Origin of the sequence: Natronoarchaeum sp. GCM10025703 (genome assembly GCF_042661985.1) — an archaeon.
Classification (GTDB): Archaea; Halobacteriota; Halobacteria; order Halobacteriales; family Natronoarchaeaceae; genus Natranaeroarchaeum.
Genome location: NZ_JBHSZF010000001.1, coordinates 1,183,815 through 1,236,983 on the forward strand (window position 1 = coordinate 1,183,815; position 53,169 = coordinate 1,236,983).

59 protein-coding genes, 1 tRNA gene and 7 pseudogenes (2 of these 67 running past the window's edge) are annotated in these 53,169 nt (G+C 63.0%); 29 read left to right on the forward strand and 38 right to left on the reverse strand.

What is annotated here, in order from left to right:
• Nucleotides 1–12 carry the end of a hypothetical protein gene (locus tag ACFQH2_RS06700; protein ID WP_377052080.1) on the forward strand. Its footprint begins 132 nt before the window's first position, so 12 of the gene's 144 nt are visible here — the last part of the coding sequence; the start codon falls outside the window, past its left edge; its stop codon occupies nucleotides 10–12.
• Between the two features lie 153 nt (nucleotides 13–165).
• Nucleotides 166–1,194, forward strand: a complete 1,029-nt coding sequence (locus ACFQH2_RS06705; RefSeq protein WP_377052082.1) for an LLM class flavin-dependent oxidoreductase — start codon at nucleotides 166–168, stop codon at nucleotides 1,192–1,194.
• 9 nt (nucleotides 1,195–1,203) lie between these two features.
• On the opposite strand, the gene ACFQH2_RS06710 is transcribed toward ACFQH2_RS06705, so the two are convergent.
• The gene (locus ACFQH2_RS06710; protein ID WP_377052084.1) at nucleotides 1,204–2,214 is read right to left on the reverse strand and encodes an NAD-dependent epimerase/dehydratase family protein; all 1,011 of its coding nucleotides are present in this window, start codon (nucleotides 2,212–2,214) and stop codon (nucleotides 1,204–1,206) included.
• Between the two features lie 67 nt (nucleotides 2,215–2,281).
• A complete protein-coding gene (locus ACFQH2_RS06715; RefSeq protein WP_377052086.1) occupies nucleotides 2,282–2,626 on the reverse strand; it encodes a thioredoxin family protein in 345 nt (114 codons plus the stop codon).
• Nucleotides 2,627–2,842: 216 nt separating this feature from the next.
• Between ACFQH2_RS06715 and ACFQH2_RS06720 the strand changes: the two genes are divergently transcribed.
• The 3 genes and pseudogenes from ACFQH2_RS06720 (at nucleotide 2,843) to ACFQH2_RS06730 (ending at nucleotide 6,031) form a co-directional block, all read left to right on the forward strand.
• Nucleotides 2,843–3,139: a PRC-barrel domain-containing protein gene (locus ACFQH2_RS06720; RefSeq protein ID WP_377052088.1), complete on the forward strand. Its 297-nt coding sequence runs from the start codon at nucleotides 2,843–2,845 to the stop codon at nucleotides 3,137–3,139.
• A 313-nt stretch (nucleotides 3,140–3,452) separates the two neighbouring features.
• Complete coding sequence (gene tbsP / locus ACFQH2_RS06725) at nucleotides 3,453–4,271, forward strand: transcriptional regulator TbsP (RefSeq protein ID WP_377052090.1); 819 nt, start codon at nucleotides 3,453–3,455, stop codon at nucleotides 4,269–4,271.
• Between the two features lie 40 nt (nucleotides 4,272–4,311).
• Nucleotides 4,312–6,031, forward strand: a pseudogene (locus tag ACFQH2_RS06730) (YcaO-like family protein).
• A gap of 15 nt (nucleotides 6,032–6,046) precedes the next feature.
• On the opposite strand, the gene ACFQH2_RS06735 reads toward ACFQH2_RS06730, so the two are convergent.
• The 8 genes from ACFQH2_RS06735 to ACFQH2_RS06770 all read right to left on the reverse strand — a co-directional run bounded on the left by ACFQH2_RS06735 (nucleotide 6,047) and on the right by ACFQH2_RS06770 (nucleotide 12,094).
• Nucleotides 6,047–6,688 (reverse strand): helix-turn-helix domain-containing protein, encoded by a 642-nt coding sequence (locus tag ACFQH2_RS06735; protein WP_377076577.1) that lies wholly within the window; start codon nucleotides 6,686–6,688, stop codon nucleotides 6,047–6,049.
• A 360-nt stretch (nucleotides 6,689–7,048) separates the two neighbouring features.
• Nucleotides 7,049–8,179 carry a DUF63 family protein gene (locus ACFQH2_RS06740; RefSeq protein ID WP_377052096.1) on the reverse strand — a complete coding sequence of 377 codons (1,131 nt, stop codon included), beginning with the start codon at nucleotides 8,177–8,179 and terminating at the stop codon, nucleotides 7,049–7,051.
• A 39-nt stretch (nucleotides 8,180–8,218) separates the two neighbouring features.
• On the reverse strand, nucleotides 8,219–9,004 hold the full coding sequence (locus ACFQH2_RS06745) for an inositol monophosphatase family protein (protein ID WP_377052098.1): 786 nt from the start codon (nucleotides 9,002–9,004) through the stop codon (nucleotides 8,219–8,221).
• A 47-nt stretch (nucleotides 9,005–9,051) separates the two neighbouring features.
• Entirely contained in the window at nucleotides 9,052–9,477 is a 426-nt protein-coding gene (locus tag ACFQH2_RS06750; protein ID WP_377052100.1) for a hypothetical protein, read from the reverse strand.
• Between the two features lie 24 nt (nucleotides 9,478–9,501).
• Complete coding sequence (locus ACFQH2_RS06755) at nucleotides 9,502–9,708, reverse strand: hypothetical protein (RefSeq protein ID WP_377076578.1); 207 nt, start codon at nucleotides 9,706–9,708, stop codon at nucleotides 9,502–9,504.
• A 144-nt stretch (nucleotides 9,709–9,852) separates the two neighbouring features.
• Nucleotides 9,853–9,936, reverse strand: a tRNA-Leu gene (locus ACFQH2_RS06760).
• 55 nt (nucleotides 9,937–9,991) lie between these two features.
• Nucleotides 9,992–10,396 (reverse strand): GIY-YIG nuclease family protein, encoded by a 405-nt coding sequence (locus ACFQH2_RS06765; RefSeq protein WP_377052104.1) that lies wholly within the window; start codon nucleotides 10,394–10,396, stop codon nucleotides 9,992–9,994.
• Nucleotides 10,397–10,438: 42 nt separating this feature from the next.
• A complete protein-coding gene (locus ACFQH2_RS06770; RefSeq protein WP_377052106.1) occupies nucleotides 10,439–12,094 on the reverse strand; it encodes an NADH-quinone oxidoreductase subunit D in 1,656 nt (551 codons plus the stop codon).
• Between the two features lie 123 nt (nucleotides 12,095–12,217).
• Between ACFQH2_RS06770 and ACFQH2_RS06775 the strand changes: the two genes are divergently transcribed.
• A complete protein-coding gene (locus ACFQH2_RS06775; RefSeq protein ID WP_377052108.1) occupies nucleotides 12,218–12,877 on the forward strand; it encodes a helix-turn-helix domain-containing protein in 660 nt (219 codons plus the stop codon).
• Between the two features lie 114 nt (nucleotides 12,878–12,991).
• On the opposite strand, the gene ACFQH2_RS06780 is transcribed toward ACFQH2_RS06775, so the two are convergent.
• Both ACFQH2_RS06780 and ACFQH2_RS06785 read right to left on the reverse strand, forming a co-directional pair.
• Entirely contained in the window at nucleotides 12,992–13,240 is a 249-nt protein-coding gene (locus ACFQH2_RS06780) for a DUF7508 domain-containing protein (protein WP_377052110.1), read from the reverse strand.
• Between the two features lies 1 nt (nucleotide 13,241).
• On the reverse strand, nucleotides 13,242–13,679 hold the full coding sequence (locus tag ACFQH2_RS06785; protein ID WP_377052112.1) for a DUF5796 family protein: 438 nt from the start codon (nucleotides 13,677–13,679) through the stop codon (nucleotides 13,242–13,244).
• Between the two features lie 106 nt (nucleotides 13,680–13,785).
• On the opposite strand from ACFQH2_RS06785, the gene ACFQH2_RS06790 reads away from it, so the two are divergent.
• From ACFQH2_RS06790 to ACFQH2_RS06820, 7 genes are all read left to right on the forward strand, one after another.
• Nucleotides 13,786–14,637, forward strand: coding sequence for a shikimate kinase (locus tag ACFQH2_RS06790; protein WP_377052114.1), 852 nt, complete (start codon nucleotides 13,786–13,788; stop codon nucleotides 14,635–14,637).
• Nucleotides 14,595–14,900: a chorismate mutase gene (locus tag ACFQH2_RS06795; protein WP_377052116.1), complete on the forward strand. Its 306-nt coding sequence runs from the start codon at nucleotides 14,595–14,597 to the stop codon at nucleotides 14,898–14,900. The genes ACFQH2_RS06790 and ACFQH2_RS06795 overlap by 43 nt, the downstream gene beginning before the upstream one ends.
• Nucleotides 14,901–15,078: 178 nt before the next feature.
• Nucleotides 15,079–15,399 carry a hypothetical protein gene (locus ACFQH2_RS06800; protein ID WP_377052118.1) on the forward strand — a complete coding sequence of 107 codons (321 nt, stop codon included), beginning with the start codon at nucleotides 15,079–15,081 and terminating at the stop codon, nucleotides 15,397–15,399.
• Nucleotides 15,400–15,939 (forward strand): hypothetical protein, encoded by a 540-nt coding sequence (locus ACFQH2_RS06805; RefSeq protein WP_377052120.1) that lies wholly within the window; start codon nucleotides 15,400–15,402, stop codon nucleotides 15,937–15,939.
• Nucleotides 15,940–16,556: 617 nt separating this feature from the next.
• The gene (locus ACFQH2_RS06810; protein WP_377052122.1) at nucleotides 16,557–17,906 is read left to right on the forward strand and encodes an RNA-guided endonuclease InsQ/TnpB family protein; all 1,350 of its coding nucleotides are present in this window, start codon (nucleotides 16,557–16,559) and stop codon (nucleotides 17,904–17,906) included.
• Between the two features lie 218 nt (nucleotides 17,907–18,124).
• Nucleotides 18,125–18,355: a hypothetical protein gene (locus ACFQH2_RS06815; RefSeq protein ID WP_377052124.1), complete on the forward strand. Its 231-nt coding sequence runs from the start codon at nucleotides 18,125–18,127 to the stop codon at nucleotides 18,353–18,355.
• A gap of 9 nt (nucleotides 18,356–18,364) precedes the next feature.
• Complete coding sequence (locus ACFQH2_RS06820; protein ID WP_377052126.1) at nucleotides 18,365–18,781, forward strand: PIN domain-containing protein; 417 nt, start codon at nucleotides 18,365–18,367, stop codon at nucleotides 18,779–18,781.
• Between the two features lie 366 nt (nucleotides 18,782–19,147).
• Here the strand turns inward: ACFQH2_RS06820 and ACFQH2_RS06825 are convergent, their stop codons facing one another.
• The 3 genes from ACFQH2_RS06825 to ACFQH2_RS06835 form a co-directional block, all read right to left on the reverse strand.
• On the reverse strand, nucleotides 19,148–19,534 hold the full coding sequence (locus ACFQH2_RS06825) for a PIN domain-containing protein (protein WP_377052128.1): 387 nt from the start codon (nucleotides 19,532–19,534) through the stop codon (nucleotides 19,148–19,150).
• The gene (locus tag ACFQH2_RS06830; protein ID WP_377052130.1) at nucleotides 19,531–19,776 is read right to left on the reverse strand and encodes an AbrB/MazE/SpoVT family DNA-binding domain-containing protein; all 246 of its coding nucleotides are present in this window, start codon (nucleotides 19,774–19,776) and stop codon (nucleotides 19,531–19,533) included. Before ACFQH2_RS06830 ends, ACFQH2_RS06825 begins: the two co-directional genes overlap by 4 nt.
• A 214-nt stretch (nucleotides 19,777–19,990) precedes the next feature.
• Entirely contained in the window at nucleotides 19,991–21,511 is a 1,521-nt protein-coding gene (locus ACFQH2_RS06835) for a hypothetical protein (protein WP_377076579.1), read from the reverse strand.
• A gap of 432 nt (nucleotides 21,512–21,943) precedes the next feature.
• Here ACFQH2_RS06835 and ACFQH2_RS06840 point away from each other — a divergent pair.
• Nucleotides 21,944–22,164: pseudogene (locus ACFQH2_RS06840) on the forward strand (IS6 family transposase); the annotation flags it as partial.
• A 152-nt stretch (nucleotides 22,165–22,316) separates the two neighbouring features.
• The gene (locus ACFQH2_RS06845) at nucleotides 22,317–23,132 is read left to right on the forward strand and encodes a hypothetical protein (RefSeq protein WP_377052134.1); all 816 of its coding nucleotides are present in this window, start codon (nucleotides 22,317–22,319) and stop codon (nucleotides 23,130–23,132) included.
• Nucleotides 23,133–23,340: 208 nt separating this feature from the next.
• Here the strand turns inward: ACFQH2_RS06845 and ACFQH2_RS06850 are convergent, their stop codons facing one another.
• From ACFQH2_RS06850 to ACFQH2_RS06900, 11 genes and pseudogenes are all read right to left on the reverse strand, one after another.
• The gene (locus ACFQH2_RS06850; protein ID WP_377076975.1) at nucleotides 23,341–23,550 is read right to left on the reverse strand and encodes a hypothetical protein; all 210 of its coding nucleotides are present in this window, start codon (nucleotides 23,548–23,550) and stop codon (nucleotides 23,341–23,343) included.
• Entirely contained in the window at nucleotides 23,457–24,161 is a 705-nt protein-coding gene (locus ACFQH2_RS06855; RefSeq protein ID WP_377076580.1) for a PH domain-containing protein, read from the reverse strand. Before ACFQH2_RS06855 ends, ACFQH2_RS06850 begins: the two co-directional genes overlap by 94 nt.
• A complete protein-coding gene (locus ACFQH2_RS06860) occupies nucleotides 24,158–24,889 on the reverse strand; it encodes a PH domain-containing protein (protein ID WP_377076581.1) in 732 nt (243 codons plus the stop codon). Before ACFQH2_RS06860 ends, ACFQH2_RS06855 begins: the two co-directional genes overlap by 4 nt.
• The gene (locus ACFQH2_RS06865; protein WP_377057022.1) at nucleotides 24,886–25,395 is read right to left on the reverse strand and encodes a PH domain-containing protein; all 510 of its coding nucleotides are present in this window, start codon (nucleotides 25,393–25,395) and stop codon (nucleotides 24,886–24,888) included. The genes ACFQH2_RS06860 and ACFQH2_RS06865 overlap by 4 nt, the downstream gene beginning before the upstream one ends.
• Nucleotides 25,396–25,670: 275 nt before the next feature.
• Nucleotides 25,671–26,432 (reverse strand): SDR family NAD(P)-dependent oxidoreductase, encoded by a 762-nt coding sequence (locus ACFQH2_RS06870; protein ID WP_377052138.1) that lies wholly within the window; start codon nucleotides 26,430–26,432, stop codon nucleotides 25,671–25,673.
• A gap of 100 nt (nucleotides 26,433–26,532) precedes the next feature.
• Nucleotides 26,533–28,320 (reverse strand): annotated as a pseudogene (locus ACFQH2_RS06875) (acyl-CoA carboxylase subunit beta).
• Between the two features lie 56 nt (nucleotides 28,321–28,376).
• A complete protein-coding gene (locus tag ACFQH2_RS06880) occupies nucleotides 28,377–28,628 on the reverse strand; it encodes an amphi-Trp domain-containing protein (RefSeq protein WP_377052142.1) in 252 nt (83 codons plus the stop codon).
• Nucleotides 28,629–28,671: 43 nt separating this feature from the next.
• Nucleotides 28,672–28,824: a hypothetical protein gene (locus ACFQH2_RS06885; RefSeq protein ID WP_377076582.1), complete on the reverse strand. Its 153-nt coding sequence runs from the start codon at nucleotides 28,822–28,824 to the stop codon at nucleotides 28,672–28,674.
• Nucleotides 28,825–29,271: 447 nt separating this feature from the next.
• A complete protein-coding gene (locus tag ACFQH2_RS06890; protein ID WP_377057024.1) occupies nucleotides 29,272–30,156 on the reverse strand; it encodes a class 1 fructose-bisphosphatase in 885 nt (294 codons plus the stop codon).
• A gap of 8 nt (nucleotides 30,157–30,164) precedes the next feature.
• Nucleotides 30,165–30,419, reverse strand: a complete 255-nt coding sequence (locus tag ACFQH2_RS06895) for a hypothetical protein (protein ID WP_377052144.1) — start codon at nucleotides 30,417–30,419, stop codon at nucleotides 30,165–30,167.
• A 153-nt stretch (nucleotides 30,420–30,572) separates the two neighbouring features.
• Nucleotides 30,573–31,298 carry a DUF7409 domain-containing protein gene (locus ACFQH2_RS06900; protein WP_377052146.1) on the reverse strand — a complete coding sequence of 242 codons (726 nt, stop codon included), beginning with the start codon at nucleotides 31,296–31,298 and terminating at the stop codon, nucleotides 30,573–30,575.
• A 147-nt stretch (nucleotides 31,299–31,445) separates the two neighbouring features.
• Here ACFQH2_RS06900 and ACFQH2_RS06905 point away from each other — a divergent pair.
• The 4 genes and pseudogenes from ACFQH2_RS06905 (at nucleotide 31,446) to ACFQH2_RS06920 (ending at nucleotide 35,887) form a co-directional block, all read left to right on the forward strand.
• Nucleotides 31,446–32,314, forward strand: a pseudogene (locus ACFQH2_RS06905) (3-hydroxyacyl-CoA dehydrogenase family protein).
• Between the two features lie 147 nt (nucleotides 32,315–32,461).
• On the forward strand, nucleotides 32,462–33,901 hold the full coding sequence (locus ACFQH2_RS06910; RefSeq protein WP_377052150.1) for a cytochrome ubiquinol oxidase subunit I: 1,440 nt from the start codon (nucleotides 32,462–32,464) through the stop codon (nucleotides 33,899–33,901).
• A complete protein-coding gene (locus ACFQH2_RS06915; RefSeq protein ID WP_377076583.1) occupies nucleotides 33,894–34,982 on the forward strand; it encodes a cytochrome d ubiquinol oxidase subunit II in 1,089 nt (362 codons plus the stop codon). The genes ACFQH2_RS06910 and ACFQH2_RS06915 overlap by 8 nt, the downstream gene beginning before the upstream one ends.
• Complete coding sequence (locus tag ACFQH2_RS06920; RefSeq protein ID WP_377052154.1) at nucleotides 34,973–35,887, forward strand: DUF6159 family protein; 915 nt, start codon at nucleotides 34,973–34,975, stop codon at nucleotides 35,885–35,887. The genes ACFQH2_RS06915 and ACFQH2_RS06920 overlap by 10 nt, the downstream gene beginning before the upstream one ends.
• Nucleotides 35,888–35,897: 10 nt before the next feature.
• Here the strand turns inward: ACFQH2_RS06920 and ACFQH2_RS06925 are convergent, their stop codons facing one another.
• Nucleotides 35,898–36,347: an acyl-CoA thioesterase gene (locus ACFQH2_RS06925; RefSeq protein WP_377052156.1), complete on the reverse strand. Its 450-nt coding sequence runs from the start codon at nucleotides 36,345–36,347 to the stop codon at nucleotides 35,898–35,900.
• A gap of 88 nt (nucleotides 36,348–36,435) precedes the next feature.
• Between ACFQH2_RS06925 and ACFQH2_RS06930 the strand changes: the two genes are divergently transcribed.
• Genes ACFQH2_RS06930 through ACFQH2_RS06940 form a run of 3 tightly spaced genes read left to right on the forward strand, consistent with a single transcriptional unit; the run spans nucleotide 36,436 to nucleotide 39,003 of the window.
• Entirely contained in the window at nucleotides 36,436–38,232 is a 1,797-nt protein-coding gene (locus ACFQH2_RS06930; RefSeq protein WP_377076584.1) for a TraB/GumN family protein, read from the forward strand.
• A complete protein-coding gene (locus ACFQH2_RS06935) occupies nucleotides 38,198–38,830 on the forward strand; it encodes a metalloprotease (RefSeq protein WP_377052160.1) in 633 nt (210 codons plus the stop codon). The genes ACFQH2_RS06930 and ACFQH2_RS06935 overlap by 35 nt, the downstream gene beginning before the upstream one ends.
• The gene (locus ACFQH2_RS06940; RefSeq protein ID WP_377052162.1) at nucleotides 38,830–39,003 is read left to right on the forward strand and encodes a hypothetical protein; all 174 of its coding nucleotides are present in this window, start codon (nucleotides 38,830–38,832) and stop codon (nucleotides 39,001–39,003) included. The genes ACFQH2_RS06935 and ACFQH2_RS06940 overlap by 1 nt, the downstream gene beginning before the upstream one ends.
• Before the next feature lie 27 nt (nucleotides 39,004–39,030).
• Here ACFQH2_RS06940 and ACFQH2_RS06945 read toward each other — a convergent pair whose 3' ends face one another.
• Nucleotides 39,031–39,462: a universal stress protein gene (locus ACFQH2_RS06945; RefSeq protein WP_377052165.1), complete on the reverse strand. Its 432-nt coding sequence runs from the start codon at nucleotides 39,460–39,462 to the stop codon at nucleotides 39,031–39,033.
• A 95-nt stretch (nucleotides 39,463–39,557) separates the two neighbouring features.
• The gene (locus tag ACFQH2_RS06950; protein ID WP_377076585.1) at nucleotides 39,558–40,214 is read right to left on the reverse strand and encodes a helix-turn-helix domain-containing protein; all 657 of its coding nucleotides are present in this window, start codon (nucleotides 40,212–40,214) and stop codon (nucleotides 39,558–39,560) included.
• A gap of 188 nt (nucleotides 40,215–40,402) precedes the next feature.
• Between ACFQH2_RS06950 and ACFQH2_RS06955 the strand changes: the two genes are divergently transcribed.
• From ACFQH2_RS06955 to ACFQH2_RS06965, 3 genes are all read left to right on the forward strand, one after another.
• Entirely contained in the window at nucleotides 40,403–41,044 is a 642-nt protein-coding gene (locus ACFQH2_RS06955) for a helix-turn-helix domain-containing protein (protein WP_377052169.1), read from the forward strand.
• 75 nt (nucleotides 41,045–41,119) lie between these two features.
• Nucleotides 41,120–41,377, forward strand: a complete 258-nt coding sequence (locus tag ACFQH2_RS06960) for a hypothetical protein (RefSeq protein WP_377052171.1) — start codon at nucleotides 41,120–41,122, stop codon at nucleotides 41,375–41,377.
• Nucleotides 41,374–41,559, forward strand: a complete 186-nt coding sequence (locus ACFQH2_RS06965; protein ID WP_377076586.1) for a hypothetical protein — start codon at nucleotides 41,374–41,376, stop codon at nucleotides 41,557–41,559. Before ACFQH2_RS06960 ends, ACFQH2_RS06965 begins: the two co-directional genes overlap by 4 nt.
• Nucleotides 41,560–41,565: 6 nt before the next feature.
• Here the strand turns inward: ACFQH2_RS06965 and ACFQH2_RS06970 are convergent, their stop codons facing one another.
• The 3 genes from ACFQH2_RS06970 to ACFQH2_RS06980 form a co-directional block, all read right to left on the reverse strand.
• Entirely contained in the window at nucleotides 41,566–41,994 is a 429-nt protein-coding gene (locus ACFQH2_RS06970; protein ID WP_377052175.1) for a DUF7539 family protein, read from the reverse strand.
• 40 nt (nucleotides 41,995–42,034) lie between these two features.
• On the reverse strand, nucleotides 42,035–42,550 hold the full coding sequence (locus tag ACFQH2_RS06975; RefSeq protein WP_377052177.1) for a hypothetical protein: 516 nt from the start codon (nucleotides 42,548–42,550) through the stop codon (nucleotides 42,035–42,037).
• 106 nt (nucleotides 42,551–42,656) lie between these two features.
• The gene (locus tag ACFQH2_RS06980; RefSeq protein ID WP_377052179.1) at nucleotides 42,657–42,908 is read right to left on the reverse strand and encodes an MTH865 family protein; all 252 of its coding nucleotides are present in this window, start codon (nucleotides 42,906–42,908) and stop codon (nucleotides 42,657–42,659) included.
• Nucleotides 42,909–43,024: 116 nt separating this feature from the next.
• Between ACFQH2_RS06980 and ACFQH2_RS06985 the strand changes: the two genes are divergently transcribed.
• Entirely contained in the window at nucleotides 43,025–44,152 is a 1,128-nt protein-coding gene (locus ACFQH2_RS06985; RefSeq protein WP_377052181.1) for an AI-2E family transporter, read from the forward strand.
• A 7-nt stretch (nucleotides 44,153–44,159) separates the two neighbouring features.
• Here ACFQH2_RS06985 and ACFQH2_RS06990 read toward each other — a convergent pair whose 3' ends face one another.
• On the reverse strand, nucleotides 44,160–46,304 hold the full coding sequence (locus ACFQH2_RS06990; protein ID WP_377052183.1) for a thioredoxin domain-containing protein: 2,145 nt from the start codon (nucleotides 46,302–46,304) through the stop codon (nucleotides 44,160–44,162).
• 275 nt (nucleotides 46,305–46,579) lie between these two features.
• On the opposite strand from ACFQH2_RS06990, the gene ACFQH2_RS06995 reads away from it, so the two are divergent.
• Nucleotides 46,580–47,764 (forward strand): hypothetical protein, encoded by a 1,185-nt coding sequence (locus ACFQH2_RS06995; RefSeq protein ID WP_377052185.1) that lies wholly within the window; start codon nucleotides 46,580–46,582, stop codon nucleotides 47,762–47,764.
• Nucleotides 47,765–47,810: 46 nt separating this feature from the next.
• Here the strand turns inward: ACFQH2_RS06995 and ACFQH2_RS07000 are convergent.
• The 3 genes and pseudogenes from ACFQH2_RS07000 to ACFQH2_RS07010 form a co-directional block, all read right to left on the reverse strand.
• Nucleotides 47,811–48,056: pseudogene (locus ACFQH2_RS07000) on the reverse strand (hypothetical protein); the annotation flags it as partial.
• Between the two features lie 97 nt (nucleotides 48,057–48,153).
• A complete protein-coding gene (locus ACFQH2_RS07005) occupies nucleotides 48,154–48,462 on the reverse strand; it encodes a trehalase family glycosidase (protein ID WP_377076587.1) in 309 nt (102 codons plus the stop codon).
• Nucleotides 48,459–49,679, reverse strand: coding sequence for a trehalase family glycosidase (locus ACFQH2_RS07010; RefSeq protein ID WP_377076588.1), 1,221 nt, complete (start codon nucleotides 49,677–49,679; stop codon nucleotides 48,459–48,461). The genes ACFQH2_RS07005 and ACFQH2_RS07010 overlap by 4 nt, the downstream gene beginning before the upstream one ends.
• Before the next feature lie 151 nt (nucleotides 49,680–49,830).
• On the opposite strand from ACFQH2_RS07010, the gene purD reads away from it, so the two are divergent.
• The gene (gene purD, locus ACFQH2_RS07015) at nucleotides 49,831–51,123 is read left to right on the forward strand and encodes a phosphoribosylamine--glycine ligase (RefSeq protein ID WP_377052189.1); all 1,293 of its coding nucleotides are present in this window, start codon (nucleotides 49,831–49,833) and stop codon (nucleotides 51,121–51,123) included.
• 13 nt (nucleotides 51,124–51,136) lie between these two features.
• Here purD and ACFQH2_RS07020 read toward each other — a convergent pair.
• Nucleotides 51,137–51,879, reverse strand: a pseudogene (locus tag ACFQH2_RS07020) (ABC transporter permease).
• Nucleotides 51,876–52,847 (reverse strand): ABC transporter ATP-binding protein, encoded by a 972-nt coding sequence (locus tag ACFQH2_RS07025; protein ID WP_377052193.1) that lies wholly within the window; start codon nucleotides 52,845–52,847, stop codon nucleotides 51,876–51,878. Before ACFQH2_RS07025 ends, ACFQH2_RS07020 begins: the two are co-directional and overlap by 4 nt.
• 190 nt (nucleotides 52,848–53,037) lie before the next feature.
• Here ACFQH2_RS07025 and ACFQH2_RS07030 point away from each other — a divergent pair.
• Nucleotides 53,038–53,169, forward strand: a pseudogene (locus ACFQH2_RS07030) (class I SAM-dependent methyltransferase); its annotated part runs 459 nt beyond the window's last position; the annotation flags it as partial.

The window sequence follows — 53,169 nt, forward strand, 5'->3', positions numbered from 1 at the left end:
GACCAGCAGTAACGCGGCGGTTTCTCACCAGAACTTACGCGATTCACTCCCGCCCTGTTCGCTCCTCGGTTCCGACAGAGCGTCGGAACACCCGTCACTCACAGAAAGGGCGGAATTCTCTCGCTGAATCAAGATAGTTATCTGGCCGACTCCCCGAAGGCGGATATGGAGCTTTCCTTCGTCGATCTCTCGCCGGTTCCCGATGGCGGCACTGCGACCGACGCGTACGCGAACACCGTCACGTCGGCCCAGCAGGCCGAGGCGCTCGGCTACTCCCGGTTCTGGGTCGCCGAGCACCACGGCATGGCCGAGACGCTTGCCGGCACGACGCCGGAAGTGTTGCTCGGACGCCTCGCGGGCGCGACGGACACTATCCGGCTTGGCTCCGGTGCGGTGTTGCTCAACCACTACAGCCCGTACAAAGTCGCGGAGGTCTTCGGCACGCTGGACGGGCTTGCACCCGGTCGGATCGACGCCGGACTCGGCCGGGCGAACGGCTCGCCCGCATCGGATCGCGCGCTCGGGACAGCGCGGGGCGTCGAAAACCCCGACGAGGATCACGCCGAGAAGGTCGAGGCAGTGATCTCACACCTCTACGACGATTATCCCGAGGGCCACGAGTACAGCGACCTCTCGGTCCCGAGTTCGGGTGAGGCGCCGCCCACGCCATGGATGCTCGGATCGAGCCCCTCCAGCGCGGCGCTCGCAGGAAAACTCGGCCTGCGCTACTGCTTTGCGGCGTTCATCCGCCCGCAGTTCGCCGTCCCCGCGTTCGAGAAATATCGCGAGGCGTTTCAGTCGTCGCCGCTCCCCGGCGGGATCGATGAGCCACAGGGCATGATCGCGGTCAACGCGGTGGCCGGGGAGACGGACGAGGAGGCCGCACGACTGCGAGCGATTGCGGAGGCCTCCTACAAGCGGATGGCCCGCGGCGTCATCGGGACGACGCCCTCGATCGACGAAGCCATCGACGAACTCGGAGGCGTCCCCGAGCCAACGCCCGCGACGCTCGGTCCCGACGAGTGGCCGCGAGCTATCTCGGGGAGTCCGGAGACGATATCCGGACTGCTCGAACAGCTGGCCGACCGGGTCGGTGTCGAGGAAGTGATGATCCAGAACGTCCTCGCGGAGCACGAAACCGAGCTTCGATCCCACGAACTGCTGGCCGAGGGCGTCGGCCTCTCGCCGCGGTAACTGTCCGCGCTACTCTTCGTCGACGCGCTCCTGGAACGTCCCCATCGAGTCGCGCCAGACCCGGATGATCTCGTCGTCGTGCTCGCTGTCCCAGGGCTCGATCTTGTCGTTGTCGTCGAGCCACGCGATTGCCCGGGAGACGCCCTCTGCGAAGGGAATGGTGTACTCGAAGCCCAGATCGCGCCTGGCTTTCGTGTTGTCGAAGACGGTGGAGTAGTAGGTATGGTTCTCCAGCAGATGTCGACGCTCCGGGTCGGCCTCGCGCAACTGCTCGGTCGGGATGTGGACGAGGTCCGGTTCCGGCGCGTCGAGCGCCTCGGCGACGATCTCGTAGTACTGGTTCCACGTGATCACCTCCTCGCTCGTGACGTGATACGCCTCGCTGTAGGCGCGCTCGTTGCCGACGGCGTTGACGAACGCCCGAGCCACGTCCTCGCGGTGACAGGGCCCCCACAGGGAGGTCCCGTCGCCGTGGACGACGATCGGTTTGCCCTCCCGGATGCGGTCGAGGACGTAGGTCCCGTCGCCGAAGGTGTGCAGGACCGGGCCGTGATCGCCGTAGGTGCTCCACGGCCGGATGATCGTCGCCGCGAACGCCTCGCCGTCGGCGTCGGTGAAGACGTCCTCGGCGGCGGCCTTGTTCGCGCCGTACTCGCTAGTCGCTGGCTCGCGCGCCGCGTCCTCGGTCACCGGATTCGTCGCCAGCGGTCGGTGGTAGACGTCGACCGTCGAGCAGAAGACGTACTGCTCGACCTCGCCAGCGAACGCCTCGACGGCGCGCTCGGCCTGCTCGGCGTCAAAGCAGATCATGTCGATCACGCAGTCGACGTCGAGGTCGCGGACCTGCGCAGTGAACTCCGCGTGGTCGTCCCGGTCGCCGTGGACGAACGCCACCTCCTCGGGGACGTCCGCCTCGGTCTCACCGCGGGTGAAACAGGTCACGTCGTGGCCGGCGTCGACGAGTTGGCGCGTGATCGCGGTGCTGATCAGTCCGGTTCCGCCGATGATGAGAACGTCCATGTCCGAACGTCTCGGTCCCTCGGCAAAAGTGCCTCGCCTGGGATACCCAGCAGGATACAACGGTCCGTTAGCTTGCGTGTGATTCGATCAGTTCGACCAGTCGATCCGTCTCGACGAACCCCTCGGCGACGCGCTCGACCGGTTCACCGTCGACGAAGACGACGAGCAACGGCACGCTCCGGACGTCGTACTCCTCGACCAGCGGCGGATCGTTCCGGGGATTGATCGTCCCCACGGTTGCGGCGGTGCTCCGGTGGACGTTGCTCAGGATCGGCTCCATCGACGCGCAGATCGAACAGCCGTCGGTGTAAAACTCGACGAGTGCGAGGTCGTACTCCTCGATGAAGGCGTCGAGGTCGTCGCCGTCGTCGAGCGCGGTCGGCCGTTCGGGCATCGTCTGTGACTCGTCCATACGCTTGCAACGTCTCGTGGACCTATGGGGATTTCGACGGCCGCGCTGTCTCGAACCGGTTCCCGTTCTCTCAGTGTGGTGTTCGGATCTCTCTCAGTGAGTCGCCCCCACGTTCGGGGGTGTCGGCGTTTCGACTCCCGGCCAACCGTCCGGTTTTTTCCTCCCAACCACCGTGTCTGACGAAAAGTTAACGTGACACCCCGCTCATGAGGGGGTATGGAGAACTCCTCAGCGGAGATTACTGCGCTCGTCGGCCGTGAAGTGTACTCGAACAACGGGGTGTTCGTGGGTGAGATCGAAGACGTCCGTCTCGACCTCGATCACAAGCAGGTGACGGGACTCGCGCTGCACCAACTCAATATGGAACTGTTCTCGGGCCACGTGGACGGCTCTCAGGGCATTATGATCCCGTACCGCTGGGTCCGGTCGGTCGGCGATGTCGTCCTGATCAACAGTATCGTCGAACGACTACGCTCGGTGGACGAGGACGGATCCGGCGAACTCGTCGTCTAGGCTATCCTTCGACGGGACGAGAACCCCTCGCGGGTCAGGGGCCGGTGTACGCACTTCCCCCGGCAAGTCCGACGCCCAACTCTTTGTGTTCGGTCGCTTCGATAGTCCACATCGATCCGTCGACGCGAGCAACGGCGTTCATCGTATCGAACACCCTCGGAGGGAACCTATTTGATTGTTTCCCTGAATGGTTCCCTCAGGCAATTTTCTCTCTATATATCATGTATATTTAGAAAGTATAAATGAATGAAAGATTTGGCCCTCTTTCGGCCAATAAAATTAAGTGTCTAACCCACTTCACCTGTACATAGACATGACTTCAAATTTACTCGATAAACAGCTTGATGATCTACTCCGTGAGCTGATCGACGATGCTGACGAGGAGCTGCTCGTCGTCAACCCGGCTCCCGGAACAATCGAGACGTTCGTCGACGTCGCGATCAAGTTCGAGGGGGACCTGCCGTCGATCCAGATGCTCGCCGAGGAACGAACGCTCAAGGACGTGATGGACGACTTCATCGTCGCGAGCAACACTGCGGATCTCGTCGACCTGGACGTACTCTCGCTCCGAACGGTCGAGAGCCCGCCGCGGAACTCCCTGCTCGTCACCGACGAGTCCGTCGTCGCGCTGATCGACGCCGGCAGTCAGGTCGCCGGACTCGTCTCCGAGGACGAGGAGTTCGTCGATCAGGCCGTCGAGACGTATCGCGACCGCTGGGACGCGGCCGACGAGTTCAATCTCCGTACGCCACCGATCACACGGGTACGCAACACCCTCGAAGACGAGATCGGTCCGGACGCCGAAGCGGACTTCTCGAACATTCTGGACTCCCTCGAGACGGCCCGCGGCGACGGTGACGGTCTCGACGAAGTGACGATCAGCCTGCTCGTCGCGGCCAAAAACGAGGCACTGCTGTACGACATCAGCAAGTGGGGCGAGGATGTCGGTATCGCCTCGAAAGCGACGTTCTCCCGGACGAAGACCAAACTCGAAGATATGGGCCTGATCGATACCGAGAAGGTCCCCATCGACGTCGGTCGCCCGCGCCTGCGCCTGAAGTTCGGAGACGACCGACTCCGCGACGCGGACAACGATCAACTCGCGACGACGGCGCAGTCGATTCTGAACTAGATCCCTACTCTTTTTCGACTTCCCGCCCGACGCTTTCCTCATGGACGTTACACTCGTCGGCGAGGGACCCGCAATCGACGCCGTGAGACAGACGCTGGCGGACACATCAGTCTCGACGCGGACTGGGGATACAGACGCAATCGATGACGCCGAGTTCGCTGTCGTCAGCGACCTCGCCGGCGCGGAGACGTTCGAGCGTGCAAACGACGCCGCTCTCGCCGGGGAGACCCCTGGATCGCAATCGAAATCGGCGGGATCGGTGGACGAGCGCTCGACGCCGTCGACGCCGCCGTGTCCGGTTTCGCCCCCCGACGGGCTGTTATGACTGTCTTCGCACGCGCGCCGAGGCGGACCGAGAGCCGGAGCCATCGGCCGAGGAACCGTCGGCCGGGCGCAGCGCGGTTCGGCTCGCCGGCTCAGTCGCGGGCCACGAACTCGTCCAGGTACTCTCCGGGGAGACGTCCTCGGTGCTGGGCGGCGTGATCGAAATCCCCCATCGCCGCCGTCAGTTCCTGCCGGTTCCCGACTGTGCGTGTGGCTCCCCGCCCGACCGCGAGTTCGACCTCGCGTACGAGCCCTCGCCGGTCGAGGAGGCGCTCGAACGGGCCGAGATGGCACTCGACGAGCGCGTTGGAGTCGTCGACTCGGTCGGCGAAGTCGAGTCCTTCCCCGCGCCGTACTACCTCGCGAACGTCCGGGCAACGGAGGGCTTCAGCGACGCCGACGCCCCCGCCCAGGCCGCGGGCGTCGATCCGGACTGGAACGCCGCGTTCATGAAGGCGCTGGGCGAGGCCCTGGAGCGCTACGGCGCGGCTATCTACCGCGAGGAGACGTTCCCGACGGGCACAGCCGACACGGTAGACAACGCCGTCTCGCCCGCGGCGTTCGTCGTCCCCGGAGACTCCGAGCCACCGACTGACGAACCGATCCCGTGGCTTCCCGGACTGGATCTCGATACGCACGAGACGGTGCATCTGCCAGCCGAGAAGGGACCGTTTCCGCCGCCATCACGCGAGTTCGGCCCGGCGATCACGACCGGCCTCGGCCTGGGTTCGTCCACTGTCGGCGCGTTACTCTCGGGGCTGTACGAGGTGATCGAACGCGACGCGACGATGCTGGCCTGGTACTCGACTTTCGAACCGCTGGCGCTCGCCGTCGACGACGAGGCGTTCCAGTCGCTCGCCCGACGCGCCCGGAGCCAGGGGCTCACGGTGACGCCGCTGCTCGTGACACAGGACGTCGACGTCCCCGTTGTGGCCGTGGCCGTCCACCGCGACGGCGAGTGGCCCCGCTTTGCGGTCGGATCGGCTGCCGACCTCGACCCGGTCGCGGCGGCGCGGGACGCGCTGGCCGAGTCGCTCCAGAATTGGATGGAACTGCGCTCGATCGGCGAAGACGCCGCCGAGGACGAGAGCGGTGCGATCGGCGAGTACGCCTCGTTCCCCGAAGAAGCGGCCGCCTTCGTCGACGCCGGCGATCCGATCCCGGTCGACTCTGTCGGCCCGGACGACGTGCCCGAGGGCGAGGCCGAACTCGAAATGCTCACCGAGCGCGTCGCCGACGCCGGGCTTTCGTCGTACGGTATCAGGCTGACGCCGCGCGATCTGGAGACGATCGACTTCGAGGTCGTCCGGGCGGTCGTCCCGTCGGCCCAGCCGTTGTTCACTGGCGATCCGTTCTTCAGCGACCGGGCCCGGTCGGTGCCCGACAACCTCGGGTTCGAGCCACGGCTGGATCGGCGCTATCATCCGTATCCCTGAGGACGCCCGACGGCGCTACTCGCTTTTGAGCGTCGCCCCGACCAGCCGTCGATAGCCCCGTCTGAGCCGCGAGGAAAGCGATTGCTGTGTGATATCTAGCTCCGCGGCGATCTCGTCGAGCGACGCCTCCCGCGGCGAGTCGAAATAGCCGTGATCGTAGGCCAGCACCAGGGCTTCTCGCTGTGCGTCCGTCAGTTCGTAGCCACCGCTCTGGATCGGCAACAGCGCGTGGACCGCCCCGACCTCGATGGGAATCGCCTGGTCCTGACAGTAGGTATGAAACTCGCGGATTCGTGGCCGGTCCTCACAGCGCACCTTGAACTGCCAGCCCTCGCACGTTCCACGCGCCGAGAGGACGACGATATCGAACTTTGCCAGCGCGTTCAGGACGCCGACGTACTCCGGCACCCACTCCGCTCGCAACAGGTACTCCTCGTCGACGCTGTCGACCAGTTTGATCTCGTCCACGCCGCTGTGGTCGCCGAACGCGGCTTCGATATCCGGGATCGCTCCGCCCCGGACCCAGAAGTACGGGACGATCCTGGCGTCGTGCGGGACGATCCGTTCGAGTTCGACGACCACCCCTGAAATAGTCTCGAAGATGCTCCCTGGCGGGAACTCCTCGGCGGGGATATTGAACTCCATGACCGTAGCCATATCGGGGTTCTCTCGGGGAGATTCAATAACCTTGGTATACCAAGGTGCCCCCACGCCGCCGTTCGATACTCGGGCCGATCCTGTCGACTGCGGGGCCAGCATCAGGCAAACTGCCCCCTTGCTCATCAGGACTGCACCGTTGCTCAGGCAGACAGCATCGTCGGTCGGCGTCACCTGAAAGGGATGGCTACGGCTGACCGCGAACGAGTCCCGCCGTTAACGGCGATGACCAGACCGTCGGGTCTCGTACGCACGTCGGACCGATTGATGTTCTGAGAAGGGCCGGCAACATAACGCGCTGGTACCCAACAAGTGCCGTCTACGTCACGGTTCGATCCGAAACCCCGCTACGGGCACAGTTCAGATCCCCAGCGTCGCCCGGAGCATGTCGCGCGTCCCGGGACCGAGACCGACCGCGAGAACCGTGACCAGGAGCAACATCGAGTAGGTCGGACTCTCCTCGAAGATGCGCTCGTCGAAGATCCAGACGACGAACACGGCCGCCGCGAGTTTGAGGAGGACGAAGGGCCAGGCAGTCCCGATGGCGTCAGTGAGCCACGCTGGCTGGATCGCGCCAGTGTTGTTGTAGATGAAGCCGTTGACGACGTGTTTCGGGCCGTAGTTCGGCAGGCCGAACACGTAGCCCCAGTCGAGGCTCAGGACGTTCGCGATGCCGTCGACGTTGTGGCCCCAGATGATCAGCGCGCCCATGAGGCCGGTGCCGTAGTTGACGACCGGCGCGAACCGCTCGGTCGCCCACCAGACGATGGCGGTGAGCACCGTCGCGCTGCCGAGGATGACGACGGGCACCCCGGCGTTGAAGCTGATCAGTTCGGAGACCTGACTCACCCAGACGAGGTAGGCGAGCGTGATCGAGAGCAAGAACGCGCCGGTGACGGCCAGCGGCGGCTGGAACCGTTCGACGATACCCTCCCGTTCGAGCGCTATGCTCCCCAGCAAGGCCGCGAGCGTCAGGAAGAAGACGGTGAAGTAGATGAAGGGGCTGATGAGGACAGCGCTCCAGGGGAACGGAACCGTCGTCGCGGCTTCGGGGCCGAGTGTCACGCCGACGTCCTCGACGGTCCGGAGCGCCCCGCCGAACAGGACGAACGGGAACAGCGCGAAGAAGAAATCGGGATCGTAGCCGAGGTCCAGTCGGCGCAACAGCAGGACGACGCCGACGAGCATGAACACGAGGATGACGGCGTAGCTGACCGTCGAGACAGTGGTGTAGCCCGGCTCAGCGACGTAGCCCGCCGCCTGGGCACACTCGGTGCTGCTCGACAGGAGCGCCGTCTCTCCGCCCTCTCTGACGGCACACGTCGCTCCCTGGCCGTCGGCCGCGACGGGCCCCCAGAAGTAGCGCCAGAGAAAGCCATCGTAGACCTGCCGCGGAAACGCTAGCGACCCGACGACGAGCACGCCGATGAGTCCTACCAGCGCCGCAAGCCACGCGCGAAACGGGTCGACTCGCTCGTACAGCTCTTCCATACCCCATCCAGCGTCCGGACGCACTTTCAGGGTTCCGGTCTACCCCACCAGATCGAGTAGCGCGTCGTGGAGGTGACCGTTCGAGGCGACGAGTCCCTCCGCACCGACCTCCCAGCGGTCGCCGTGGACGTCCGTCACGACCCCGCCAGCGTTACGGATCAACTGGACGCCAACGACCGAATCCCACGGGTTCGGCGTGATCGGTGACGCCGCGGCGTCGACCGTCCCGCTGGCGACCATCGCGAGCGTCGCCTGTGCCGATCCGAACCGCCGGATATCGCCGAACGCTCGCCCGATGTCTCCGAGCGTCTCGATGTGCGCGTCACCGTCCATGAACCCCCACCAGAGCGTCGTGGCGACCTGTGCGGCCGCCGGGTCCGTCCGAGCGCTCACCGATATCGGCTCCCCGTTCAGCCGCGCCGTCGCATCGTCCGCGACGTAGGCATCCCCGAGCGCCGGCAGCACCGTCGTCCCGGCGACCGCCTCCTGATCGCTCACCGCCGCGACGCTGGTGCCCCAGATCGGGTTTCCGCGGACGTAGTTCGCCGTCCCGTCGATCGGATCGACGATCCACGCCGGCCCCGTCGCCGGCACCTCCTTCAGCGCGTCTTCCTCCTCGCCGACGATCGGATCGTCCGGATACCGCTCCCGGATCGTCTCGAAGACCGCTCGCTGGGCCTCCCGGTCCGCCTCCGTGACGAGATCCGCCGCGTTCGATTTCGTCTCGACGGCCAGTTCACCCTGGAACATGGCGAGCGCCCGGTCGGCCCCGGCACTTGCGGCGCGCTCTGCGACCTCCGCTCGTGCGGTCTCCTCGTTTCCCATACCCCTGCTACCCGCAGCGGTGCCGTCACTTTGTCGGTCCCGACCGGTTAGCCGAGTCGCTTGACGGTCACCCGATGACTGCCTCCGTCCCACTGCAGGGTCGTCTCCTCGACGATCCGCTCGCCGATGCGGGCGCGCCACTCCTCGACCACCTGCTGGTGATACTCCCGATGTCGGTCCGGCGCGTACTCCCGGTCCGGATCGGATCGCAGGTCGTCTTCGGTCTCTGCCGGTTCCGGATAGGCGGGCACGTCGTCGACGAGGTCGGTCGGGTCGACGTGGATCGGCGCTGGCTCGCCGTACTGATCGTCGCCAGCCCGGTGGATCCGCGCCCGCATCCGGCCCGCAAACGGCGGCGTCACGCGCAGTACGACATCGTCCTTGCTCCGCAGGCTTCGCTCGATTGCGGTCACGACGTCGCCAGCGGTGACTGCGATCGATCTGATCGCGCTGGGATCCGTCTGCTCGTCCATTATCACCGTCTTGGCCTGCGTACACTAAGACCTGACTTCCGGCTGTTGGAACAGCCAGATCGCAAGCGGGAACGTTCCGGCGACCAGCCCGTAGATGAGACCTATCAGCGGTTCGACGCCGAGTTGCGGGTGGAGCGCGTAGCCGAGTGACGCGCCGGTGAGATCACAGACCGTCGCGACGATAATTAGCTGTACCTCGAAGGGCTTCGAATCGAGCCATCCCGGGGACATCTGTGTCTGCACGATTCTTCCACTCCATATTCAGTGTGCCCATCTCGGTACTGACGGCTCTCGCCGGTGACGTCGGTGAGAAGTTTGCGAGGGCAAGACGCTCCGTCTTGCCGCACTGTTTGCGAGGGCCCGTGTGGGCTACAGTGCGAGGGAAGGGATTTGAACCCTTGGACCCCTACGGGAGCGGATCTTGAGTCCGCCGCCGTTTCCAGGCTTGGCTACCCTCGCACGCAATTCCGTGTAGCCAGTCGGCTGGGTTTAAGGCATCGGTTTCACTCGACGGTCAACGGTCGTAGGCCGCCCGGATCGCCGCCCGGAGCGCCTCGCCGTCGGCGTCGTACGCGAGATGGGCGGGGCAGTCACAGTCGGAGGAGCCAAAGCCGGGCACCGGCGAGTCGGGGAGCGCGGCGGCGACTGCACACTCGACGTCCTCGTCGGGGTGGCGTTCGACGTCGGCGACGCTCGCGGCGGGATGGCCGAGCAGGTAGTCGATGTGCCAGTGTCTGACCTCGTGTTCGCCCGCGGCGATCCGGCGATGGCGGTCGATCCGGGAGAAGCCGCCCGCGCCAAACGCGCTGCCGGTGTAGGCGTACCAGCCTGCAGCGAGGTCGTGGGTGCCGAGCGCGCCGATCTCGATTGCGGCCGGACTGGCGAGGTGAATCAACAGGGTGTAAGTGCCGCCGGTCATTGTCCGGCCGTTTTAGGTGCCGGACCTTCGGGCTGTCGACTTCTAGCGATCGACCTCGCCCATGATCGTGTCGAGGCTGCCGAGCGAGGCGATCAGATCGGCGACGTAGCCGCCGGTTCCGAACTCCGGTAGCGACTGGAGGTTCGAGAAGGATGGGCCGCGGATCTTGAACCGTGCGGGCGTGTCCGTGCCGTCGGCGCGGATGTAGATGCCGAGTTCGCCCTTGGCGGCTTCGACGGCGCGGTAGATCTCGGTGTCCGGATCGGGTTTGAGCGTGCGCGGGACGTTGCTCTGGACCTGGCGGTCCTCCTCGGGCCAGTCCTCGAGCAGGTCGATACACTGGTCGACGATCCGCGCGGACTGCTCGACTTCTCGCATCCGGACGAGCAGGCGCGAGAAGTTGTCACAGCCGTCCTCGGTGACGACGTCCCAGTCGAGTTCGTCGTAGTAGCCGTACGGGTCGTCCCGTCGGAGGTCGTAGTCGATGCCGGAGCCACGGGCGACCGGCCCGGTACAGCCGTACTGCTTTGCGACTTCCGGATCGAGATGGCCGGTATCGACCGTTCGGACCTGCAGCACCTCGTTTTCGGTCAGTAGGTTGTGGTAGTCCGCGACGGATTCGGGGAGGCCGTCGAGGAAATCTCTGGTCTTCTCGAAGAACTCCTCGCGGGGTTCGGGGAGGTCCCACGCGACCCCGCCCAGTCGGAAGTAGTTGAACATCAGTCGCTGGCCGGTCAGGTCTTCGAGCAGGTTCTGCACTCGCTCGCGGTCCTGAATCGCGTACATGAACGTCGCCGTGAAGTCGCCGACGACGTCGAGAGCGAACGCGCCGAGTGCGAGGAAATGCGAGAGCATCCGGCTGAGTTCGGCCGACATGGTGCGGATCACCTGCGCGTACTCCGGGACGTCGAGGTCGGCGAGGTCCTCGGCGGTGCGTGCGTACGCCCATTCGTTGAGCAGGCCTGCGCCGCCCCAGTCCCAGCGGTCGGGATACGGCATGATCTGGTGGCGATAGGTCCCCTGCGAGCACATCTGCTCCTCGCAGCGATGGATGTAGCCGATATCGGGTTCGACGTCGACGACCATCTCGCCGTCGAGGACCGTCTTCAGGTGCATCACGCCGTGGGTCGCAGGATGGTGCGGGCCGATGTTGATCAGCATCGTGTCCGTCCCCTCCTCGGTGACGCGTTTGTCCGCTTCGAGGGGGTTGGCGTGCTCGCGGAACGGGACGATCTGTGGGCGGTCCTGATTGTAGGCCTCTCGATGCGGGTGGCCCTGCCACGTCTCGGGGAGCAGGATTCGTTCGAGGTTCGGATGCTCGTCATACTCGATGCCGACGAGGTCGTAGGCCTCGCGTTCGTGCCAGTCGGCGGTCTCGTAGACCGGCGCGGCGCTCTGGCTTCGCGGGTCGTCGGTCGTCGTCGGCACGACCACGCTTACCTCCTGGGCCGGGTCGTCGTACTGCCGGAGGTGGTAGATCGTCTCGAAGCGGTCCTCGTACTCCTGGGCCGTGACGCAGGCGAGATGGTCGAATCCGGCCTCCTCGCGGAGTGTCTGGAGGACTTGCTGTACCTCGTCCGGACGGATCACGACGCCCGGCGCGTTGCTGTGATCCTCTCTGTCGAGAACGTACTCGTCGATGAGTGACTCGAACTGTCGGCTGCGCTCGATCGGTTGCGTATCCTGTTGCGATGTCATAGGCGGGGATTTGAGGGCGTTCCGCGTCTGTTCGCTGTACAGTTGGTGTTCGAAGGCCCACATGTTGTGTTTACTGCCTCACTGATGGGGTTGTTTTATACAGTGTCTCTCTGTATAGCCGGTGTGAGGTTCGTCCGTATCAGTCTCGAACTTCCGGAGTCGTTTCGGCACCCCATGCACCAGTACGTGGTGAGGGAATCGGCGTATCAGGGGTCGAAACTGCTGCACTGGCAGGCCCCGTCGGGTGGGAGTCTGGAGATGATCTTCCGTGTCACTGGGCCCCAGGAGCCGTATGTCGACGCTATCAAAGAGGTCGACATCGTCGAGGAGTATCACGTCTCTTCGGTCGGCGAGTCGTTCTACCTCTACGTCCGCGAATCGCTCTCCCCGGGAGGGGCCTCGATCGTCAGGGCGTTCGATCGGGCCGGGATCGTCATCGCACCGCCGATCGAGTACCGCGAGGACGGGAGCATGCGCCTGTCGCTGATCGGGGAGTCGGCCGAGGTGCAGGCCGCTGTCGAAGACGTCCCCTCGGAGCTAACGGTGGACGTACTCGAAGTAAGTCGGTACGACGCGCAACCGTTCGAGACCAGCACTCGACTGACGGCCCGCCAGCGCGAGGCCGTTCGAGCGGCGGTCGAGTGTGGCTACTACCAGTCGCCGCGGGAGGGAGAGCTGTCGGCGGTTGCCGACGTGCTGGGCTGTTCGCCCGGGACCGCAGCCGAGCATCTCAGAAAAGCGGAGGCCGTCGTCATGGAACAGGTCGTGGATCCGATGGCGTGAGTTACCCGCCGGGTGCTCCTGGTGCTCGGCGGAGTGAGTTATCCGTCGAGGCGCTCCCGGTGCTCGGCGGAGTGAGTTATCCGTCGAGGCGCTCGCGGTGCTCCGCGGAGTGAGTTATCCGTCGAGGCGCTCGCGGTGCTCCGCGGCAAGCGACTCGGCCTGCTCTTTCGTCTGGGTTTCTTTCCACCGCACAGCATCCGCGTCCCGGTAGCCTACGGCGCTTTTGAGTTCGTCCTTGAGCATCCCCGTCTCGACGGCTAGCACGTCGCTATCGGCGGTGCCGTACTCGATGAGGCCGTAGCGGTTCGGCGCGGCCCGAGCGGCCTCGCGGTCGAGGTCGCGCCACTGCGTTCGGAGCGGCATCTTACTCCTCGTCGCTCTCATCGACGATCTCGTAGGCCCGTTCGCCCATCTCGTCCTCCGCAAAGACGAACACGCGTCCGCGGGCCACGGCCGGGTCGGCTTCGACGATGACCGAGTGGCCCTCTGCGGTGGCGTGTACGCCGGGGAACAGTTGTTTCTCCTCGCCTGGCTCGACGTAGACTCGGCCCACACCCGTCGTTTCGAGGATCGAGTCGTGGGTATCCAGATCGTTGACGTACATCATTACGCCCTCTGTCTCGGTCGGGTCGGTGACCAGCACCTGGACGAGTTTTCCGGGGGCGGTCCGCACCGTCTCGTCGGCCTTCTTCGGCGGTCCGTGATAGAACACTTCGCGGCCGTCGAGATACTCGACGGTGATTCCCTCCTCCTCGAGAGAGATTCCGAGCGTCGATGGTGCGACGTGGTTGCGTGCGCTCATACGTGCAGGTTGGACCGACGAGGGGAAAAGCGCCGCGTTCGCCTGTCGCGGAGCGACGCCCGGCGGAAGAGCAAGAGGTAAGTACACTTTGTGACTCTATCACAGCATGAACGGGACGGCGGAAGCGCCTGCTGCGGGAACCATACTGAACGCGCTCGCAAGCGGCAAGGGATCGGCGTTCGCCATCGACGAGTACACCACAGCCACGGTCTCGCTGACCGATAGCGAGGGCGTCGACGGCGAGATAGACGGCGCACCGGAGGCCGACACGCGCCTGATCGAGCGCTGTGTCGAGTTGACGACCGAGCACTACGGTGCTGGCGAGGGCGGAACGGTCACGACGGAAAGCGAGGTGCCGATGGCGTCGGGGCTCAAGAGTTCCAGCGCGGCGGCGAACGCAACCGTTCTCGCCACGCTTGACGCCCTGGACGTGGCCAGTGAGGTCGATCGCGAGACAGCGTGTCTGCTCGGCGTCGAGGCCGCTCGCGACGTCGGCGTCACGATCACCGGAGCGTTCGATGACGCCTCGGCGTCGATGCTCGGCGGCGTCACGGTCACCGACAACACGGAAGACGAACTGCTCGCCCACGAGACCGTCGACTGGGACGTGCTCGTCTACACCCCGCCCGAGCAGGCGTTCAGTGCGGACGCCGACGTCGAGCAGTGTCATCGGATCGCGCCGGTCGCCGAACTGGTCGCCGAACTCGCGGTCGACGGCCGCTACGGGCTGGCGATGACGGTCAACGGCTTCGCCTTCAGCGCCGCACTGGAGTTCCCGACCGCACCCGCTATCGAGGCACTGCCCGACGCCTACGGCGTCTCGCTGTCGGGGACCGGCCCAAGCGTCGTCGCGGTCGGCGACCGAAAGGCACTCGAAGGGGTACGAGAGAGTTGGAATAACCGACGTGGGACCACATGGCTGACAACGACACAATCCAAGGGCGCGCGGACGAGATGAGCCTCGACGAACTCCGCGAGGAGATCGAAGACATCGATCAGGAGATCGTCGAGTTGATCGCACGGCGAACCTACGTCGCCGACACTATTGCCGGCGTCAAAGAGCAACAGGGCCTCCCGACGACCGACGAGTCACAGGAAGAGGCGGTGATGGACCGGGCGAGCGATAACGCCGACCAGTTCGACGTCGACCGGAATCTCGTGAAAGCGATCTTCCGACTGCTGATCGAGTTGAACAAGGCGGAACAGCGGGAGAGCCGATAGCTCGAAATTCGACAATATAAGCCGTATGGAGTCCGTTCACTCTTCGGAATGTTCTTGTGGTAGCTGCTCTTTCGATTCAGGCTCGGTGAAAAACACCGTGTCAGGGTTCGGTGGCTCCGAAGGATGTGGTAGTGACGAGAGCGCAAGCGTTTTGCTCCTGTACTCACAATGTACACATATGGGCTCCGAGTCCAAGAAGAAGCGCGTCCAGTTCCGTGCACCGAGGGGACTGGTAAACCGGGCCGACGCGCTCGCTGCGGTGTTCGAGACGGATCGGACGGACATCCTCATCTCCGCGCTTCGGGACTACTTGCGGGACGCCGCGCACTCCGACGAAATGAAACAGGAAATCGCGGAGGCCTTCTACGACGACGACATCACGTTCGAGGAACTGAAAGACCTCGTCGGGCACGAGGAGGCCGCCAACTTCCGACTGCTGAAAGAGCAACTGACCGACGAATTCGTGGACGAGGTCGCAGAGGAGCTGGCCGACTCGTAGATGGTTCTGATAGTCGCCGACACGTCGGCTCTCGTAAGCCTGGGGACGGTGGCGGGCACCTCACCGAATCCGCTCGACCTTCTCCTCGATTCGCACACCGTGGTCGTCCCAGAGCAGGTCGTCGACGAACTCACCGAGACGGCGTCCTACGACGACGCATCCGGTGAGGCGGCACAGGCGGTTCTCGACCGTCGCTCTGCGTTGGAGACTCGTTCCATCGAACTGGACGAGACGTTCCCGCTGGACGACGGTGAGAACGCGGCAGTCACGCTGGCGAACGATATCGACGCTGTGCAACTGCTCTGTGACGAGTTCAATCGACTTGCGCTCGTCCACGCCTCGCTGGCCGAGACCCGCATCGTCACGACGCCCATCCTCCTCACCGCACTGGTTCGCAACGACGCGATCTCGCCGGACGCTGCCGACGAGTTTTTGGCCGAGATGAGTGACGCTCGCAGTTGGTCGTCAAACTCTTACGTCGAGCGGGCGCAGTCCACGCTTCGACAGCAACGCGATAACGAGCAACCCGATCCGAAGTGATCGACTCGTTTGATACGCGCTAGCCGATCGGAACGACTCTCCGTAGAGCAAGGGCACTTCATTTCAATAGTCCACCGATAAACGCCCTTTGTATCCTGAATTCTGTCGTATTGGACGTGTGGTTGGACACTATCTTGATACAGCGAGAGAATCCCGCCGTTCACGGCGGGCGTGAATCGCGTACGCTCTGGTAAGAAACCGCTGCGTTACTGCTGGTCTTGAGTCTCCAACGCTTCAAGACCCGCTTCCAACACTTCTGCATACGCTTCTGAAAGTTCCAAGTCGTTTGCTTCGGCGTAATCTTTCAGACGACCGTGTAATCCGTAGGAAAGGTCAATTGCTGGCCTCATGTGACTTTCCCGTACTTCTCATAGCAGTTTTCGGCATGGTGCGGATTCTCCTCTTTGCACTCGGGACAGACGAACAGGTAGCTGTCCGGTTCTTTCCCATGCTTTTCTTCAAACCGTTCCCCTGCGGCCTGTCGATCCTCGAAACAACCAATCAAATCAACGGTAGTCCAATCGTCGGTCTCTCCACAAATGTAACACGTAAGCGGTGTGTCAACGGTCATGTCTTACAAGACTTATTTGACGTGGAGACGTGAAAAGAATTGTGGCATGAAGCGTACCAACACGTTCGTCGTGCGACCGCTCACCGACGACGATGAGCAGGTGCTACGCGGCCTGTTAGACGCTTCCGCCGCTCTCTGGAACGAGATTAACTACGAGCGTCTCATGCGCTACAACGACGAAGACGGCTTCGACGGTGACGTATGGGACGCCGATACAGGGCGTCTCGAAGGCAAATACAAAGCCGTTCTCGGCGCGTCCACCGCTCAAACTGTCCGGCGAGCAAACAGCGAAGCGTGGCGATCGTTCTTCGAGAACAAGAAAGCGTATCACGACGAGTCCAATACGTCAGTCACGGAACACCCGGAACCGCCGGGCTTCCGTGGTAACGAGGACGATGGTCGTGTTCTCAAAGGCGTCGTCCGAAAAGACGCATACAGCGTCGAATGTGGCGACCGCTCCCGGCTCGAGATGGTCGTCGGAAAAGAACTCCGAGACAAGCACAACAGCCCGAAAAGCCGTCTCCGTCTGGAAATCGTTGGCGACCCGAATTGGCCCGACTACGAAGACCAAGGCCGACTAGAGCTGTGGTACGACGAGACTGATTGCACCTTCCGAGCTTCGCAACCTGTGACTGTTTCTGACGATGCACGGGACACTCCACTGGCCGACGAGAAGGCCGCTCTGGACATTGGTGCGAACAATCTCGTCGCCTGTACCACCACGACCGGCGCGCAATACCTGTACAAAGGCCGCGAGTTGTTCCAACGATTCCGTGAGACGGCACGCGAGATCGCTCGGTTGCAGTCAAAACTCGAAGAAGGCAGGTACAGTAGCGAGCGTATCCGGCGGCTGTACCGGAAACGGACTCGTCGCCGCGACCACGCACAAGAGGTACTGTGTCGTGACCTGCTGGAACGGCTGTACGCCGAAGGTGTGGATACGGTGTATATCGGTGGCTTGACCGACGTGCTGGAAACACACTGGTCGGTCGAGACGAACGCCAAGACCCACAACTTCTGGGCGTTCAAGCAGTTCACCGAGCGACTGGCCTGTACCGCCGAGGAATACGGCATCTCGGTCGAGGTCCGATCAGAGGCGTGGACCAGTCAAGAGTGCCCGCAGTGTGGCGGCACAGACCGAACGACACGGCATCAGGACACACTCACCTGTCCGTTCGGATTTGAAGGACACGCCGACCTTACAGCCTCAGAAACGTTCCTGAGACGGTACACAGAGAAAGCAGTCAGGCCGATGGCACGGCCCGTGCGGTTCGAGTGGGACAGCCACGAATGGCTGGAGTCACCACGCTCTCACCGTCCCAAAGAACAGCGCACAGACCCGAGTACCGTCCACCGTGACGGGAATGTTGCCTCCGGGGACTCTCAGACAGTCTGAGACTCCCACGGAGGAAACCCCGTCGTTCACGACGGGGAGGATGTCATTCCAGAGAATCCATTATGGATTTCACCGACTTGAACAAGGCCGAGCAGCGGGAGTCTCGCTGAGGTAATCCGATTTCAATGGTTCAACCCTTTCCAGAGGCATCCCTGGGAACGATACACGAAACGCATTCACCGAAAGACACAGTATTCTGTGCGCACATAGCTTTCTGTATGCCAACGATCACGGTCAACGTCGGCGACGACCTCAAAGACCGGATGGAGAGACACCCCGAAATCAACTGGAGCGAGGTTACCAGACAGGCCATCCAGAAAAAACTCGAGACACTCGAAGTGATGGATGAACTCACGTCCGGGAGTGAACTCACCGAGAGCGACGTCGCCGATATCGCTAACAAAATCAACGAGAGCGCACACGAGCGCGTCGAAGAAGAGTCGGAGTAGCCTCGACGAATGAAACTGGTCGTCGATGCCAACATCGTCATCTCCGCGCTCATCGCCGACTCGAAAACCCGTGAACTCATCGTCACGCTCGAACCTGACCTCCTGACACCCAAATTCGTCTACGACGAGATCGAGAACTACACGGAGTTGATTGTCGAGAAGTCAGGGATGACTCCAGATCGAGTCGCGCAGTTCGTCGAACTCCTGTTTCAGTATATTGAGGTCGTCCCCGCCGACGAGTTCTATCCGCACATCGAAGAGGCCGAAGCAGCGATCGGGGGAACCGATCCCGACGACGTGCTATATGTCGCGTGTGCCTTCGCCAAGGACGCAGACGTTTGGAGCGATGATACCGACTTCGACGAACAAAATCTCGTCGAGACCCATTCGACGAGCAACGTGATCGATTCATTCGACACGCTCTAACCGATCGGAACAACCGCCAGTAGAGCAAGGCGCCTCTATTTATATGTTCTATCTACAGACGTCTTCTATCTCTCGAATTCAGGGGAAAAGTCTGTGACACGACGCTATTTTCACGAGATTCCAGTATGGATTGCATCGAACTGAACAAGGCCGAACAGCGGGAGAGTCGATAGCCGGAAGAACGGCTGTTACAGAACGTTTATGAGAATATTAGTACGATCCGCGTCGGGTCTCGACGCCATCCAACAGATGTTCGGACTCGATGTACAGCCGGAAGATTCGACGCAGGCCTGTGGTACATGCGGCCACGACAATCACTACGAGTACCACGCTTCGTTCAGCTGGGACGATATCCTCCGTCCGTAGTCATTCCTCGTCGGTCGGTTCGAGCGGGACTCGTTCTACCTTGATATCTTCGTAGTCCCTCTCAGAGGAGAGTACGTCCATCCCCCGCGTTTCCGCAGTTGCTGCGTGGAACGCGTCGAACGGCGTCATTCCCTCGTTGTAGTAGTTGACTGCTTTCAGCACTACCTGTTTCTCTTCCTCGTTTCGTACAGGGATGAGTTCGAGCAGGTTCGCCACCAGCGGAACGTAGTCGAACTCGTAGCGTTCTCGAGCGAGGAGGAGTTCGAGATATGAGAACGGTGACGTTTCGACGTCGTACTCGACGAGGGCGTCCTCAGCGGAGCCCTGCAACCAATCAGTGTCTTTGGCGAGTGCGAGCAGGAAATCAGTCTCGACGTACACCGTCATCTGTCGCCGCCGGCCTCCTGAGCTTCGTTTTCTGCCTCCGCCTCGATGTCCTCTTGGATCTCCTCGACGGATGCATCGTGAAGCTCGCCTGCCGCTTCGCGGACAGCGGCGAGTGGATCGTCCGCGACTGGGATCAGCTCGATTCTGTCCTCGTACATGACGATGTGGTACTTTTGGCCGTACTTCTCGCGCACCTCCTTTGGGATGTACAGCCGTCCCTGCCCATCCGTTTCTGATGACATAGCGAGACCTACGTCACCACAGATAAAGAATCTTACCATCATATCGTATTTGATGGTTTCAACCGAATCGTTTCGATAGTGTATATAATGGATTTTATCGAGTTAAACAAGGCAGAGCAGTGGGAGAGTCGCTGAATGGAGGCGACTCAGTTGATGCTCTTCGAGAGTTCAGCCCCCGCTTTGAACTTCACTTCGTTGGACGCCCGCCCTGCATTCACCAGGTGAAGAATCGGCGCATCCAACGGACAATGTAACACGGTAACCTCACCGTGAGCTCCGTCAGTTTCTCCGTTAGTACCAGAGTCAGCCTTCGAGTAATCATTCCTTCCCCACGCATACAGTTTCCCCCACCATCTTCCGAAAGCACGCGAGCCTCAACCAAGGAACTGACCGACCCTAAATCAAGACGCGCCCCCCGCCGAGCCCGTTCAGTTGACAACGACCGCGACAGCGCGTCGTTGTAATCCAAACAGCACTCACCATCGACCACGGCTTCTACACCGACCACTTGCGTTCCCCCCGCAATCGTCAATGCCGTCACTGAATCCGGATACAGCGCCGCATCATCGAGAACCCACCCACCCGTGTAGACGAGCTGTTCGTCACTCCGACACCGCTTCACGTACAGCAACGCAGGAAGCGGGTACGGACACTCCGGCGGCTGTACCCACACCTGACAGACGACAGTCGGTGTCTCCGACCGTGCCCCAGATTCCGACCCCCACCCGCTCAAGTCCGACGGCTCGTACGCCTCACCATCAACAGGGCACACGAGGACCGACGGGCCTACCGCAGCTTCCGGCGGGTCATTCACGACCGTAACCCCCACATCTGTCCGCAGTGTGCGGAGACCCCCACCTGTCACAACCGGCCCGGAAATATCCGCTTCCAGATGGTTCGACTTACAGAGAATTTCGTTCGCGACGCTAGAGTTCACTGCTTCAGAACACACCGTGTCGTCATCTTCGTCACTATCTTCAGCTACCGCCGAGGGTGGATGAGTACTTCCCCACGCGTACACGTTCCCATCACTGTCAGCCGCGGCCCGCCCCGTGAGATAATCGATGAACCGTTGCGGAGTCACTTCCGCTGCGAGACTCCCGTTTCCGCCGGGAACGTCAGCATCGGGCAAACACACCGTAAACCGTCCGGCCACGACCGGCGCATCATCCAAATACCGAACGATCTCATCAGCTTCGTCGTCAGTACGGACGCCATCGGGGGCTGCAATGCTTCGATTGCTCCGAGGGGAGTTGTAGTCTTCGAGCCGTTCGATATCCCCCTCGACGATGTCCCGGACCTCGTCGACGGCGGTTGCCGCTTGGTCCCATTCCTCGTCGCCGACGTGTCTCTGTGCCTGCTGAACGAGCTTCGTTCGGTGGTCTGCGTTCTTCAGAACCGTCACACACACGTCATTAGAACAACGCTCTAACGTCGCCTGTATCCTGTCAATAGTGCCCATCATCTCCTCAAAACGCTCTGTGATTGGCTTGTTGGTTTCTGGATTCCGACCAGTTCGTGCACTGCGCTTGCTGATAGCTTCTGCGGCCTCGTTCGTCTGACCGAGGAGCTGTGTCTCCAGTTCTACTGCAGCATTGCGAACATCGGCCTCGTCCTCAACGCCGTCAGCATCCGAATCCAAGTCATCCGGTCGAGCAGCGGACCGGTTACTCCGAGGGGTGTTGTAGTCCTCATCGCGGAGCGCGACCGAAGTCACCCACGCTTCGAGCTCCACGTCCCCAGAAAGCAATCCAGACCCAGCTGAAAACGTCGGAGTCAGCCGACTCACGTGTGGTTCACCGACTGAGTCGTCTTCGCCTGCAAACACTGCTGCCGGTGATGCGCCAGTATTCGTGACAGCCGACGCCACTCGACTCACACAACCGCTCAATCCGCCGACTGCGACGACTCCACTCATCGCGAGGAGTCGACGCCGACTAATGGTGGCGTGTGACATACGGCCTGCGTCACCGTCTGGTCTCCGTGAACTCATGATCACTTCCTCAACGAGAGCACATGATATAAGTTTTCTTATGATATTGCGTGCAGTACGGTCCAGACGACCGAACAACCAGTACGGATCGTTCTAATAAAGGCGAATGGAGCAATATCCGGAGAGTAGCTGGGGCGAGGTCACCTATCAGTATATCTATGGGAATATCGAGGCGCTCGCCACGAATTGAGCGGTCAGCTCGACTATACCGATCGGAACCACATCGAAAAATGGTTCCAGACTGTGATATGCGGATCGACCGTTTTCACTCGTTTTGGCGGGGCAGTCAAGGTAGCGCGAAACGGTGGCTGCGGCGGTTTAGGCACTACTACAACCGATATCGGCCAAATCAAGCGCTAGATGGCCGCATGCCTGCCGAGGAAGTGCTGAACTAGACAGTGCCCTCTATGAGTATTTATGGTAGTATTGACACTATTTGGCTAAGCCACTGAGTAGCCGGCCCGAAACCCGGTTTTCGACCCGTCGTAGGCTGACAGAACCCATGACCCATTGGATTGATAATACTTGATCTCCGAGTAATTGCTGCATGGAGAAAGAGCATGGCCGGCTCAACGGCGACGCACGTGTTCTACACCGAAACGCGGTCAGAACACCGCTTGCGACTATCGAGGCCGAGCGGCTATTCCATCAGAACATGATGCGCGTAGCGGACGCCAGAGAACAGAAGGCGGCGATGCTCGCCGATCCGAACGTATCATTATTGACAGCATACGAAACGGAACTCGACCGCGTCGCCAAGAGCTTTGAGCGACGACTCGAGCGCATTGCCGGCCCGGATTACAGAGCGGTCGCAGCGGCGTATGGTCGTGGTGAACGCGACGACCGGGTCGGTGAACTCACTTCGTACTATCTGGAGGCACTCTGGCGGATCCAGCAGCGAACCACCGTCACGGACATGTTGTTCTCTCCAATCATTGTGCGGTATCCCGATAGCTTCACGATGAACGTCCGGTTTGCCAGTGGGTATACGACGAATGAGTCTATACTGTATGAATCGCCGGGACACTTGACAGAGGATCTCGACGAGGAACACGCCGAGACGTACTATATCGAAAGCTCGTACTCCCAACAGCAGGCGGCCGAGTACATCAGAGACACGGCACAGATCATCCGCGAGGAGTTCCCCGACCCGGACGAGACTCCGTTTGAAGAACGGAAGTGCGGGGGTATCGTCATGGGGGGTGGACGGCGGGGAACGACCTTCTCGACGCTGGTCCAGCCTGTCGAACCCGATCCGGAACGGTTCTCCGAACAGGTCGAAGTATCGACGCTGGTCGGTGAAGGTAAAGAGGCAAGACGGACAGAAGACGAGTTGTTTCCCGAGGCTGAAGTCGTTATTTGATATCCTATTCCTCCCTCTCGACCGTCAGCAGTATGCTCGTTCAGATGGCCGATAGCGTCCCGATCAACGGGCGGGGATTCGTCCGCTACAGAGAGGTCGGCTGGGTGGATAGTCGGTGTGACACTTGGTCGTCGCGAAGAGACCGATAGAGAGTCGTTCGAGCGTCAGTGGTTCGTCTCTATTCGCTCGGGAAACAGGTCGGTCACGATCACTCACTTGGCGAGACCGACGGCGAGTCGCCGGCCTCTGGTCCCGACGTGGTGGGATCGAACAGCCTGTCTTCGGGCGCGATCCGTCCGGAGAGCGATTCCTGAAGCCGGTCCGCTACCTCTTCGCGCAGTTCGTTCGCCCGCTCGCGGTCGATATCGATCGCTCTTGCGTCCTGGCCGATAAGGCTCCGCGAACCGGCGGTGTCAATGGTGAGGGTTGCGAGTCTGCGGCGGCGCTGGAAGATGGTCTGCCTGTCAGCACGGTCTGGACGCGGTGATAGGGCACGACGGAAGTCGTCCGGTTCCAGAAGCCCGACCGCGTGACGACGTGATCGTCGACGAGCGCGTACCCGAGATGTTTCCACTTCAGATGGGCACCGATCGGTACCGCCACCACGCCCAGGAGCATCCAGTACCACTCCAGGTTCGGCACCAGATACAGTTCGGCGAGATAGGCAAGGCCAGTCAGGACGGCCAGTACGCCCAGATAGCGGACGAAGTACCGCTCCCGGGCGCGTTTGGGCGGGCGCTCGAACTCCACATCGCCGTACGGTTCGATGGACTGGGCCAGACGGAGCACCCGGTCGCGTTTCGCGATCGGCACTGCGGACTGCGAACCACCCGACTCGCCGGGCGAGTAGCCTGCCGTCTCGATGAGCAGGGAGGCGTAGCCGACGGCGCGTTCGAGGACGTTCTCGCTGATTGTCAGCGTCTGGACTTTCTCTGGCGGGATCGTGCCGCTGTAGCGCTGGAGCAGGCCCCGCTCGAACCGGAGTTCGTCGCCGGTCCGCACCAACTGGAACCCGTAGTAGTTCGTCACCGAGATGATGCCGCTGCGATCGACGTCAGGAGATACAGGACGATCGCGGCCAGCGGTGCGACGACGTACAGCGGTCCGGCATAGACCGCCGGGTTCGACAGCGCAGGCGAGATGAACGGCACTGCGAGGGTCAACAGCGGGAGCAACCGGAGATCGATCGAGACCAGACCGAGGACGGCGAGTTCGCCCTCGGTGATCTCGAACAGGCGTTCGGTCTCCCGTTCCGGGACCTCCTGCTCCTCCTCTTCGTCCGCCTCGCTCGCGCTCTCGCTGCGTGAGCGGCGTCGCTTCCGCTCGCTCAATTCGTCCTGGAGTCGCTGGGCTTCCTCGAAACTGACGTACTGTAACTGTGCCTCGGCGGAACTACCGCCCGCGGTCTCCAGTGAGACCTCCGCGATGCCGGCGAGTCGCTGGACCACGTTTCGGCTGATACCGACGTTCTGGATCCGTCGGTAGGGGATCTCCCGATCCCGCCGCGAGACGACGCCAGAGGCCAGATCGAAGGTGTCCTCGGTGAGTTCGTACTCGAAGCGCTGGTAGTAGAGTAGTTCCCAGACGACCGCACCGATGAGTCCCAGGAGGATCGCCGCGCCGAACACCAGCGCGCCGGTCGTCCCGCCGATAAAGGCGGTGCCCGAGAAGCCGATAATGAAGACGATCCAGAGGAAGTTCAGCGCCGTCTGGACGCTCCGGTACGGCACCGAGAGAGGGTGAAGCTTCGTCGTCATACAGCGTCGTCGCCCTCGGCGAGGATCGCCATCCGCTTCAGTCGGTTCTGCAGGTCGTCAGCGCCGTCGGCGGTCAGGCCGGGAATGGTTACGTCGGCCCCGCGCGACCCGGCGGTGTAGACGACCGCCGATGCCAGTCCGATGGCGCGCTCGACCGGGCCACGGCTTGCGTCGACGTGCTGGATCCGGACGTACGGGACGACGGTCCGTACGCGCGTCACGACGCCACGTTCGAGATACAGCGCGTCCTCGCGCACCTCGTACTCCCAGACGCGGTAGCGCAGGACCGCATGAAGCACGCCGATCAGGGCGAAGACGCCGAAGACGGCGGGCCCAACCCAGAGGCCGATGCCGGTAACGCCGATATCGATCGCGCCGACGATAGCGCCGAAGAGGGCCGCAGAGAGCAGCGACTGGACGACCCAGACGATCCGGACCTTGGGATGTAGCGACTGGGGCGGGACCGTTAGCTCGGACGCCGAGACGTCTTCGAGTTCCTCGCGCAGGTCGTCGGGCGTCGCGGAGCTGTCGTCGAGATCTGTCGTCGAGTCGGTTGCGCCGTCGTCGGAGTCTTCCTCGCGCGACGACGGCTCGGCCTCTGTAAAGCCGTCCGCGGCTATCGGTTCCTCGCGGGTAGACTCCGTGGAGCGACTGGTCGTCCCGTCGCGCTGGCCCTCTGTGGGCTGCTCGGGCGGCTCCGATCCGTCGTTTCCACTCATTACTTTCTTCTCAGTGTGTAAGGCGTATATAACCCCGGATCCGGACGAGAGATGGACCTAATTCACGAGATGGAGTAGCCGCCATCAGCCGTCAGGGCGTGGCCGGTGACGAACGAGGACTCCTCGCTCGCCAGGAAGACGACGCAGTCGGCGATCTCCTCGGCGTCGCCCAGCCGACGGAGCGGGTAGTCCTGAATCATCTCCTCGCGCGCCGCCTCGGGGTCGCTTCGACCGGCGAAATAGGCGTTGGTGAGCTGTGTATCAATAAAGCCCGGGCAGATCGCGTTCGCGCGGACACCGTCGGGACCTGCCTCGGCGGCGGTGGCCCGAGTGAAGTTGATGACGGCTGCTTTCGTCAGGGCGTACACCGACTGATACGGGAAGCCGAGTTTTCCGGCCAGCGAGGACATGTTGACGATCGTTCCGTGGCCCTGCTCTTTCATAATCGGGAGGGCGGCGTGAGTGCCGTTCCAGGGGCCTTTGAGGTTCACGTTGATGACGTAGTCGAGCACGGACTCGTCGACGTCCTCGATCTTGCTCGGCGGCTGGCCGATCCCCGCGTTGTTGACGAGGACGTGGAGGCCGTGAGTCGCCGCGGTATCTTCGAGCGCCGCCGCGAACCCCTCGGCATCGGTCACGTCGAACTCGTAGTGGTCGGCGCTGCCGCCAGCCTCGCGGATCTCCTCGGCGGTTTCGGCGGCGGCGTCGCCATCCACGTCCGTCGAGATCACAGTCGCACCCTCCTCGGCAGCGCGCAGTGCGCTGGCGCGTCCGATTCCCGATCCCGATCCCGTGATAAAGACTGTCTTGCCTTCGAGTCGCATACTCGTGGGAGGTGCCCCTCCTTCATAAATTTTGAACATAGATGAGAGTGTATTCGCGGAGCCGGTGACGACTCGGCAGTGAGGCGCAAAACCAGGGCCGCTACAATATCGTACCGTGTTTCTTTTCGGGGAGTTCCTTTTCGACGTCCTCGTAGAACGCGAATCGCCCGGCTAACTGCGCGCGTAGATCGCTCGGCGGAACGATGTCGTCGATAACGACCTCGCTTGCCATTCGGTGGACGTCGATATCCTCGCGGTACTCCTCGCGGAGTTCCTGTTCCCGCTCCGCTCGCTCCTCGGGGTCGTCGATCTCGTCGAGTTTGTTGGCGTAGACGGCGTTGATCGCGGCTTCCGGGCCCATAATTCCGATTTCGCCGGAGGGGAGCGCGATGACGCTCTCGGGATCGTAGGCCGGGCCGCCCATCGCATAGATGCCCGCGCCGTAGGCCTTCCGCGTGACGACTGTCTGCTGTGGCACGGTCGCCGACGAAGTCGCGTAGATGAACTTCTTGCCCTGTTCGAGGATGCCCTCCTTTTCGACCTGTGATCCGGCCATGAATCCGGGTGTATCACACAGATAGAGGATCGGGATCTCGTAGGCGTCCGCTTTCCAGATGAACTCCGCGGCCTTCTCGGCGGCGTCGGGAAAGATCGCTCCCGCTCGTTCGGCGGGTTGGTTGGCGACGATGCCGACCGGTCGACCGTCGATCCGGGCGTAGCCCGTAACGATCTCTTTCCCGTAGCCATCGCGCAGTTCGAAAGGAGTCGGCGTCGACGACCCGTTCGATCAGGTCGAGAACGTCGTAGCTCTCGTTGGGTTTCTCGGGGACGATGGCGTCGATCCCTTCCGGCGATTTTGCCGGGGCTGTCCCCTCGCGTTCCGGGGCTTTTCGCCCGCCTTGTCCGGCAGGTAGCCGATCAGGTCCGCGACCAGTTCGCGGGCGTGTTCCTCGTCGCGGGCGATCAGGTCGGCACTCCCCGATTCCTCCATGTGTACCGCTGGGCCGCCGAGCGTTTCGAGGTCGATCTGCTCGCCGGTGACCATCTCGACCATCCGCGGACTGGCGATGGCCATCGCGCTCACGTCCTCGACCATCACGGTGAAGTCGGCGAAGACGGGTGTGTAGGCCGCACCGGCGATACACGGGCCGTAGAGGACACAGATCTGTGGGACGCGGCCCGAGAGCATCGAGTGGTTGTAGTAGTACTTCCCGATCCCCTCGCGGTTGGCGAAGAAGCCTGTCTGTTGGTCGATCCGCCCGCCCGACGAATCCATCAGGTACAGCACCGGCTTTCCGGACTTGAGCGCTCGCTGTTGCATCCGGAGGAACTTCTCGACGCCGCGTCGGGCCATCGAACCCGCTTTGACCGTGAAATCGTTCGCCATGAAGTGGACGTCCCGGCCCTCGAACGCGGCCGCACCCGTCAACAGTCCATCGGCGGGGAGGCGATTGTCCGGGTCGTACTCTTCGACCTCGGGACTGTCGGGATGCCAGCTATCGAAGTTTGCGAACGTGCCGTCCTCGAAGTGGACGCCCGCGTCCGAGGACGATTCCTCGGCTTCGTCGCCGCCGAACCACAGGTCCAGACGGTTGCGGACGAATAGCTTGCCCTGCTCGTCGAGGCGCTCGCGGTACTTCTCCGGGCCGCCCGCCTCGATCTCGTCGATCTCCTCGCGGAGACGCTGCTCCCGTTCTGTCGGGCCCAGATCCTCCCCGCCATCTGCAGGCTCTCCGTGGGCGGCATCGGCGCCGGGTGACCGGGAGACCGTGGGCTCGGTTTCGTCGCCGACGTACACCTCGATTTCGCCGTCGACGTGCGTCGCCAGCGCCGCCGCGATCGCGGCGGCCTCATCGTCGGTCGCCGTCTCCCCGATACGAACTTTCACGTCACCGAATGGGACGACCGCGGATAAAATATTTTGGTCTTTCGTGAAAGATGCGCCTACTCGCTGTCCGCCGACGCTGGTTGCCAGCCCAGTTCGATTTCGACGGTCTCCCGCCGTCCCCTGAGCAGCGCCGACCGCTCGACGACGTCGATGGAGTAGGTGAGCTCCGAGGACGGTGATACTTTAACCGACTTGTTGCCGACTGTGATCCGCGTCTCTTCGGACTCGAAGGCGTCTGCGAGGTCTCTGAGTGCGCTGGCCAGTTCTTCCGTGGTCAATGTCTGGGTACTCGATGTTCGTTCTGCCATGCTCTAAGGCCAGCACTGACAAGGATTAGTAATATCGTGGTTATCAAAAGGTGAGGGAGGTCCGTCCCCCATCAGCGGTGCGTGTGACGTGGCCGTCCTCTCTCCTCTTCCCCTTGGTGGCCTGTCTCCCCAGCAGGCCACACTTTGTCGGCCTGTCTCCCCAGCAGGCCGTCGGACGCTCGTGCGTCCGGTTCACACCAACAATAGGGGACCTCATGGTAATACAGCTACTACTCCGCCGTAGGAACTGATTAACGCACGTCTATAAAGAATAGCATCGCGAGTACCCCGACCCACCGTGGTCGGGGGTGAAGCGCGTCACATTATTTCGCAAGATTTACGATTATAGCTAATAGACTTAGGGTAACGACCAGAAATAATCTCTCAAAGTATGGAGTTGAAGACCTCAATTCCTTCGCTGGTCGTTTGACCGTTTGGAAATGTGGCTCCTCTCAAAACCCGCCATTGGCGGTGAGACGGGAGTTTCAACGGGGGCTGGTGGAGGCCCCGACCCTCACGGACAACGAGTTCGGGTGTTAATTCCAGCCGACTCTTCACAGAGAAGGTCGGGGGAATTAAATTCGCCTGTCGGTGCAGTGCGGCCCTAAACGGCGAAGCCCCGCGCCACCGGGCGCGGGGTACTTCACACTGCCAACTGCCGTTCGAGTTCGTCGATCAGGTTCTCGTTCCCGACGTGGAACGGGGTCCGCTCGTGGAGTGCACTTGGCTCGACTTCGAGAAGGGACTTCCGACCGTTGCTGGAGCGGCCGCCGGCACTCTCGACGATATACGAGACGGGTGCGGCCTCGAACTGGTACCGAAGCTTTCCGTTCGGTGAGGACTCGAGTGCGGGATACGCGAAGATGCCGCCGTAGCCGAGCACCTGATTGACGTCGCCAACGAGGGCACCGCCGTACCGTAGCTTCAGGTTCTCGCGGATGCCGTCCGCATATGTCTCGAAGGAATCAAACCACTCGTCGACGCCCCCACCGAACCCGAAGACGGCCGGCTCGGCCGGGAGTTCGAGTTTCTCCTCCTGACAGCGGAGGTCGCCGTGGACGACCTCGTACTCGGTGACGGTTCCCGCCGCCGCCGAGACCATGGTAATCGTCGGGCCGTAGATGACGTATGCGGCCCCCACGAGGTCACGGCCACTCGCTGGCAATGGGGCGTCGTAGACTCCGACAATCGTCCCCACGAGGTTGTTCGAGGTGAGGTTCGAGGAGCCGTCGAGGGGGTCGACGGTGACGCTCAGACCGTCGCCACAGTCGATCGGTGTCTTGCGTTCCTCGCTTGCATACGCGCCCACACCGTCGATGTTGCCGAGGCGCTCGGCGAGGAGTTCGTCGAACCAGATATCGGCCGCACGCTGGCGCTCGCCGCTTTTGTTCGTCGACTTGGTTTTCGCCCGACGACCACGGATCGCGTCCCGTAGTTCGGGTGTGCTCTCCGCGACCGTCTCGAAGACCTCGTCCGCGATTGTCGTTCTGACCTGTCCGGTCGCCGTCGCCGTCTGTACTGGATTCATACTGTCGCTCATTGGGTCACCTCGCTTGCCTGGTACCGGGGCTGGCCGGATGCACCGGATCCGGGACGCCCGTCATCTCGTCGCGTGACGCGCTGTTCGACGCCGCCCGCGCTGGCCGATGCCGTTTCGGTGTCCGGTGGATGCTCTCCCTCACCCAGAGCAATCTGGCCGAGTACGTCAGCAGAACTGTCAGCCATCCAGTCGATCGTCAGCGTCGAACCGGAGTCACGCGCCGAAAACGGAGCGTCGGTCAGCGGGATCATCTATTTCGTAATCCGGTAATCTAGCATATATAGGTAACGGTAGATGACAGATTCCTAATTACGGCTTCTATGGAGCTATACTAAGTTATACGGCGTTTAGAAACTGCTAGAGACCGCAGAACTGCATTACTACTAAGATAGTTAATTCGGGAGTTAGCGAACGAACTCTTCGGCGTTCGAGTGCCACTCGGCGACCTGCTCGCGCTCGACATTCAACAGATCGGCGACCTGTTCGGGATCGGAGGTCGCAAGCCGTCGTGCCGACGTGACGCCCGCTTCCTGCAGCAGACCGGCCGCTTCGTCGGTCACACCGGTTACCGCCGTGACCGGGTCCGGTTCCGCCCGGTCGCGCCACGCCGACTCGGCGGCCGCCGCCGTTCCGCCGCCGTCCGTCTCCGCCTCGACGTTCGGTTCGGTCTCCGTCGTCGGCGTCCAGTCGCCATCAGTGTGGGAGTCTTCAGTCTCGCCGACCGTCCCGGAAGGCGACCAGTCACCCTGCCGACGGACGGAGCGCTGCCCGTCGCCGGCGGAGTCGCTTGGCGTCCAGTCGCCGTCTGCCGTCGACTCATCGGTCGTCGAGTCGCTCCCCGCGCTCGCCGCGACCCACTCGCGTTCGCCATCGCGGAGGCCGCGAACGTTCTTCGAGCGGTTATCCAGTTGTGTCTCCTCGCTGTCGAAGGTCCACGGTAGCGAGTGCCAGCGCCTGATCTTGGTTGCCACGCCGGCGTTAATTCCCGTATCGACGAGAAACTGGTAGGAGACGCGTTTCGCGCGGATGTCCTCTACGTCGACGTTTTCGTCGTGTAGCGCTGTTGCTGTCGACGGTCCGACGTAGCGTAACTCCTGTAATCCATTGTCCTCCTGTATGTTCTCGCTCACGACGGGTCACCTGGTACCGACGATTATTACCCAGGTTCTTGAAACTTGCTCACAGTATCACCGGACGGAACCCGTCAGACACGTATTGTTTGCGCTACTATAGTTGGGAAACAAACGTTTATCGTCCATCCTGTTGTATCGGGAGCCATGTACGGTGATCTCGACGCAATCGAACGCATCGGCGTCGTCGGCGCAGGAACGATGGGTAGTGGCATCGCACAGGTCGCGGCGACTGCTGGCTACGACGTATGGATGCGCGATATCGAAACCGAACTGGTCGAGGACGGCCTTGCCCGGATCGACGACAGCCTCGCCCGTCTCGTAGACCGGGGGGACGTCGACGAGGGGACCGCCGAAGACGCCCGCGAACGGATCCGCGGGACCACAGAGCTAGATGACCTCTCGGACTGTGACTTCGTTATCGAGGCCGTCGTCGAGGAGATGAACATCAAACAGGACGTGTTCTCCTCGCTCGACGACTTGCTCGACGCCGACGCGTACCTCGCTACGAACACGAGTACCCTCTCGATTACGACTCTCGCCAGCGCGACGGAGCGCCCTGAGCAGGTCGTCGGTCTACACTTCATGAACCCGGTGCCGATCATGGACGGGGTCGAAGTGGTCGTCGGCGAGAAGACGAGTGCGGCGACGACCGAACTGGCTCACGCCCTCGCCGAGGACCTCGACAAGGAGACCTGGGAAGCGGACGACAAGCCTGGCTTCGTCACCAACCGGATCCTCATCCCCTGGATCAACGAGGGGTTCGTGCCTACGACGAGGGCGTCGCCAGCAAGGAGGATATCGACCGCGGAATGCGACTCGGTACGAACGTTCCGATGGGGCCGCTGGAACTCGCCGATCATATCGGTCTCGATGTCGCACTGCACGCCGCCGAGACGCTCCACGAGGAGTTGGGCGACCGCTACAAGCCTGCCTACCTGCTCAAACGGAAAGTCGCAGCGGGCGACCTCGGAAAGAAAACGGGGGTGGGGTTCTACGAATACGATGAGAGCTAACCAGTGAGGGCGCGGGCAATAAATGTAGCACTCCATCTATATAAACTATACGCCTGTTCCTACGAGTGTGCAATAGAGTTCGGATATATTGCTATCTGATACTCAGAATCAGTCAAAGCTCATTCCATGTTCCCGCCACCAGCGACCATGGCTTCAACTGTGGTCCAGACGATGCAGGCAGTACCGCTCCTGTCCCCGGAGTTCGCCAGTCGGCTTCAGTTCGGCTGGACGATCAGCGTCCACATCCTGTTCGCGTCGCTTTCGATCGGTCTCGCGCCGTTCATCATTTACTTCACCTGGAAGGACGTCCGGACGGGCAAGCAACGGTTCGCCCGACTCCGGGAGTTCTGGCTGAAAGTGTTCGCCATCGGGTTCGTCATGGGGACAGTCACCGGCATCCCGATGAGTTTCCAGTTCGGGACGAACTTCCCAGTCTTTGCCGAAGCGGCCGGCGAGATGATCGGCGGGCCGCTCGCGTTCGAGGCCAAGATGGCCTTTTTCCTCGAAGCCGTCTTCCTCGGCGTCCTGCTGTTCGGTCGCGAACGCGTCTCCGACCGCACCTACATCCTGTCGGCGGTGCTGACCGGTGCCGGCGCGTGGCTCTCGGGCTTCTGGATCCTCGTCGTCAACGCGTGGATGCAGACGCCACAGGGCTTCGAACTCGTCCAGCGCAACGGCATGCAGATCGCGCAGTTGACCGATCCGGTTGCCGCGTTCTTCACGCCACGGATGCCCTGGATGTACGTCCACATGATCAACGCCTCGGTCATCTCCGTCGCGCTGCTGGTAGCCGGCGTCTCAGCGTACTTCGTCTGGCGGAAACGCAACTCGGAGGCCTGGAACGTCGCGCTGCGCATCGCCGTTGCCTTGCTCCTGATCACGGCCCCGTTGCAGGCGCTCCACGGCGACGCCTACGGCCGCCACGTCGCCGATACCCAAGAACAGAAGTTCGCCGCGATGGAGGCCCACTACGAGACGGGCCAGGCCGACCTCCACCTCATCGCTATCCCGAGGAGCGCTGACTCGCTGACCGATCCACGGACGGATAACCTCTGGACCATCAGCCTCCCGGCAATGGGGTCGTACCTCGCGAGCGGCGGTGACTTCTCGGAGGAGGTGGTCGGGTTACACGAGTACGACGACAACCCACCCGTCGCCCTGGTCTTCTGGTCGTTCCGCTTCATGGTGGGCCTCGGCTTCCTGTTCATCGGGCTTGCGCTCTGGGGCGGCAATCTCCTGCGCAAAGGCAAGCTACGCGAGAGCGACCGGTACTTGCAGGCGATGATGCTCGCCACACCGCTCGGGTTCGCGGCGCTGCTTACCGGCTGGTACGTCACCGAGATCGGCAGACAGCCGTGGGTGATCCAGGGCGTACTCAAGACGAACGAGGCCGCGTCGACGACGCTGACAGGTAGTGAGGCGACGGGGACGCTCGCCGCGTTCGTCGCGCTGTATATCGCCCTGCTCGGGACCTTCGGCTACGTCTTCAAGTGGCTGATCGAGGGTGAACTCGTCCGGATGGGGGTCCGTGAGAGCGACGAGGAGTCAGGTCAACTGGAGCTACCACTGGTGAGAAGCGATGATTAGTCCGCTCGTGCTCTCGACCGACCAGTATCTCGTCCCCTCGTTGCCGACCATCTGGTTCGGGGTCGTGCTGTTCACTCTCGCCCTGTACGTCGCCCTCGACGGCTTCGACTTCGGGATCGGCATGCTCTATGCCACCCGCGACGAGCACGACCGCGAGACGCTGTTGGCGGCCTTTGGCCCGGTCTGGGACGCAAACGAGGTCTGGCTGGTCGCCTTCGGCACGACGCTGTTGGCGGCGTTCCCGCCGATCTACTCGCGACTGCTCAGCGAGCATTACCTGCTCGCGATCGCGATCGTGATGGCGCTGTTGTTCCGGGGCGTCTCGCCCGAACTCCGAGAGCAGCGTGAGGACGAGCGCTGGCAACGGGCCTGTGACCGACTGTTCGTCTTCGGGAGCACGACCACGCCGCTCCTGCTCGGGATGCTGGTCGGTAGCTGGATCTTCGGCACCGCCTCCCTCAGCCTGCCGAGCCTCCTGACCGGGGTCGGGCTGGTTGCGCTCTCCCTCACGAGCGGTGCGGCCTTCGTCGCCGCGAAGACGCAAGGGTCGCTCGCCGCCGATATGGTCCGGTACGGGACGGCATCGACGCTTGCCTATCTCGGCGGGGTCGTCGTCCTGCTCGCCGTCGTCTTCTGGACGGATCCCGTCGGCGTTCGGGAGCTACTGCTGACGCTGCCGGCCGTCGCCGTCGTGCTCGGAAGCGTCGTCTTCGGTGTCGGCGGGATCGTGCTGGCCCGCCGTGGCCGACATCGGCTCTGGTTCGCCAGCACGTTCGGGCTCTCGGTCCTGCTTGTCGGTCTCGTCGCGAGACTGCTGTATCCGACGATCTACCCGGCGAGCGGGCTCACCATCGACGCCGCGGTGGTGTCGCCGCTTGCGCTCAATCTGGTCACCGTGCTTGGGCTTCCGGTGTTGGTGCTGGTGCTCTGGTACTTCAAGTTCCTCTACGGCGTCTTCGCCGGACCGATCGACGAGACCGTCGAGGGGGGTACTAGCCCTCTTCCGGTCTGTAGTAGTTTTCTCCGATCTGCCCCGTTAATAATAAGTGCTCTCCAGCAGTTCCCTCTCATATGTCGATGAACACGCGTTCGGGCGGGGTGGGCTTTTTCGACCGGATCAAAACCGGGTGGACGCTCACCAAAGACAGCGTCGGCGTGATCCGGGAGTATCCGAAACTACTGGTCTTCCCATTACTGGCGGCGATTTCGAGTATCTTCTTTCTCGTGCTCTTTTTCCTCCCGATGGTGCTGGCCGACGTCATCGGCGGCGGACTGGAGTACGTGGTTCTCTTCGCGCTGTACTTCGTCACGACCTTCTTCAGCACCTACTTTTCGGCCGCACTGGTCTACGCGGCAAACGAGACGTTTCACGGCCGCGAGCCGGGTCTCCGGTCGAGTATGACGGCGATCAACGGTCGACTCGGGCCCATCGTCGTCTGGTCGCTGATCTCGGCGACCGTGAGCATCCTCTTCCGGATGCTGGAGAACTCCGACAACCCCCTCGCTGCGATCATGCGGTCGCTGTTTGCACTCGGCTGGTCGATTATGACGTTCTTCATCGTCCCCGTGCTCGTCTTCGAGGACGTCTCGGCGACGGAGATGTTCAAGCGGAGCGGCAGCACGTTCAAGAACACCTGGGGCGAGACGCTGGGCGCAGGGTTCGGGATCACTGGCATCGTCGTCGGTATCGGACTCGTCCTCGTCGTCGGTGCGCTCGCTCTCTCCATCCCAGTGGCGGCCGTCTTCCCTGGCCCAGGCGTCCTGCTTGCGGCCGTCCTCGTTGCGCTTGCGCTCGTCTTCACGTACCTGCTCAGTCAGACGATCTGGGGCATCGCCAAGGCCGCGCTGTACGTCTACGCTCAGGAGGGCGTCCAGCCAGCACAGTTCGAGAACTTCGACTTCGAGACGCTCGGTGGTCGGGCAGAACACAAAGCAAACACGGGTAGCGGCGGCGCTCCGACCTCGGGGACGTTCGTCGACGACTGAGCGGTGGCCGTTACTGTTCGCCGTTCTCGCCAGCGAGCGCCTCCTCGCGTAGCCGCTCGCCGCGCTCCGAATCGACGACGAGGTCGGGCACTGTGACGGTGTTCCGGTCCTCGTCGATGGCCACGTAGATGAAATAGGAGTCGGCGGTCTGTTCGGTCTCGCCGGTGAGCGGGTTCTCGCGATACGTCTGGACGCGGACACGAACGCTCGTCGTCCCGGCGGCGTAGACGTACGCCTCGATCAGGGCGGTGTCGCCCACCTCGATGGGGCGTTTGAAATCGACGCGGTCCATCCGGGCAGTGACGCAGGTTTCGCCTGCAAAGCGCATCGCGGACATCCCGCCGACCTCGTCCATCCACTTGACGACGTTGCCACCGTGGGCGGTTTCGAGCATGTTGGCGTGGTTCGGCTGGACCATCTCGCGGTTCTCGATATAGGATTCGAGGAGCGTCTCCGGCATGTCACGCACTCGGACCGGCCGGGAGAAGTATCCCCCGACTCGTCGGACACGACAAGCGTAAAAACCGCGCGCGTATATTTTGGCGTAGATGACGGACCCAGCGGAGCCGGATGACGTGGACGCCGTCCCCTCGGAAGAGGGGAGCGTGACCGTCGTCGGGACGGCCCACGTCTCTGCGGAGAGCGCAGAGCGGGTCGAGGAGACGATTCGCGAGGAGCGCCCGGACGTCGTCGCCGTCGAACTCGACGAGGGGCGCTACCGCCAGATGCAGGGCGAAACACCCGACGATATCGAGGCGAAGGACCTGCTGAGCGGCAACACTGTCTTTCAGTTCCTCGCCTACTGGATGCTCTCGTACGTCCAGACGCGGATGGGCGACCGGTTCGATATCGAGCCGGGCGCTGACATGCGAGCGGCGACCGATACCGCCGACGAACTCGGTCTTGGACTCGCGCTCGTCGACCGAGATATTCAGGTCACGATGCAGCGGTTCTGGACCAGACTCTCTATCGGCGAGAAGGCAAAACTCGTCGGCGGCCTCGCGCTCGGCATCACCGACCCGCGAACGCTCGGCGTCGTCGGCGGCATGGTCCTCGGGATGCTGTTCGGCGCGGTTGGCGGCGTCGCCGTTGCGCCCGCACTCGGCTACGGCGAACTACTGACGCTTGGCGTTACGAGCGCCGGGCTATTACAGCTTCTCGGCGCTGTCGCCTTCGGAGCTATCGCCGGCCTCCTGCTTGGGTCCCTGTTCTTGCCGTCGATCAGCCCACCGCCGGGACTTGGGCTTGACGGCTTTACGACGCGGTTGCTTGTCGGGAGCGTCGCCGGCATCGCCGGCGCAGTTGCACTCGTTACGAGCGGCGTCGCCCCGCTCGGCCTCTTCGGCCCCGAAACGTTCGAGGGCTACGGCGTCACGGCGCTTCGGCTCGGAACGGGCGTTGCGGCAGGTGGCGCGGTCGGCCTCCTGCTCGGAACGCTCGTCGGCGTCCTGCTCAGTGCCTCGATGGAGGAGGTCGAGGAGATAGACGAGGAGTTCGACATCGAAGAGCTAACCGACGGCGACGTGGTTTCGGCGATGATGGAGGAGTTCCGCCGGTTCAGTCCCCGCGGTGCCGAGGCACTGATCGACGAGCGCGACGCCTTCATCGCACACAAACTGAACGCGCTGCGGGCGAACGGTTATCATGTGGTCGCGGTCGTCGGCGCGGGCCATCGTGCCGGCATCGAAGAGTATCTCGCACGGCCCACGACGCTACCCGATATGGGGTCGATCTCGGAGACGGCGACGAAACGGCGCTTCTCGATCGGCAAGGCAGTCGGCTACCTCTTTACCGTCGGCTTCGCCGTGTTCTTCCTTCTCCTGCTCCTCGCAGGCGTCGAGGACGGGTTCTTGCTTCGGCTGTTCGGCGCGTGGTTCCTGATCAACGGCGTCTTCGCGTTCGGCCTGGCCCGACTCGGCGGTGCACACTGGTCCAGTGCGGGCGTCGGCGGCGCGGTTGCGTGGCTGACCAGCATCAATCCGATGCTCGCCCCTGGCTGGTTCACCGGCTACATGGAACTGCGCAAGCGCCCGGTCAACGTCAGCGACATCCAGACGCTGAACGAGATCCTCGACGACACCGAGAGTCCCATCTCGGAACTCGTCGACCGGATGTTCGACGTCCCGCTCTTTCGGCTGATCACGGTCGTCGCGCTGACGAACATCGGAAGCATCATCGCCAGTTTCCTGTTTATCACCGTCGTGGTGCCGTATATGGCCCCTGAGATCGGAGGACTCAGCGGCGTCGGTACCGAACTGATCAACGGCGCGCGAAACGGCGCGGAGATCCTCGCGGGGTTCCTCCCTGATCATGGTCGGCGTTCCAAGCCGCACACGGCGACGTGAGCTAACCTTTAGCGCCGACGAAAAACGTGACCTCGCGGTCGCGTGGATCGCACTCAGCGTCGCCTTTGCGATCTTTATTTTCCTGCATATGGCCAGTGGGGCCGCAGGAATCGCCCAGGTCGTCGCGCTCTCGATGATCACTGTCGGCGTCAGTTTCGTCCTCCACGAACTCGGTCACAAGGTGGCCGCGGTTCGGTTCGGACAGGTCGCCGAGTTTCGCGCCGACTACGGGATGCTCTTTCTCGCCATCATGAGCGCGATTATCGGCTTCATCTTCGCGGCACCCGGCGCGGTACACCATCGCGGTCGGATCACCCTCGGAGAGAACGGGCTGATCGCACTTGCCGGGCCAGCGGTGAATCTGGGACTCGCCGCCGTCTTCCTTCCGCTCGTGTTCGTCCCGGTCGCATTCGTCGAGCAGGTCGGCCGTTTCGGCGTCTTCATCAACGTCTTCCTGGCGACGTTCAACATGGTTCCGTTCGGCCCGCTCGACGGGAAGACGGTCTATAACTGGAGCAAGGGCGTCTTCGCGCTGGTCTTTTTCCCGTGTCTCGCACTGATCTACTTCGTCTACACACGGATCGGAATCGGGATCTGATGCGCCGCCACCAGCTACCGATTGCGACCGGCGTCATGCTCGTCTCCGCGGCCACCGGTGCGGCAGTCTCGGGCTACCCACGGTTGGAACTGCTGCTGATCGGTGCGGGCGCTGGCCTTCTCTCGATACTGCTCGGTCTCGTGCTCGCGCCGAAGCCGTCGGCGAAGGAGTGACTCCGGTAGCACGGGTCGTCTGACCGGCTATTTGACGATGGTCACCGGAACTGTCGTCTTATCGACGACGGTCTTGGCGACGCTCCCGACTACGTAATCCGGCTTGTCCGAGAGGCCGCGGTGACCGACGTAGATGCCGTCGATGTCCCGCTCCTCTGCCCGTGCCGTAATCGACTCGGCTGGTCGGCCGGTCAGTAGTTCAGTGCTGATCTCGATGTCGGCGTCCTGGGCCGCGACAGCATCTTCGGCAACCCTCCTGGCCTGTTCGAGGATCCGCTCCGCCTGCTCGATTGCGGCATCCTCACCCGGGAGTACGACCTGTCCGTCCACGAGTTCGGTCTCCGGCGTCAGCACGTGGACGACCTCGAGGTCCGCGCCCACCATGGCCGCCTGCGCCGCGGCCTGTTCGACTGCGGTATCGCTGACTGCCGATCCGTCGGTGGCGACTATATACTGCATAGATGGAACTACTATCTCGAAGGTAGTTATTATTTCATGCATTCCTGCTTGCCGGGAATCACCGCAGTCGACGACCCCGAGAGCCGCCGCCGCGCTCAGCCCTCCGATTTCATCGGGACGAGCGTGTAGGAGACCAGCGAGACGATGGCGCGGCGGAGCCGTTCGGTGACGGCCTGATCCGAGATGCCAAGTTCGTCAGCGACTTCCTTGGTCGTACAGCCTCTTGGGATGTCGTAATAGCCCATCTCCACGGCGAGTTCTATCGCCTCCCGCTGGGGGTCAGTGAGGCCGTACCACGGGCCGACGTCGGGCTCCGTCGGATTGTAGACGCGGACTATCTCCAGTGAAATCTGTGCTTCCTTGCAGTGACTGGTGAACGAACTGAGCGCGTCATGCGTCGGAAAACGGATTCTGAACTCCCACTCTTCGGGGGTTCCGATAGCGCTCAGAAGTTGTCCGTCGTACTCTTGCATGCCTCCGAAGAGGTGGTCCTGGTTCACGTCCCAGTCCAGCGTGAACAGCGTCTTGTCCTCGAACACGTCAACCCGCTTTATTTCGTTGACAGCAGGATGCTCCTGGACGCTCTCGACGAACGACTCCCGCGCCCGATCGTGAATCCAGAAGAGGGGGACAGCAGCGTCGGCTATCGGGACGAGACTTTCGAGTTCGATAGAAGCGCCACCTTCGACGGTGAGAATCTGCCCGAGCTCGAAATCACCGGAAGCTACCCGAATCTCCCCGATTACGCTCATTAGTCACTCCTCCGTTGATTGCGCCGCTACAAAACATGGTGGCTTGGTATACCAAGTTACCACCCTAATTGCGGGATACTTCTGCTTTCGGTAGGCTCGGTTGCGGTCTTCGATCCGTGGCGGGGTCCCCCTTTGTCCCTGATACACCATCGGTATGTGTTATTCACGTGGGCCACCAAGGATATGTTATGGCTACCGTGATGGAGTTTACGAGTCCGGCCGCGGAGTTCCCACTCGGGACGGTCTTCGAGAACCTCCCCGACGTGAGCGTCGAACTGGAACGGCTCATCCCCCACGATACGCTGATTATTCCGTACTTCTGGGTGCGGGGTGCTGAAGCGGCCGATATCGAAGCATCGTTCGAGGCCCACGAGGGCCTGGCCGATATCGAACTGATCGACAGTGTCGAGCACGAGTATCTCATGCGCGTCGAATGGGAACGGGAGTACGTCGGGGTTCTGAACGCGCTTGCCGAAATGAACCTCGCCGTCCTCTCCGGCGTCGGCACCGCGACCGGGTGGGACTTCGAGGTCCGCGGCGAGAGCCAGGACGAGATCAGCGAGTTCCGCTCGTACTGTCAGGAGCACGATATCCCGATCGACATCACGGCCGTCCACTCGCTCCTGCCGATACAGAGCGAGGGCTACGAACTGACCGACACCCAGCGGGAAGCACTCGTGCTGGCCTTCGAGCGCGGTTACTTCGACTCGCCGCGGACTGTCTCGCTCGAGGAGATTGCCGAGGAACTGGGTATCACACAGCAGTCGCTATCCTCGCGACTCAGGCGTGGCCACCGCCGTCTCATCGCCGCCACGCTGGTCAAAGAGTGAGCCCGGGCGTTACTTATATAGGTACTGTATAATCAGTAACCGAACTCAAACAGCACTGGCAGCTAGATATCTTTAATGATCGCTACACGGAGTGGTGTCGGCCTACGACCGCTTGAGTCCTACCAGAACTCTCGAACGTATCGCACCCGGTACGAACAGGAAACGGCCTCTCGGACCATTGCCACGACTGCGTTGCTCGCGGAGGCACAAGACGTCGACGTCTCCCTCAGACTCGAGGAACACGGCATCGTGCCGAACTTCGATGACGTTGCGCTCACACGGCCGGACGAGCAAGGGACGGACGCGGATCTCACGGGGTCGTCAGCGTCATGACGGGCGATGAATCCGTGCCTGGGTCAGAGTCGGACTTTCACGCGGAGTTAGAATCGCTCCTCCAGCGCGCAGATCAAAACGGCATCGATGTCGAAGGGGGCTGGGACTGCAGAAACGGCCCCGAGCATCCGGACTGGGACATCATCATCACCGAAGTCAAAAAGACCACCAACGCCGAGTAGCAGCGATCATTGCTGTGTTTCACGCAGAAACGCTGCTAGCTCTTCTTCGATGAGTGCCGAGACGCGCTCGCTATAGTCCCAGAGCGCCGTATTGATTCGCTCTTCGGTGTCGTCGTCAAGTCCCGCCCCGCCTCGCAGGACGGAGTCCGCCGTGACCTGTGGGCGATACACGCAGACGACGCCGAGCGGTAGATCAGGGCCTGTCTCACCCGCAGAGTGAATCCCGTACTGGTCGGTTCCCCAGATACCGTCGTCTCCCTGCCGTTCGAGCCTCGAGTCGAGTGCGTCGAGAAGCCGTAGGTCTTCAGCCGAGAGGAGCGGATCCTCGCCCTCGAAAAGTTCGCTGTACGCCTCCATCCGTGCCCTTGCCGTCCAGTCTTCCAGTTGTGATTGGGCCTGTACGATCACGTGCCGTTCGTCACCGTCATCTACCATATGCAGCGGACGACGGCCTGGCCAATCAACGTTTGTGCGATCAGTAGTTCTTGAACAGCAGCGCCCGGACGTCGTCTTTCGTCGGGGCGTCCTCGCTCGTTCCGTCCGGGAGGTCGACCTCGTAGCGCGCGTCGCCACTGGTCTCTCGCCACTTCTCGTCGTGGGTGTCCAGTAACGACATCATCGCCGAGAGCCGGTCCTCGCCGCTCTGGTCGTCGTCGGCGTCATCGTCCTCGGGCTCATCGGCGTCATCGTCTTCGCTCTTTTCGGCATCATCATCTCCGCTCTCCTCGGCGTCGTCGTCCTCACTCTCCTCGGACGTGTCTTCGCTTTCCTCAGTATCCGCGTCGACGTCACGGCTATCGTCGGACTTTGTGACGTCAGCAGCCTCCTCTGCGAGCACGTCGTCGAGCGTTCCGTCGTGGTTGTCGATCAGATACTGGACCGCGTCGCCGATGCGGACGTGTCCGTAGGGACCGACGATGTCGGCTTCGAGTTCCGCGCGCAGATCTTCGAGATACTCCTGTTGATCCTCAGTAATCTCTATTGCAGGCATACAGTTCCCTGCGAAGGCGACTATTAAATAGCCTGTGACGACGGGCGGGCAGGACGGTGCCGTCGCTCGGGGGCTGGCGCAAAGAAATCGAGCGACGGTCGGCCGATCAGATCAGGTCCTGATCGTCGAGCTGTTCGAGGACGTCGTCGACGAAGGCTTCCGCCGAATCGTACGGGAAGTCGCCGCCGCCGAGTTTGGTGTTGAGCTCCATTGCAGTCATCGAGAAGTCACCGGACTCGAACTTCGTTCCGGGGCCGTTCGGCAGTGCCGGAACGAGATCCATCGGACTGGAGATGGGGTAGTCAGCGCCCTCGAAGGCGTCGATCATCTGGTCTTTGAGGTCGTCTTTATCCGCCATGTACTACACTCTGAATCGGGATAAATATTAAACTTTCGTGTAGTTGGCCGATCCGCCCGCCCTCTGACGGTTCCCCACTCCAGTGGATTTTTGTCGCAACCACAATAAGTTCCCATATGAATCGATCACAGTCGTTTCTGCTGATCTGCATCGCTTTGTCCGGACTTGCGGCGCTTCTCATCGTCCTCCCTTTCGTCGAGTACGTGCTTTCTGCTGTCGTCCTCGCATACGTTCTCTCTCCGCTTCACCGGCGCCTCGTGCCCCATCTCGGCAGGCAGGCGTCGCCGTTACTGTTGATCGTCGCGACCGTACTGACGGCGTTTCTACCGTTTTATTATATCGCCACTGCGCTCACCCGAGACCTCCAGAACCTCGCCCGCGGCCGGACGGGCCTCGAAATCGACAACGTCGAGGCGACCCTGTTCGAGCAGTTCGGCCTCGTCATCGACATCGAACAGCAACTGATGACCGGTGCGAGACAGCTTCTGGACGTGCTCTCATCGGGGGCGACCGGATTCGTCGCATTCGCACTCCGGACCTCACTTGGCCTTGCACTCCTGTTCTTCCTGCTCTACTACGGTCTGAAAGACGGGCCGAAGTTCGTCGCCTGGATGCAGACGAACTCGCCGCTCCCGCGTGACGTGACCGACAATCTCTTCGAAAAGATCGAACAGACGACGTGGGGCGTCGTCATCGGTCATATCTCCGTCGCCTTCCTGCAGGGACTACTCGGCGGCGTCGCTCTCTGGGCCGCCGGCATCCCCAGTGTCGCCTTCTGGACGTTCGTGATGATCGTCCTCGCCCTGCTGCCACTGATCGGCGCGTTCCTGGTCTGGGGACCGGCCGCGCTCTATCTCGCGGTTATCGGCGACCCGGTCTCAGCGACGTTTCTCGCGCTTTATGGGATCCTGGTCGTGAGTATGGTCGACAACTTTGCGCGCCCACTCGTGATCGACAAGCGCGCCCATCTCAACCCCGGCCTCATCCTCGTCGGGGTGTTCGGCGGCGTCTACGTGCTCGGCTTCGTCGGCCTGTTCGTCGGGCCGATCGTTCTGGGCATCTTCGTGGCGATGGTCGTGACGTTCGTCGAGGACTACGATACGCTCGCTATCGGCGAACCGGCAATCGAGACCGCTTCAGCGTCTACATCGGTGGCGAGGAGTGCCACTGATGCTGAATCGACGACGACCCCGACCGAACACGGCGGTCGTCCCGAGGGTGCCGACGACGAGGGAGAGGAGTGATCCGCGTTTAGTCGTCGTACTCCGGGGCCAGATCCTCGGCCCACGAAAGCGCCTCGTCGATGCTCGTGACCGGCGGCGAGCAGGTAAAGGAGCGACAGGTGTAGAGCGTGGGGTCGCTCCCCTGCGCCTCGCGGTCCTTCCAGATCGGCGGTGCCTCGTCGAGGTCGAGCGTCGCCAGCCAGTCCGAGAGCCCCGCCGCGGTCGGCGGTCGCCGCGCCAGAATTCGGTTGGGCAGGTACGTCTCCGCGAGGCGGTCGCGCCACTCCGCGGGCAGTGCGTCGGCGGAGACGGTGAGTTCGAGGTCGCCAGTCTGTCTGCGGTCGGCCGCCAGCGTGAGCGTGGTGTGTTCCATCGGACTCGATTCGATCTGCTGGCCGTGCGTCGAGAGGACGGTCTCGGCGATGTCGCCGAACCGCTCGTGATCGACGAAAGGCGAGAGGGACAGCAGGAGGTCGACCGCGACGCCGAGACTCGACGGCGTCGACTGGTCGCGGCGCTCCTGTGGACGCGTCACGAGCGACTCGCCGCTTGCGGGGGTGTAGTAGATCGTTCCCTCCTCGGCGTCCCAGAACTCGGCTTCGATCGTCCGCGCCAGCTCCAGTGCGAAGGCGAGGTGCTCGACGTCGCCGGTCGCCTGATAGCAGTCGAACGCGCCGCGGGCAAGGAAGGCGTAGTCCTCGAGATAGCCATCGCCCTTGACGTCGCCCGCCTCGTCGGTCGCGGGTTTGTACCGCCGGGCGAGTTCACCGCTGTCCTCGTCCCAGAGGTGCTCACGGACGAACGCGAGCGCGTCCTCGGCGAGGTCGGTCCAGCGCTCGTCGAGGGCGAGTCCGCCCTCCGCCAGCGTGGAGATCATCAGGCCGTTCCAGCCCGCGAGGATCTTCTCGTCGCGCCGGGGCCGGACACGCTCCGCTCTCGCCGCGAAGATCTGCTCGCGAGCGTCGGACAGTCGGTCCTCGATGTCCCTTTCTGAGAGGTCGTACTCCTCGGCCAGCGAGTCGACGCTTCGCGCCAGGGTCAACACGGTCTTGCCCTCGAAGTTCCCCGAGCGGGTGATGCCGTAGCGATCACAGAACAGGTCGGCGTCCTCGTCCAGGACCGCCTCGACCTGTCCGGGCGTCCAGACGTAGAACTTGCCCTCCTCGCCGTCGCTCTGGGCGTCCAGAGTGCTGTAAAAGCCGCCGCGTGCGCGGTCACCGACGCCGTCCTCGTGAGTGAGTTCGCGTTCGACGAACTCGAAAGTCTCCTCGACGACCTGCGCGTAGCGGTCCTCGCCTGTGAGTTGATAGCCAGCGAGATAGGCGCGCGGAATCTCGGCGTTGTCGTAGAGCATCTTTTCGAAGTGCGGGACGATCCACTCGCGGTCGGTGGCGTAGCGGTGGAAGCCGCCGCCGACGTGGTCGTAGAGTCCCCGGTTGCCCATCGCGTCGAGGCTCTCGACCGCGGCGTCGCGGAACGTCTCCCGGCCCGTCCGATCGAACGCCTGCATGAGCAGGTGAAGCCGCGATGGCTGGGGGAACTTCGGGCCACTGGAGCCGAACCCGCCGTGGTCGCGATCAGCGGCACGAAGCGCCGTGTTCGCGGCGTCGACAAGCACGCTATCTTCGAGTTCGGTCGGCTGACTCGGCGTCTCCTCCAGTCGGCCTTTCGCCGCTTTCGTCCACTCCTCGGCGCGGGACTCCATCTCGTCGCGGGATTCGGCCCACGAACCGGTGATGTTGTCGAGCAGTTCGAGGAAGCCGGGCATTCCCTGACGGCTCTCCCGCGGGAAGTAGGTCCCCACGTAGAACGGCTTGCCCTCGGGCGTCAGCCAGACCGAGAGCGGCCAGCCACCCCGCCCGCTGACGAGTTGACAGACGGTCTGATAGACGCTGTCCAGATCCGGTCGCTCCTCGCGGTCGACCTTGATCGGGACGAAGTTCTCGTTGAGTCGTTCGGCGACGGTCTCGTCCTCAAAGCTCTCCTCCTCCATGACGTGACACCAGTGACACGCCGAGTAGCCGATTGAAAGGAAGATCGGTACGTCGCGCTCGCGGGCGGCCTCCAGGGCGTCCTCGTCCCAGGGCTGCCAGTTGACGGGGTTGTCCGCGTGCTGGGTGAGATACGGGCTCTGTTCCTCGTCGAGGCGGTTTCGACGGGTCGGATCGGTCATAACTCTCCGTAGGTGCTGGCGGTCCTAAAGGGCGTCCTTGCGGGCAGAACCTCCACCCCGACGACCACCCGGCCGAGAGCACGTCCCCCGCGATTGCGGGGGTCGTGCTCGACGGGGAGGGCAGGCACTGCGGCCCGAAGCAGTGGCTACGGTGCGAAGCCGTCGACTGTGCCGGTGTCACTGACCGACCCCCGGTCTCGCACATCGCAATGCCGCACATGATCGCGACAACACCTAACTGGGGTGCCTGTGTAGCCCCCGAACAGCTATCGTCGATGACCCAGGAAACGTCCCGCTGGTCGAAACGCTACGTCCTCGTGGGCGCGCTCGCGCTGATCGCCTGGCAGATCGGCATTCTCTTCGCGGTCCCGCGCCGGACGGAGATACTGCTGGCCGTCTACGGCTTCGTCTTTCACGTGCTCTTCGGCAAGGCCTACGCGCTCGTCCCGGCATATTTCGACCGGCAACTCGCCGTCGCCCGGGCACCCGCAGTGCAGTTCCCGCTGGTCGTCCTCGGCACTGCTGGTCTCGTCGCGGCCTCGCTCGACGTCGGCCCGGCCGCCCTCTCGTCTGCCGGCGCGCTGCTCTGGGCGCTCGGCGTCGCACTCTTCGTCGCCGCGCTGGTCCGGACCATCGGCGACCCACTCCTTGCCGGCGAGACGGGGACTGGCGATCACAACGCCGACCGCCGCCCCGTGGATCGGCTATCGAACGGCTTCATGCCGGTTGCGCTGGGCTATCTGCTCGTCGGAGCCTACGAAACCGCGGCACTCTATGGCGGATTGCCGACACTCTTCGACGGGCTCCCCGCACAGACTACCCATCTGCTCGCTGCGGGTACGGCGACGCTGTTCGTCTTCGCACTGGGCTTTCGACTCCTGCCGCGCTTTCTCGTGGCGTACCCGCCGCTGTGGGCGCCGTGGATCGTGCTCCCCGCGGGTGCGCTCGCGCCGCTCTTGCTCGTCTGCGGACTCGTTGACGCGCGATTCCTGCTCGCCGGGGCGCTCCTCGAAGCCCTCGCAGTCTCGCTGTTTGCGGCCGTGACGCTGTGGATGCTCTACCGGTCAGAGCGTCGCCGGGTCGGCTTCTACGCGGTCGCTGTGGCCATGCTAAGCGGTGTTGCCGGCGTCTCGCTCGGCCTGTGGTTCGCGCTGGAGGGGCTCACGGCGGCAACCGTGACGCTGCATCTCCGGCTGAATCTGCTGGGCTTTCTGGGGCTAACAGTGGTCGGGATGGCCTACCAGTTCTACCCGCCGCGGGTGGGCGTACTCCCGGGGTCGACGAACCGTGCCGCGCTGCTCTCTATCGGCGGACTTGGCGGTGCGCTCGTCGTCCACGCTGTCGCCCTCGCCGCGGGGAGGCCCTCCATCATCCAGTTCGGCTACGCGCTCGCGCTCGGCGGTGCGCTTCTCTTCGGCTATCTCGTGTATAGCGCGTTTCGCCGGGGAACCTCGGGGTAGCCGAAGAGGCTATTCCTGCCTGAGGGCGCTGGCCGACGCGATTTCCGGCCCAGGACGGCCGACCATAGACAAGCCGGGCGGCCAGAAACATGATCGCCGAGACGGACATGACGAGCAGAAAGGCCTGGTCGATGCCGACGGTCGAGATTGCATACTGCCAGAGCGGCGCCAGCAGAAAGAGTCCCAGCCCGTTCCCGACGAAGATCAGGCCCGTCGCCGCCCCGCGGCGCTCGCAGGATGCCGTAGGAAAGCGGCGTCCCGAACGTGAACACCATCGCGGCCGCGCCGACGACGGCGATGAACCAGCTATATCGGCTGTTGGGGGCCGCTCCGTCAGTCGAGAGCACGATGACGGGGTAGCCATCGCCGTGCGAAAAAGCTCCCGTTGTTCACTCCCGCTCGAAGAGGTCGTACTGTTGCTGGAAGGCGATGGTGACGCCGTTCGTCCAGCCGAAGCCGTGTTGCACGCGATACTCGCCGCCGCTTCCGGTCCGACCTGTGGCGGTGACGTCGTACTTCTCGATCATTCGGCCGGTTCGCTGGTAGACGACCCGCGCGTGGTCCACCCATCGCGTCGCGATGTCCCGGGCCAGTTCGTCGTGGCCGTAGCGTTCCAGCCCCTGGACCGCGAACCAGTGCAGCGGTGCCCAGCCGTTCGGGGCGTCCCACTGCTCGCCGCTCTCGGTGAGTGTCGTCACCAGCCCCCTTTTTCGAGGAACTTCGTCCGGAGGTGGTCGGCGATGGCCGCGGCCTGCTCGTCGCTCGCCAGGCCGACATACAGCGGCACGGCCGCGGCGAGGCTCCACTTGTCGGTGCGCTCGTCGTCGACGAAACTGTAGTCGAAGTAGAACCCCGCTTGCTCGTCCCAGCAGTACCGGTCGAGGGCTTCGGCGCGACGCGCTGCCGCGGCGGCGTACTCGTCGCTTGCGGCGTCGTCGCCGACTGCCGCATGCCAGCGCGCCAGATCCGATTCGACGCCGTACAGCAAGGCGTTCAGATCAACCGGGACCAGTTCCGTGGTCCGGATGGTCTCCAGCGAGTCGTCCCGACACCAGCGACTGCTGAAGTCCCAGCCGGATTCACAGGCCGCGCGAACGTCGCGATAGAGCTTTTCACGGTCGCGCTCCGGTACGCTCTCTGCGAGTTCGACGTCCTCGTCGAACGCCTCCAGACGGGGGCCAGTCGTCTCGTCCCAGTATCGATTCAGGACTGCGTCGCCAGGGTCGACGACCCTGCGCGCTGCCGTCCCCTCGCCGTCGAGGTCCTCCTGCCCGGACATCCAGAACTCGTACTCGGCGTCGAGCGCGTCGAGATAGGGGGCAACCGCGTCGATGCCGCGTTCGCGTTCGAGTATCCCCACCGTCTCCGCGAACAGCGGCGGCTGGGTCCGCGAGGTCTGGTACTCCCGGTTCGCGTTGGGAACGTAGCCGAACTCGTCGACGGCCCACGCGAAGTTCTCGACGATGTTCTCGACGTCTTCGATGTGGCCGCTGGCTGCCAGCCCCTCCGCGGTGAAGTAGGTGTCCCAGTAGTATAGCTCCCGAAACCGACCGCCGGGCGTGACATATGGCTTTGGCGTCCCGATCAGCGAGCCGTACTCGACGGCGCGCTCGTCGCTCGGATGGTCGACCAGCTGGGGCCAGAGCGTCCGGATATGCTCGCCCATCGAATCGTCAGTCCGGGTGTCTTCGTCCTCTGTCGCCTCCCTGGCCGCGGCGTCGGGGACCTCGAAGTGCTCGTAGACGAAGTCCTGGAGATCGAACTCCGGGTCCTGTCGTCGGGTCTCGAACCGGTTGCGGATCGTCTTCGGATCCAACCGCGGGACGCAGTCGACGAACGTCTTCGAGTCCTCGAAGATATCGCTCCGCTGCACGGCCTCGAAAAGTGGGCCCTGGAGGGGTGGCGATCTGTTCATGCCGCCTACTACGTCGGGTCCGGTGTTTACGCTTTCGAATGGTTGTATATGGGTGTTGTTAATCAATTTCTCGGCGAGAACTGGTTGGCTGGCCGTCTACCGCGTGCGGAGAACAGCAAGCTTTACACTGTCCTGTGGCGGTTTTTCGGGTATGTCTGAAACCGTGCTGCTGGTCGGGGGCGGCGGCCGCGAACACGCCATTGCACGAGCGCTCGAGGACAGTGACACGACGCTGTACGCTTGCGCCGGAAACCGGAATCCCGGGATCGACGAGATCGCCGCAGGCTTCGAGTCGCTCGATACAACCGACGCTGACACAGTCGTCGACTACGCCGAGTCGGTCGACGCGACGCTCGCAGTCGTCGGGCCGGAAGCGCCGCTGGCCGAGGGCGTGGCCGACGCGCTCGATGCGGCGGGCATCTACGCATTCGGCCCGCAGGCCGAGGAAGCGCGCATCGAGACGGACAAATCGTTCCAGCGGGAGTTCATGGCCGAGCACGACGTTCCCGGCTGTCCCGACTTCGAGGTCTTCGACGACGGCGAGGCCGCCTGCGAGTATATCGACGAGTACGACGGCGACCTCGTCATCAAGCCGGCGGGCCTCACAGGCGGCAAAGGCGTCAAAGTGATCGGCGATCAGGTGACCGCCGAGGAAGGAAAGGAGTACATCCGTGACTCGAACTACGACCGGATCGTTCTCGAAGAGCGCCTCGTCGGCGAGGAGTTCACGATTCAGGGGTTCGTCGCCAACGGCTCGCTCCGGATTACGCCCGCAGTGCAGGATCACAAGCGCGCCTACGAGGGTGACGAGGGGCCCAACACGGGCGGGATGGGGAGTTACAGCGCGTCTAGTTTCCAGCTCCCGTTCATGACGCCGGCCGACTCCGCCGAGGCGCTCGACATCATGCGCTCGGTCGTCGAGGCGCTCACCGGCTACAAGGGCGTCCTCTACGGCCAGTTCATGCTCACCGACGAAGGCGTCAAGGTCGTCGAGTTCAACGCCCGCTTCGGCGATCCGGAGGCGATGAACACGCTGCCAGTGCTGGAGACTGACTTCCTCGACGTGCTGACGGCGGCCCGCGACGGCAAGGCCCTGCCCGAACTCGCCTTCGACGCGCAGGCGACAGTCTGCAAATACGCTGTCCCCGACGGCTACCCCACCGATCCCGACGCGGGCGCAATCGTTACGATCGACGAGGAGTCGGCTGGCGACGCCCTGCTGTACTACGCCAGCGTCGACGCCCGCGAGGACGGCATCTACACGACGACCTCGCGTTCCTACGCGGTCGTCGGCGTCGCTGATACGATCAGCGAGGCAGAGGAGATCGCAGAAGACGCCCTCGAACGCGCCGGTACTGAGGGCCTGCGCGTCCGTCACGATATCGGCAAAGAAAATCTCGTCCAGCAGCGCATCGACCACATGGACGACCTGCGCGGCGAGTAGGCGACGCCGTTTTTCAGTCCGCCTGTGGGAGCGAGTAGGCTCCGAGTGCGAAGAAGACGACGGCGAGCACCGAGAGCACCGCCAGATCGGCGAGCGGATCGCCGCCGGTCGAGAGCGTCCGGACGCCTCGCGCGAAGTAGGTCAGCGGCGAGAGTTCGATCAGCGGCGCGAACCACTCCGGGAGTAACTCCGGTGGGACGAACGTATCCGAGAGGAAGAGCAGCGGCAGGCCGATGGAGTTGCTCGCTGCAATCGCGCCGTCCTGGGATTCCGTGTAGCTCCCCAGCATCGCGCCGACGCCACAGAACAGCACCACGCCGGCGACCACGTAGGGCACGAGCAGGGGCGAGAGGGGCAGGGTCGCACCCGTCAGGACTGCGACCAGTACGAGCACCAGCAGGCTGGCAAGGCCGATGATGACGACGTTGACGAGCGTGTGTGCGGCCAGCCATTCCAGTTTCGAGAGCGGCGTCGTCGCTGCTTCTCGAAACGGTTGTCGTCGCGGTGGCGGGCAACCGTGCTACCGAGTCGCGACAGCGGCGTAAAGAGCACGACGACGGCGACGTAGCCGGGCACGTAGTACTCCGCGGGTTCGGTGAACAGGCCGCCACCGCCGGGGTCGGTCCGGACGAGCGCACCGAAGATGACGATCAGCAGGACAGGGAAAAAGAAGGTGAAAAATACCGCCGTCCGGCGGCGTAGAAAGGAGTGCCACGAGGCGAGCAACTCGGAGCGAACGCGGCCGACGCTGCTCATTGACGCTCACCTCCTGCTGGCACTGACCGGTCCGGACTCGTCGGTGCGGGGCCACGGTCGACGAAGCCCTGCTCCTCGGCTCCCGCCAGCGTCATGTAGACGTCTTCGAGGGTTGGCTCGCGCCAGGTGAGTGAGGTGTACTCGAGTTCGTCGCGCTCCAGGGCGTCGACGACGGTACCGATCGCGGTTGGCTCGATCCCGTGGACTGCGATGCCCTGTCGCGTCGTGGTGGCGTCGAAGCCGTGTTCTGCGAGCGCTGTTACGGCGGCTTCCTCCCCGTCGTCGAGGTCGATCTCCAGTCGGCTTTCGCCGCCGTGTTCGGCGAGCAGTTCCTCGGGGGTGCCGACAGCGACGAGTTCGCCGTCCGCGAGCAGGCCGACCCGATCAGCGAGTGCTTCGGCTTCGGCCATGTCGTGGGTCGTCAGCAGGACGGTCGTCCCGCCCGCTGCGAGCGTTTCGACGCGCTCGGCGACGGTACGCCGGCCCGCCGGGTCGATGCCAGTCGTCGGTTCGTCCAGAAAGAGCAGGTCGGGGTCGTTGACGAGTGCACTCCCGAGACAGACCCGGCGTTGCTGGCCGCCCGAGAGGTTCTCGTACCAGGTATCGCCCGAACCGCTCAGCCCGACCGTCGCCAGCACGTCCTCGGCGTCGAGCGGGTCGTCGTACAGGCCCGCGTAGTACCGGAGCAGTTCACGCGCGGTGAGCCGATCCGGCGGCGAGAAATCCTGCGGCAAGACGCCGAGGCGTCCGGTGTCGACCTCTCTGGGGGCCGCACCGAAGACGGAGATGCTTCCGGAGGCGGGCTCAGTCGTCCCGGTGAGCGCTCGAACGAGGGTGGTCTTACCCGCGCCGTTTGGGCCGATCAGCGCGAACACCTCCCCTTCGCGGATCGACAGCGAGACGTCGTCGAGTGCCACGAGGTCCCCGTAGGACTTCGAGACGCCGTCGGCCGACAGCAGTGCGGTCATACCACTGACTCGGGAGCGCGCCGGAAAATGCCGTTCGGTTCCGCTCGGCCACTGGGGCCCGGCTATCGCTCTCGTCCCTCGTTGGTCGGAGGGCGGGTGTGCGGAGCGATACTCGGGGTGAGTGTACTCGATGAAACCACCGTTCTGTCTATCAGAAAACTGATCAGCGTGGGCCGTTTCGGTCGTGCGTATGGACAGGTTCCAGAATACGGGCCAACCCGATTGGGACTGGTGGGGGCGACTGTGGCCAGCACCGGGAGAAACCCTCCGCGAAGTCGGCGTCGAACCGGGAGACACACTCGCTGAAATCGGAAGCGGGAAC

Excerpts from the sequence above, each read along its gene's own strand:
- ACFQH2_RS06705 (WP_377052082.1), top strand. The coding sequence starts at position 166 with ATGGAGCTTTCCTTCGTCGATCTCTCGCCGGTTCCCGATGGCGGCACT.
- ACFQH2_RS06710 (WP_377052084.1), bottom strand. The coding sequence starts at position 2,214 with ATGGACGTTCTCATCATCGGCGGAACCGGACTGATCAGCACCGCGATC.
- ACFQH2_RS06715 (WP_377052086.1), bottom strand. The coding sequence starts at position 2,626 with ATGGACGAGTCACAGACGATGCCCGAACGGCCGACCGCGCTCGACGAC.
- ACFQH2_RS06720 (WP_377052088.1), top strand. The coding sequence starts at position 2,843 with ATGGAGAACTCCTCAGCGGAGATTACTGCGCTCGTCGGCCGTGAAGTG.
- tbsP (WP_377052090.1), top strand. The coding sequence starts at position 3,453 with ATGACTTCAAATTTACTCGATAAACAGCTTGATGATCTACTCCGTGAG.
- ACFQH2_RS06735 (WP_377076577.1), bottom strand. The coding sequence starts at position 6,688 with ATGGCTACGGTCATGGAGTTCAATATCCCCGCCGAGGAGTTCCCGCCA.
- ACFQH2_RS06740 (WP_377052096.1), bottom strand. The coding sequence starts at position 8,179 with ATGGAAGAGCTGTACGAGCGAGTCGACCCGTTTCGCGCGTGGCTTGCG.
- ACFQH2_RS06745 (WP_377052098.1), bottom strand. The coding sequence starts at position 9,004 with ATGGGAAACGAGGAGACCGCACGAGCGGAGGTCGCAGAGCGCGCCGCA.
- ACFQH2_RS06750 (WP_377052100.1), bottom strand. The coding sequence starts at position 9,477 with ATGGACGAGCAGACGGATCCCAGCGCGATCAGATCGATCGCAGTCACC.
- ACFQH2_RS06755 (WP_377076578.1), bottom strand. The coding sequence starts at position 9,708 with ATGTCCCCGGGATGGCTCGATTCGAAGCCCTTCGAGGTACAGCTAATT.
- ACFQH2_RS06765 (WP_377052104.1), bottom strand. The coding sequence starts at position 10,396 with ATGACCGGCGGCACTTACACCCTGTTGATTCACCTCGCCAGTCCGGCC.
- ACFQH2_RS06770 (WP_377052106.1), bottom strand. The coding sequence starts at position 12,094 with ATGACATCGCAACAGGATACGCAACCGATCGAGCGCAGCCGACAGTTC.
- ACFQH2_RS06780 (WP_377052110.1), bottom strand. The coding sequence starts at position 13,240 with ATGCCGCTCCGAACGCAGTGGCGCGACCTCGACCGCGAGGCCGCTCGG.
- ACFQH2_RS06785 (WP_377052112.1), bottom strand. The coding sequence starts at position 13,679 with ATGAGCGCACGCAACCACGTCGCACCATCGACGCTCGGAATCTCTCTC.
- ACFQH2_RS06790 (WP_377052114.1), top strand. The coding sequence starts at position 13,786 with ATGAACGGGACGGCGGAAGCGCCTGCTGCGGGAACCATACTGAACGCG.
- ACFQH2_RS06795 (WP_377052116.1), top strand. The coding sequence starts at position 14,595 with ATGGCTGACAACGACACAATCCAAGGGCGCGCGGACGAGATGAGCCTC.
- ACFQH2_RS06800 (WP_377052118.1), top strand. The coding sequence starts at position 15,079 with ATGGGCTCCGAGTCCAAGAAGAAGCGCGTCCAGTTCCGTGCACCGAGG.
- ACFQH2_RS06805 (WP_377052120.1), top strand. The coding sequence starts at position 15,400 with ATGGTTCTGATAGTCGCCGACACGTCGGCTCTCGTAAGCCTGGGGACG.
- ACFQH2_RS06810 (WP_377052122.1), top strand. The coding sequence starts at position 16,557 with ATGAAGCGTACCAACACGTTCGTCGTGCGACCGCTCACCGACGACGAT.
- ACFQH2_RS06815 (WP_377052124.1), top strand. The coding sequence starts at position 18,125 with ATGCCAACGATCACGGTCAACGTCGGCGACGACCTCAAAGACCGGATG.
- ACFQH2_RS06820 (WP_377052126.1), top strand. The coding sequence starts at position 18,365 with ATGAAACTGGTCGTCGATGCCAACATCGTCATCTCCGCGCTCATCGCC.
- ACFQH2_RS06825 (WP_377052128.1), bottom strand. The coding sequence starts at position 19,534 with ATGACGGTGTACGTCGAGACTGATTTCCTGCTCGCACTCGCCAAAGAC.
- ACFQH2_RS06830 (WP_377052130.1), bottom strand. The coding sequence starts at position 19,776 with ATGTCATCAGAAACGGATGGGCAGGGACGGCTGTACATCCCAAAGGAG.
- ACFQH2_RS06845 (WP_377052134.1), top strand. The coding sequence starts at position 22,317 with ATGGAGAAAGAGCATGGCCGGCTCAACGGCGACGCACGTGTTCTACAC.
- ACFQH2_RS06860 (WP_377076581.1), bottom strand. The coding sequence starts at position 24,889 with ATGACGACGAAGCTTCACCCTCTCTCGGTGCCGTACCGGAGCGTCCAG.
- ACFQH2_RS06870 (WP_377052138.1), bottom strand. The coding sequence starts at position 26,432 with ATGCGACTCGAAGGCAAGACAGTCTTTATCACGGGATCGGGATCGGGA.
- ACFQH2_RS06880 (WP_377052142.1), bottom strand. The coding sequence starts at position 28,628 with ATGGCAGAACGAACATCGAGTACCCAGACATTGACCACGGAAGAACTG.
- ACFQH2_RS06890 (WP_377057024.1), bottom strand. The coding sequence starts at position 30,156 with ATGAATCCAGTACAGACGGCGACGGCGACCGGACAGGTCAGAACGACA.
- ACFQH2_RS06895 (WP_377052144.1), bottom strand. The coding sequence starts at position 30,419 with ATGATCCCGCTGACCGACGCTCCGTTTTCGGCGCGTGACTCCGGTTCG.
- ACFQH2_RS06910 (WP_377052150.1), top strand. The coding sequence starts at position 32,462 with ATGGCTTCAACTGTGGTCCAGACGATGCAGGCAGTACCGCTCCTGTCC.
- ACFQH2_RS06915 (WP_377076583.1), top strand. The coding sequence starts at position 33,894 with ATGATTAGTCCGCTCGTGCTCTCGACCGACCAGTATCTCGTCCCCTCG.
- ACFQH2_RS06920 (WP_377052154.1), top strand. The coding sequence starts at position 34,973 with ATGTCGATGAACACGCGTTCGGGCGGGGTGGGCTTTTTCGACCGGATC.
- ACFQH2_RS06925 (WP_377052156.1), bottom strand. The coding sequence starts at position 36,347 with ATGCCGGAGACGCTCCTCGAATCCTATATCGAGAACCGCGAGATGGTC.
- ACFQH2_RS06930 (WP_377076584.1), top strand. The coding sequence starts at position 36,436 with ATGACGGACCCAGCGGAGCCGGATGACGTGGACGCCGTCCCCTCGGAA.
- ACFQH2_RS06935 (WP_377052160.1), top strand. The coding sequence starts at position 38,198 with ATGGTCGGCGTTCCAAGCCGCACACGGCGACGTGAGCTAACCTTTAGC.
- ACFQH2_RS06940 (WP_377052162.1), top strand. The coding sequence starts at position 38,830 with ATGCGCCGCCACCAGCTACCGATTGCGACCGGCGTCATGCTCGTCTCC.
- ACFQH2_RS06945 (WP_377052165.1), bottom strand. The coding sequence starts at position 39,462 with ATGCAGTATATAGTCGCCACCGACGGATCGGCAGTCAGCGATACCGCA.
- ACFQH2_RS06950 (WP_377076585.1), bottom strand. The coding sequence starts at position 40,214 with ATGAGCGTAATCGGGGAGATTCGGGTAGCTTCCGGTGATTTCGAGCTC.
- ACFQH2_RS06955 (WP_377052169.1), top strand. The coding sequence starts at position 40,403 with ATGGCTACCGTGATGGAGTTTACGAGTCCGGCCGCGGAGTTCCCACTC.
- ACFQH2_RS06960 (WP_377052171.1), top strand. The coding sequence starts at position 41,120 with ATGATCGCTACACGGAGTGGTGTCGGCCTACGACCGCTTGAGTCCTAC.
- ACFQH2_RS06965 (WP_377076586.1), top strand. The coding sequence starts at position 41,374 with ATGACGGGCGATGAATCCGTGCCTGGGTCAGAGTCGGACTTTCACGCG.
- ACFQH2_RS06970 (WP_377052175.1), bottom strand. The coding sequence starts at position 41,994 with ATGGTAGATGACGGTGACGAACGGCACGTGATCGTACAGGCCCAATCA.
- ACFQH2_RS06975 (WP_377052177.1), bottom strand. The coding sequence starts at position 42,550 with ATGCCTGCAATAGAGATTACTGAGGATCAACAGGAGTATCTCGAAGAT.
- ACFQH2_RS06980 (WP_377052179.1), bottom strand. The coding sequence starts at position 42,908 with ATGGCGGATAAAGACGACCTCAAAGACCAGATGATCGACGCCTTCGAG.
- ACFQH2_RS06985 (WP_377052181.1), top strand. The coding sequence starts at position 43,025 with ATGAATCGATCACAGTCGTTTCTGCTGATCTGCATCGCTTTGTCCGGA.
- ACFQH2_RS06990 (WP_377052183.1), bottom strand. The coding sequence starts at position 46,304 with ATGACCGATCCGACCCGTCGAAACCGCCTCGACGAGGAACAGAGCCCG.
- ACFQH2_RS06995 (WP_377052185.1), top strand. The coding sequence starts at position 46,580 with ATGACCCAGGAAACGTCCCGCTGGTCGAAACGCTACGTCCTCGTGGGC.
- ACFQH2_RS07010 (WP_377076588.1), bottom strand. The coding sequence starts at position 49,679 with ATGAACAGATCGCCACCCCTCCAGGGCCCACTTTTCGAGGCCGTGCAG.
- purD (WP_377052189.1), top strand. The coding sequence starts at position 49,831 with ATGTCTGAAACCGTGCTGCTGGTCGGGGGCGGCGGCCGCGAACACGCC.
- ACFQH2_RS07025 (WP_377052193.1), bottom strand. The coding sequence starts at position 52,847 with ATGACCGCACTGCTGTCGGCCGACGGCGTCTCGAAGTCCTACGGGGAC.